48 protein-coding genes, 1 tRNA gene and 1 pseudogene (1 of these 50 cut by a window edge) are annotated in these 57,340 nt (G+C 62.0%); 24 read left to right on the plus strand and 26 right to left on the minus strand.

Annotated features, from left to right (window positions below):
- The 4 genes from ACNAZA_RS15375 to ACNAZA_RS15390 all read left to right on the plus strand — a co-directional run.
- A partial coding sequence (locus ACNAZA_RS15375; RefSeq protein ID WP_415797412.1) for a hypothetical protein occupies positions 1–422 on the plus strand: 422 nt, incomplete at its 5' end.
- A 60-nt stretch (positions 423–482) separates the two neighbouring features.
- On the plus strand, positions 483–779 hold the full coding sequence (locus ACNAZA_RS15380; RefSeq protein WP_415797414.1) for a hypothetical protein: 297 nt from the start codon (positions 483–485) through the stop codon (positions 777–779).
- Positions 776–1,246, plus strand: a complete 471-nt coding sequence (locus ACNAZA_RS15385; protein ID WP_415797415.1) for a lysozyme — start codon at positions 776–778, stop codon at positions 1,244–1,246. The genes ACNAZA_RS15380 and ACNAZA_RS15385 overlap by 4 nt, the downstream gene beginning before the upstream one ends.
- Entirely contained in the window at positions 1,243–1,758 is a 516-nt protein-coding gene (locus ACNAZA_RS15390; RefSeq protein WP_415797416.1) for a hypothetical protein, read from the plus strand. Before ACNAZA_RS15385 ends, ACNAZA_RS15390 begins: the two co-directional genes overlap by 4 nt.
- A 205-nt stretch (positions 1,759–1,963) precedes the next feature.
- Here ACNAZA_RS15390 and ACNAZA_RS15395 read toward each other — a convergent pair.
- Positions 1,964–2,048, minus strand: a tRNA-Leu gene (locus tag ACNAZA_RS15395).
- 39 nt (positions 2,049–2,087) lie between these two features.
- Here ACNAZA_RS15395 and cysM point away from each other — a divergent pair.
- The 3 genes from cysM (at position 2,088) to ACNAZA_RS15410 (ending at position 4,057) form a co-directional block, all read left to right on the plus strand.
- Positions 2,088–2,993 carry a cysteine synthase CysM gene (gene cysM / locus ACNAZA_RS15400; RefSeq protein ID WP_415797418.1) on the plus strand — a complete coding sequence of 302 codons (906 nt, stop codon included), beginning with the start codon at positions 2,088–2,090 and terminating at the stop codon, positions 2,991–2,993.
- 121 nt (positions 2,994–3,114) lie between these two features.
- Entirely contained in the window at positions 3,115–3,738 is a 624-nt protein-coding gene (locus ACNAZA_RS15405) for an NUDIX domain-containing protein (protein ID WP_415797419.1), read from the plus strand.
- A gap of 91 nt (positions 3,739–3,829) precedes the next feature.
- On the plus strand, positions 3,830–4,057 hold the full coding sequence (locus tag ACNAZA_RS15410) for a sulfurtransferase TusA family protein (RefSeq protein WP_120970129.1): 228 nt from the start codon (positions 3,830–3,832) through the stop codon (positions 4,055–4,057).
- A gap of 89 nt (positions 4,058–4,146) precedes the next feature.
- On the opposite strand, the gene galU is transcribed toward ACNAZA_RS15410, so the two are convergent.
- From galU to hemC, 10 genes are all read right to left on the minus strand, one after another.
- Complete coding sequence (galU, locus tag ACNAZA_RS15415) at positions 4,147–5,034, minus strand: UTP--glucose-1-phosphate uridylyltransferase GalU (RefSeq protein WP_415797420.1); 888 nt, start codon at positions 5,032–5,034, stop codon at positions 4,147–4,149.
- Between the two features lie 75 nt (positions 5,035–5,109).
- Entirely contained in the window at positions 5,110–8,013 is a 2,904-nt protein-coding gene (locus ACNAZA_RS15420; protein WP_415797421.1) for a valine--tRNA ligase, read from the minus strand.
- Between the two features lie 313 nt (positions 8,014–8,326).
- Positions 8,327–8,977: a VOC family protein gene (locus ACNAZA_RS15425; protein ID WP_415797422.1), complete on the minus strand. Its 651-nt coding sequence runs from the start codon at positions 8,975–8,977 to the stop codon at positions 8,327–8,329.
- Between the two features lie 190 nt (positions 8,978–9,167).
- Positions 9,168–9,743: a YceI family protein gene (locus tag ACNAZA_RS15430; protein ID WP_415797423.1), complete on the minus strand. Its 576-nt coding sequence runs from the start codon at positions 9,741–9,743 to the stop codon at positions 9,168–9,170.
- Positions 9,744–9,830: 87 nt separating this feature from the next.
- A complete protein-coding gene (locus ACNAZA_RS15435) occupies positions 9,831–10,406 on the minus strand; it encodes a YceI family protein (protein ID WP_415797425.1) in 576 nt (191 codons plus the stop codon).
- 30 nt (positions 10,407–10,436) lie between these two features.
- Complete coding sequence (locus ACNAZA_RS15440; protein WP_415797427.1) at positions 10,437–11,000, minus strand: cytochrome b; 564 nt, start codon at positions 10,998–11,000, stop codon at positions 10,437–10,439.
- A 218-nt stretch (positions 11,001–11,218) separates the two neighbouring features.
- Positions 11,219–12,529: a heme biosynthesis HemY N-terminal domain-containing protein gene (locus tag ACNAZA_RS15445; RefSeq protein ID WP_415797428.1), complete on the minus strand. Its 1,311-nt coding sequence runs from the start codon at positions 12,527–12,529 to the stop codon at positions 11,219–11,221.
- Positions 12,530–12,547: 18 nt separating this feature from the next.
- Positions 12,548–13,675: a uroporphyrinogen-III C-methyltransferase gene (locus ACNAZA_RS15450; RefSeq protein WP_415797430.1), complete on the minus strand. Its 1,128-nt coding sequence runs from the start codon at positions 13,673–13,675 to the stop codon at positions 12,548–12,550.
- Positions 13,672–14,520 carry a uroporphyrinogen-III synthase gene (locus tag ACNAZA_RS15455; protein ID WP_415797431.1) on the minus strand — a complete coding sequence of 283 codons (849 nt, stop codon included), beginning with the start codon at positions 14,518–14,520 and terminating at the stop codon, positions 13,672–13,674. Before ACNAZA_RS15455 ends, ACNAZA_RS15450 begins: the two co-directional genes overlap by 4 nt.
- 15 nt (positions 14,521–14,535) lie before the next feature.
- Entirely contained in the window at positions 14,536–15,474 is a 939-nt protein-coding gene (gene hemC / locus ACNAZA_RS15460; protein WP_415797432.1) for a hydroxymethylbilane synthase, read from the minus strand.
- An 80-nt stretch (positions 15,475–15,554) separates the two neighbouring features.
- Here hemC and ppc point away from each other — a divergent pair, with 80 nt between their 5' ends.
- Complete coding sequence (gene ppc / locus ACNAZA_RS15465; protein ID WP_415797433.1) at positions 15,555–18,392, plus strand: phosphoenolpyruvate carboxylase; 2,838 nt, start codon at positions 15,555–15,557, stop codon at positions 18,390–18,392.
- Positions 18,393–18,621: 229 nt separating this feature from the next.
- Here ppc and flhC read toward each other — a convergent pair whose 3' ends face one another.
- From flhC to ACNAZA_RS15500, 7 genes and pseudogenes are all read right to left on the minus strand, one after another.
- A complete protein-coding gene (flhC, locus tag ACNAZA_RS15470) occupies positions 18,622–19,173 on the minus strand; it encodes a flagellar transcriptional regulator FlhC (protein ID WP_415797435.1) in 552 nt (183 codons plus the stop codon).
- A 30-nt stretch (positions 19,174–19,203) separates the two neighbouring features.
- Positions 19,204–19,530 (minus strand): flagellar transcriptional regulator FlhD, encoded by a 327-nt coding sequence (flhD, locus tag ACNAZA_RS15475; RefSeq protein WP_120970093.1) that lies wholly within the window; start codon positions 19,528–19,530, stop codon positions 19,204–19,206.
- 693 nt (positions 19,531–20,223) lie between these two features.
- A pseudogene (locus ACNAZA_RS15480) lies at positions 20,224–22,541 on the minus strand (copper-transporting P-type ATPase).
- Positions 22,542–22,897: 356 nt separating this feature from the next.
- On the minus strand, positions 22,898–23,824 hold the full coding sequence (copD, locus tag ACNAZA_RS15485) for a copper homeostasis membrane protein CopD (protein WP_415797436.1): 927 nt from the start codon (positions 23,822–23,824) through the stop codon (positions 22,898–22,900).
- Between the two features lie 4 nt (positions 23,825–23,828).
- Positions 23,829–24,215, minus strand: coding sequence for a copper homeostasis periplasmic binding protein CopC (gene copC, locus ACNAZA_RS15490; protein ID WP_415797437.1), 387 nt, complete (start codon positions 24,213–24,215; stop codon positions 23,829–23,831).
- A gap of 50 nt (positions 24,216–24,265) precedes the next feature.
- Positions 24,266–25,021 carry a copper resistance protein B gene (locus ACNAZA_RS15495; protein ID WP_415797514.1) on the minus strand — a complete coding sequence of 252 codons (756 nt, stop codon included), beginning with the start codon at positions 25,019–25,021 and terminating at the stop codon, positions 24,266–24,268.
- Positions 25,022–25,269: 248 nt separating this feature from the next.
- A complete protein-coding gene (locus tag ACNAZA_RS15500) occupies positions 25,270–27,207 on the minus strand; it encodes a copper resistance system multicopper oxidase (protein ID WP_415797438.1) in 1,938 nt (645 codons plus the stop codon).
- Here ACNAZA_RS15500 and ACNAZA_RS15505 point away from each other — a divergent pair.
- Positions 27,206–27,475 (plus strand): hypothetical protein, encoded by a 270-nt coding sequence (locus tag ACNAZA_RS15505; protein ID WP_415797439.1) that lies wholly within the window; start codon positions 27,206–27,208, stop codon positions 27,473–27,475. The two genes, ACNAZA_RS15500 and ACNAZA_RS15505, sit on opposite strands and share 2 nt — an antisense overlap.
- Before the next feature lie 303 nt (positions 27,476–27,778).
- Here ACNAZA_RS15505 and ACNAZA_RS15510 read toward each other — a convergent pair whose 3' ends face one another.
- The 3 genes from ACNAZA_RS15510 to ACNAZA_RS15520 form a co-directional block, all read right to left on the minus strand.
- Positions 27,779–28,690, minus strand: coding sequence for a sulfurtransferase (locus ACNAZA_RS15510; RefSeq protein ID WP_415797440.1), 912 nt, complete (start codon positions 28,688–28,690; stop codon positions 27,779–27,781).
- Between the two features lie 88 nt (positions 28,691–28,778).
- Positions 28,779–29,693: a DMT family transporter gene (locus tag ACNAZA_RS15515; protein WP_415797441.1), complete on the minus strand. Its 915-nt coding sequence runs from the start codon at positions 29,691–29,693 to the stop codon at positions 28,779–28,781.
- Positions 29,694–29,780: 87 nt separating this feature from the next.
- The gene (locus ACNAZA_RS15520) at positions 29,781–30,920 is read right to left on the minus strand and encodes an aromatic ring-hydroxylating oxygenase subunit alpha (protein ID WP_120970077.1); all 1,140 of its coding nucleotides are present in this window, start codon (positions 30,918–30,920) and stop codon (positions 29,781–29,783) included.
- A 416-nt stretch (positions 30,921–31,336) separates the two neighbouring features.
- Between ACNAZA_RS15520 and xseB the strand changes: the two genes are divergently transcribed.
- From xseB to ACNAZA_RS15545, 5 genes are all read left to right on the plus strand, one after another.
- The gene (gene xseB / locus ACNAZA_RS15525; RefSeq protein WP_120970074.1) at positions 31,337–31,576 is read left to right on the plus strand and encodes an exodeoxyribonuclease VII small subunit; all 240 of its coding nucleotides are present in this window, start codon (positions 31,337–31,339) and stop codon (positions 31,574–31,576) included.
- A 40-nt stretch (positions 31,577–31,616) separates the two neighbouring features.
- Positions 31,617–32,555, plus strand: coding sequence for a polyprenyl synthetase family protein (locus ACNAZA_RS15530; RefSeq protein ID WP_415797443.1), 939 nt, complete (start codon positions 31,617–31,619; stop codon positions 32,553–32,555).
- Between the two features lie 67 nt (positions 32,556–32,622).
- The gene (gene dxs / locus ACNAZA_RS15535) at positions 32,623–34,497 is read left to right on the plus strand and encodes a 1-deoxy-D-xylulose-5-phosphate synthase (RefSeq protein WP_415797444.1); all 1,875 of its coding nucleotides are present in this window, start codon (positions 32,623–32,625) and stop codon (positions 34,495–34,497) included.
- Between the two features lie 217 nt (positions 34,498–34,714).
- On the plus strand, positions 34,715–35,797 hold the full coding sequence (dctP, locus tag ACNAZA_RS15540) for a TRAP transporter substrate-binding protein DctP (RefSeq protein ID WP_415797446.1): 1,083 nt from the start codon (positions 34,715–34,717) through the stop codon (positions 35,795–35,797).
- A gap of 195 nt (positions 35,798–35,992) precedes the next feature.
- Entirely contained in the window at positions 35,993–37,072 is a 1,080-nt protein-coding gene (locus ACNAZA_RS15545; RefSeq protein WP_415797447.1) for a TRAP transporter substrate-binding protein, read from the plus strand.
- A gap of 85 nt (positions 37,073–37,157) precedes the next feature.
- On the opposite strand, the gene ACNAZA_RS15550 is transcribed toward ACNAZA_RS15545, so the two are convergent.
- The 4 genes from ACNAZA_RS15550 to ACNAZA_RS15565 all read right to left on the minus strand — a co-directional run bounded on the left by ACNAZA_RS15550 (position 37,158) and on the right by ACNAZA_RS15565 (position 41,427).
- Complete coding sequence (locus ACNAZA_RS15550; RefSeq protein WP_415797450.1) at positions 37,158–37,643, minus strand: hypothetical protein; 486 nt, start codon at positions 37,641–37,643, stop codon at positions 37,158–37,160.
- Positions 37,644–37,654: 11 nt separating this feature from the next.
- Positions 37,655–39,199, minus strand: coding sequence for a TRAP transporter large permease (locus ACNAZA_RS15555; protein ID WP_415797451.1), 1,545 nt, complete (start codon positions 39,197–39,199; stop codon positions 37,655–37,657).
- A 42-nt stretch (positions 39,200–39,241) separates the two neighbouring features.
- Positions 39,242–39,781 (minus strand): TRAP transporter small permease subunit, encoded by a 540-nt coding sequence (locus tag ACNAZA_RS15560; protein ID WP_415797452.1) that lies wholly within the window; start codon positions 39,779–39,781, stop codon positions 39,242–39,244.
- A 440-nt stretch (positions 39,782–40,221) separates the two neighbouring features.
- Entirely contained in the window at positions 40,222–41,427 is a 1,206-nt protein-coding gene (locus ACNAZA_RS15565) for a helix-turn-helix domain-containing protein (protein WP_415797453.1), read from the minus strand.
- A gap of 204 nt (positions 41,428–41,631) precedes the next feature.
- Here ACNAZA_RS15565 and ACNAZA_RS15570 point away from each other — a divergent pair, with 204 nt between their 5' ends.
- The 6 genes from ACNAZA_RS15570 (at position 41,632) to ACNAZA_RS15595 (ending at position 48,319) form a co-directional block, all read left to right on the plus strand.
- Positions 41,632–42,102: a (2Fe-2S)-binding protein gene (locus ACNAZA_RS15570; RefSeq protein WP_415797454.1), complete on the plus strand. Its 471-nt coding sequence runs from the start codon at positions 41,632–41,634 to the stop codon at positions 42,100–42,102.
- Between the two features lie 48 nt (positions 42,103–42,150).
- On the plus strand, positions 42,151–44,538 hold the full coding sequence (locus ACNAZA_RS15575; RefSeq protein ID WP_415797455.1) for a xanthine dehydrogenase family protein molybdopterin-binding subunit: 2,388 nt from the start codon (positions 42,151–42,153) through the stop codon (positions 44,536–44,538).
- A gap of 20 nt (positions 44,539–44,558) precedes the next feature.
- Entirely contained in the window at positions 44,559–45,344 is a 786-nt protein-coding gene (locus tag ACNAZA_RS15580) for an FAD binding domain-containing protein (protein WP_415797456.1), read from the plus strand.
- 164 nt (positions 45,345–45,508) lie between these two features.
- Complete coding sequence (locus ACNAZA_RS15585) at positions 45,509–46,435, plus strand: AAA family ATPase (protein ID WP_415797457.1); 927 nt, start codon at positions 45,509–45,511, stop codon at positions 46,433–46,435.
- Entirely contained in the window at positions 46,422–47,648 is a 1,227-nt protein-coding gene (locus ACNAZA_RS15590) for a vWA domain-containing protein (protein WP_415797458.1), read from the plus strand. The genes ACNAZA_RS15585 and ACNAZA_RS15590 overlap by 14 nt, the downstream gene beginning before the upstream one ends.
- 11 nt (positions 47,649–47,659) lie before the next feature.
- Positions 47,660–48,319: a CoxG family protein gene (locus ACNAZA_RS15595; RefSeq protein WP_415797459.1), complete on the plus strand. Its 660-nt coding sequence runs from the start codon at positions 47,660–47,662 to the stop codon at positions 48,317–48,319.
- A gap of 69 nt (positions 48,320–48,388) precedes the next feature.
- Here the strand turns inward: ACNAZA_RS15595 and ACNAZA_RS15600 are convergent, their stop codons facing one another.
- Entirely contained in the window at positions 48,389–48,772 is a 384-nt protein-coding gene (locus ACNAZA_RS15600; protein ID WP_415797460.1) for a nuclear transport factor 2 family protein, read from the minus strand.
- A gap of 268 nt (positions 48,773–49,040) precedes the next feature.
- Between ACNAZA_RS15600 and ACNAZA_RS15605 the strand changes: the two genes are divergently transcribed.
- The 4 genes in view from ACNAZA_RS15605 to ACNAZA_RS15620 are tightly spaced (at most 49 nt apart) and all read left to right on the plus strand, a layout consistent with a single transcriptional unit that may run on beyond the window.
- The gene (locus tag ACNAZA_RS15605; protein WP_415797463.1) at positions 49,041–50,825 is read left to right on the plus strand and encodes an MdtA/MuxA family multidrug efflux RND transporter periplasmic adaptor subunit; all 1,785 of its coding nucleotides are present in this window, start codon (positions 49,041–49,043) and stop codon (positions 50,823–50,825) included.
- Between the two features lie 23 nt (positions 50,826–50,848).
- Positions 50,849–54,046: an MdtB/MuxB family multidrug efflux RND transporter permease subunit gene (locus tag ACNAZA_RS15610; protein WP_415797464.1), complete on the plus strand. Its 3,198-nt coding sequence runs from the start codon at positions 50,849–50,851 to the stop codon at positions 54,044–54,046.
- Positions 54,043–57,237: an efflux RND transporter permease subunit gene (locus ACNAZA_RS15615; RefSeq protein WP_415797466.1), complete on the plus strand. Its 3,195-nt coding sequence runs from the start codon at positions 54,043–54,045 to the stop codon at positions 57,235–57,237. The genes ACNAZA_RS15610 and ACNAZA_RS15615 overlap by 4 nt, the downstream gene beginning before the upstream one ends.
- Positions 57,238–57,286: 49 nt before the next feature.
- Positions 57,287–57,340, plus strand: partial view of an efflux transporter outer membrane subunit gene (locus ACNAZA_RS15620; protein WP_415797515.1) — the start only. Its footprint extends 1,527 nt past the window's final position; 54 of the gene's 1,581 nt are visible here — the first part of the coding sequence; the start codon lies at positions 57,287–57,289; its stop codon lies off the right edge, out of view.

The raw sequence follows: 57,340 nt of genomic DNA on the forward strand, positions 1-57,340 counted from the left end.
ACATCATTGTCGAGGCGCCGCAAGCTCCCATCTTGTCCACGCTTGTTGATCTGTCCACCACCGCAGAGCAACCGCTTCATGTGCTGCACGCCCAAGGCCGCTACATCATTGACAGCATCGTCGTGGAGCGGGCTGACGGTACCACCGCTGGCGTGTCGCTATCGCTGAACACCCTTGATGCAGCCCGAGGCGGCGGCCGAGCCATCGCGGCCGCCCTGGATCTTTCGGCATTGGCAAACCGCAAGGCTATTGTTGAGCAAGCTGTAAGCCTGGGCGTCTGGCTCAAGGCTCCTTATCTGTATGCGACGGTTTCTGGCGCTGGGACAGGCACGGCTCGATTGGCCATCTATGGTCGAATTTTGGAGCTCGATGACCCGGAATCCAGAACGTACGGCAAACGGCTGCTTGATCGCGTCGGCTAGTCGATATCGATACAAAACACACACCCGCTTCGGCGGGTTTTTTCGTGCCTGGGAGGGCGAATGGACGATTACGGCAACGAGCTGCCAGCCACCACGCTGCAGCAGGTCAACAAACGCTTTAACCAGGGGAGTGAACGCATGGCAGCGATCGAGCGAGATCTCAAAGTTGCAACGCAAGAATTGCATGAACGAAACCAGCAAATGGCGGAGCTGCTGGAATTTTTTACCGCCATGAAGGGTGCCTTCAAGGTACTGAACTGGGTGGGCAAAGTCGCCAAGCCGCTGGCTGCCATCGTCATGCTGGGCGGAGCCTGTGTGGCGTTCTGGACGGCCATCAAAGGAGGTGCAAGCCGATGAACTGGAAAGAAAAACTCATTGCAGCCATCGGTACCGGCGCAGTCGCACTGGCCGTGCCCCTGGTGGCGAAGTACGAAGGCACCGTGCTGCGCAGCTACCGCGATCCGATCGGCATCGTCACCGCCTGCACCGGCCACACCGGCCCTGAGCTGCGCGACGGCCAGACCTTTACCCGCCAGCAGTGTGAAGAGCTGCTCTACAAAGACTTGGTCCAGCACGCTGACGCACTGGCCTGCATTCGCCAGCCGCTGACGGATGGCCAGCGCGCCGCCTTTGTGAGCTTTGCTTTTAACGTGGGCGAGGGCGCGTTTTGCGGCAGCACCCTGGTACGCAAGGCCAATGCGGGCGACATCGATGGCGCGTGTGCAGAACTGAGCCGCTGGACCTACGCCGGCGGCAAGCAACTGCCCGGTCTCATCAAGCGCCGCGCTGCTGAGCGGAAGCTGTGCGAAGCGGGGCTTGCATGAGCGGCCGCACCCAAGCCTTGGCCGCTGGCTTGCTGCTGGTGCTGGCCTTTGCTGCAGGCTGGTTCGTCAACGGCTGGCGGGCAGATTCACGCATTGCTCGCGTTGAGGTTTCTCAGTCAAAACAGGCTCTAGCGCAGGTAGAACAAGCGCAAGCAGCTACAGAAAACAAAGCAGGCGCGCTGCTGAAGCATGCCTCAGACCAGCAGGAAAACACCCATGACTACACGCAACAACTGGCGGCCCTGGAAGTGGGCCGCGCTGCTGATGCTGTCCGCATTGCAGGCCTGCAGCACGACATCCGCAGCGCCGCAACCCGCAACGCCCAGCTTGCCGGTGACGCCACTGCCTGCCGACATCTCGCAGATCAACACCAGCGACTCGCCGCCCTTGCTGGCGAAGGCGCGGGCGTGGTTGGCCAGCTTGTCGGATTGGTCGAGCGCAGAGATGCCCAAGTAAATGCCCTGAAAGGGCAGATCGATATGGATAGGGCGCTGATTGAGCAAATGAAATAGCCCGTCAAACAAAAGAGCCCCTGACCTTTTTCAAGGCAGGGGCTCTTTTGTTGTTTGGATCATTGTCAGAAAATTGACAGTGTTTGAGGGCGAAAACAAAAAAACCTACATGACTAAACATCATGCAGGCTCTCTGTTTGCTAAATCCGGAACATTACCCGGAACGAAACCCGGAACACATTCAAAATTTATAGCGTCTAACAAGTGGTGCCCGGGGCCGGAATCGAACCGGCACGCCTTGCGGCGGGGGATTTTGAGTCCCCTGCGTCTACCAATTTCACCACCCGGGCTGGCTTAGCGCAGACACGAATTATGGCACAGTATTGCTCATGAAAAAATATTCGACCATTGAACAAGCCATCGGACACACGCCGCTGGTGGCTCTGCAACGCATTGGCGCGGACCTGAATCGCGAGCGCGGCAATGTGGTGCTGGGCAAGCTCGAAGGCAACAATCCGGCGGGCTCCGTGAAAGACAGGCCTGCGCTGTCCATGATCCAGCGTGCCGAGGAGCGTGGCGAGATCAAGCCTGGTGATGCGCTGATCGAGGCGACATCGGGCAATACCGGCATTGCTCTGGCCATGGCTGCGGCCATCAAGGGTTACCGCATGATTTTGATCATGCCCGAGGACCTGTCCATCGAGCGTGCCCAGACCATGAAGGCTTATGGTGCCGAGCTGATCCTCACGCCCAAGAGCGGCGGCATGGAATATGCCCGCGACCTGGCCGATCAGATGGTGGCTCAGGGCAAGGGCGTGGTGCTGGATCAGTTTGCCAATGCCGACAATCCGCGCGCCCACTATGAGACGACGGGTCCTGAGTTGTGGGAGCAGACCGGCGGTGAGATCACGCACTTTGTCAGCGCCATGGGCACCACGGGCACGATTACCGGCGTGGCCAGATTCCTCAAGGAAAAGAACCCCAACATCAAGATCATCGGTGCCCAGCCCGCAGAAGGCTCGCGCATCCCGGGCATCCGCAAATGGCCCGAGGAATATCTGCCCAAGATCTTTGATGCCAGTCTGGTGGATGAAGAGATTTCCGTGACTCAGGACGATGCCGAGGACATGGCCCGGCGCATGGCGCGCGAAGAGGGGATTTTTGCCGGCATCTCGGCAGCCGGTGCTCTATGGGTGGCGCAGCAGATTGCGGCGCGCGAGCACAATGCGACCATTGTGTTTGTGGTGTGTGACCGTGGCGACCGCTATCTGTCCACCGGGGTATTTCCCGCCTGATCCTTGTCTCTGACGCGATTGCATAGACCATAAAATGGGCTCCAAATAGCTGGAGGTCCTTGTGAATCAAGCGCCTGCAGCTATGCATTTCTAAGTAAAAACGGAAACAAGGAGAGCCCGGATGGCCTATGAAACCCGCTACTGCAGCCATTGCGCCAACCCGCTTCGATGGATCACGGCGGCAGAAGATGGTGGCGATGTAGCCCGGCTGCGCTGCCCCGCTTGTGGCTGGACGCACTGGGGCAATCCCACGCCGGTGCTGGCTGCCGTGGTGGAAGGTGATGACGGCCGCGTGCTGCTGGCGCGCAATGCCCAGTGGCAGGAAGGCGTGTTTGGGCTGATCACAGGCTTCATGGAAGCGGGAGAGTCGCCGGAAGCCGGCGTTTGCCGCGAGGTGCTGGAAGAAACTGGGCTGCGTGCCAAGTCCTTGCGGCTGCTGTGCTGCTCCGAATTCTTGCGCATGAATCAGGTCTTGATTGCCTACCATGTGCGCGTTGACGGGCTGCCCGGTGATGTGCGGCTTTCGCCCGAGTTGCTGGAATACCGCTGGCAGACCCCTGAAGAGTCGCTGTGCTGGCCTGCCGGCACGGGCTATGCCCTGGCCGAGTGGATTAAGCAAAAAGGCGTGGAGCCGCGCTTTGGTGCTTTCAGGCCGGGGCAGAACCCCGAGCCCGATCCGCAAAAATGGCCGGTTCGGTACTGGGATCAGGATCCCCGCTTTGTCGTCGCTCCCCAGCTGGGCTGAGTAAAGACCGCGCAGCCACCGGCGGAGCGCAGCTTTTCTACAATCGCTTGAAGGCTGCCATTCTTTGAGCCGCCATGATAGGAATCGTCCCATGCAAGTAGACCAAGAAGTTGATACCCGGGGCCTGAACTGCCCGCTGCCCATTTTGAAAGCCAAGAAGGCGTTGGCTGCGATGCAAACCGGCCAGCTGCTCAAGGTGGTGGCCACCGATACCGGCTCCATCCGCGATTTTCAGGCCTTTGCCAAGCAGACCGGCAACGAGCTGGTGGAGCAGCAGACGGTGGGTGATGAGTTCATCCACATTCTGAAGCGTCGTTGAGAATGTTTGCTCTCGGTTTGAGAGCTTCTGACGCAACAAAGGCCTGCGATTGCAGGCCTTTTGTATTGGAAAATGACTAACAGAGTGCGTTAGATGCTCAGGGATTTGAGGTATTCGCGAAAGCTCACGCCCACATCGGGGTGTTGCAGCGCCAGTTCCACTGTGGCTTCCAGAAAGCCTTCCTTGCTACCGCAGTCATAGCGCTTGCCGCGATACTGGAAAGCGTAGACGGCTTCGTGTTGCATCAGACGCTCAATGGCGTCGGTCAGCTGAATCTCGCCGCCAACGCCCTTGGGCTGGTTGCGGATCTCATCGAAGATGGCGGGCGTCAGCACATAGCGGCCGGCCACACCCATGCGCGAAGGCGCTTTTTCGGGGGCGGGCTTTTCCACGATTTCGTCAATGCGCATCAGCGGGCCACCCGCAGGCTCGCCCTTGACGATGCCGTAGCGCTTGGTGTGCTCCAGCGGCACTTCCTGCACGGCCAGTAGCGAGCGGCCCTGCTTCTGGAAGGCGCTCGTCATTTGCGCCATCACGCCGGGACCGCCGTTTTCGCCTGTCATCAGGTCGTCGGCCAGGATGACGGCAAACGGCTCGTTGCCCACCAGAGGCTCGGCACACAGCACGGCGTGGCCCAGGCCCAGAGAGCGGGGTTGGCGCACGAACAGGCAGTTCATGTCGGCCGGGCTGATGGCGTGCACCAGGTCCAGCATGGCTTGCTTTCCGGCACGTTCGAGCTCGTTTTCCAGCTCATAGGCGGTGTCGAAATGGTCTTCGATGGCACGCTTGCTGCGGCCGGTGACGAAGATCATGTCGCGTATGCCGGCCTCGTAGGCCTCTTCCACGGCGTACTGGATCAGCGGCTTGTCCACCACGGGCAGCATTTCCTTGGGCGAGGCCTTGGTGGCAGGAAGAAAACGGGTGCCCAATCCGGCCACGGGGAAAACGGCTTTGCGAACGCGGGTGTTGTTGCTCATGCAGATCTCAACCAAAAATTTCTGTGAAAAAGGCGCGGGATCAGCCGCGCCTTTGGATTGCTTCAAGCGAGCATATCAGCCCAGGCGGGCGATCTGCTCTTGGATGCGAGCCAGCGTCGCGCTCTTTTCGGAGACGCGTGTGCGCTCTTGCTCGAGCACTGCAGCCGGTGCTTTGGCGACAAAGGCTTCGTTGCCCAGCTTCTTGTTGGAGCTGGCGATTTCTGCTTCGAGGCGCGTGGCTTCCTTGCCCAGGCGGATCTTCTCTGCTGCCACATCCACTTCAACGAACAGCGCCAGACGGGCGTCGCCCACTACGGACACCGGTGCGTTTTGCGCTTCGGCCGTCCAAGTGGCTTCGTCGTCGAACACTTTCACTTCGCTGAGTTTGGCCAGATTCTGCAGCACGGCAGCGTTGTCGCGCAGGAACTGGGAGTCGGCTTCGCTGCTGGCAACCGTAAGCAGCGGCAGGCGCTGGGCTGGCGAGACACCCATCTCGCCTCGCAGGGCGCGGCAGGCATCGACCATCTGCTTGATGCGACCCACATAGGCAATCGCGGCTTCGTCGATCTTGGCGGGTTGGGCTTCTGGGTAGCGGGCCACGGCGATGGAGTCGCCCTTCAGACCGGCAACGGGAGCCACTTGCTGCCACAGCTCTTCCGTCACAAACGGAATGATGGGGTGGGCCAGACGCAAAATCGCTTCCAGCGTGCGGATCAGCGTGCGGCGCGTGGCGCGTTGCTGGGCTTCGTTGCCTGTCTGGATCTGCACCTTGGCGATTTCCAGGTACCAGTCGCAGAACTCGTTCCAGACAAAGTCATAGATGGCGTTGGCCACATTGTCCAGACGGTACTCGGCAAAGCCCTTGGCCACTTCGGCCTCGACCTTTTGCAGCTGGGAGGAAATCCAGCGGTCGCTCTGGCTGAAGTGCATATAGCCGGCAAACTCGCCACCGGGCTGGCACTGCTCCTTGCTGTGTTCCTTGAGACCGCAGTCATAGCCTTCGCAGTTCATCAGCACAAAGCGCGAGGCGTTCCAGAGCTTGTTGCAGAAGTTGCGGTAGCCCTCGCAGCGCTTGCTGTCGAAGTTGATGGACCGGCCCAGCGATGCCAGCGCGGCAAAGGTGAAGCGCAGTGCGTCCGCTCCGTAGGCGGGAATGCCTTCGGGGAACTCTTTTTGCGTGTTCTTGCGTACCTGGGGTGCGGTTTCGGGTTTGCGCAGGCCGACTGTGCGCTTGTCCAGCAAAGGCTCGAGTGCAATGCCGTCGATCAGATCGACCGGATCCAGCACATTGCCTTCGGACTTGGACATCTTCTTGCCCTGCGAGTCACGCACCAGACCGTGGATGTACACGTGCTTGAACGGCACGCGACCGGTGAAGTGCGTGCTCATCATGATCATCCGGGCTACCCAGAAGAAGATGATGTCGTAGCCGGTCACCAGCACCGAAGAGGGCAGGTAGAGGTTGAAGTCGTCGTCGGCGGCATCGGTCTGGTTGGGCCAGCCCATGGTCGAGAACGGCACCATGGCCGAGGAATACCAGGTGTCCAGCACGTCGGCGTCGCGGGTCAGGGTCTTGCCCGGAGCCTGGGCTTGTGCCTCGGCTTCGTTGTTGGCAACGTAGATATTGCCTTCCTCGTCATACCAGGCCGGAATCTGGTGGCCCCACCACAGCTGGCGCGAGATGCACCAGTCCTGGATGTTGTTCATCCACTGGTTGTAGGTGTTGACCCAGTTTTCGGGCACGAACTTCACTTCGCCCGAGGCCACGGCATCGATGGCTTTTTGCGCGATGGACTTGCCCGTGGCATCGCCAACACCTGCCTTGCTCATGGCGATGAACCACTGGTCGGTCAGCATGGGCTCGATCACCTGGCCGGTACGGTCGCAGATCGGCACCATCAGCTTGTGCTTCTTGATCTCGACCATCAGGCCCAGTTCTTCCAGATCGGCCACGATGGCCTTACGGGCCACAAAACGGTCCATGCCGCGGTATTTTTCGGGCGCTTCGTCGTTGATCTTGGCGGTCAGCGTCAGCACGCAGATCATGGGCAGCTTGTGGCGCTGGCCGACCTGGTAGTCGTTCTGGTCGTGGGCAGGCGTGACCTTGACCACGCCGGTACCGAACTCGCGGTCCACGTACTCGTCGGCAATGATGGGGATCTGGCGGCCCACCAAGGGCAGGGTCACGGTCTGGCCGATCAGATGCTTGTAACGCTCGTCTTCGGGGTGAACCATCACGGCCACGTCGCCCAGCATGGTCTCGGGGCGGGTGGTGGCCACCACCAGCTGGCCTTCACCGCTGCTCAAGGGGTAGGCGATATGCCAGAGCGAGCCGTCTTTTTCCTGGTTTTCCACTTCCAGATCGGACACAGCCGATTGCAGCACCGGATCCCAGTTCACCAGGCGCTTGCCGCGGTAGATCAGGCCTTGCTGGTAGAGCTTCACGAAAGTCTCGGTCACCACCTTGGACAGCTTGTCGTCCATGGTGAAGTACTCGCGGCTCCAGTCCACGGTGTCGCCCATGCGGCGCATTTGCGTGGTGATGGTGTCGCCGGACTTTTCCTTCCATTCCCAGACTTTTTCCACGAATTTTTCGCGACCCAGGTCATAGCGGCTCACGCCTTGGGCTTGCAACTGGCGCTCCACCACGATCTGCGTGGCAATGCCGGCGTGGTCGGTACCGGGGATCCAGGCCGTGTTGTGGCCCTTCATACGGTAGTAGCGGGTCAACGAGTCCATGATGGTCTGGTTGAAGGCGTGGCCCATGTGCAGCGTGCCCGTCACATTGGGCGGCGGCAGTTGGATGGAGAAATTGTGGCCGGCGGCGGTGGATTCGGCGCTGGGTGCACCGGTGCCGCGATAACCGGCATGGCCGTAGCCGCGCTTTTCCCATTCGGGGCCCCACTGGGCTTCAATGGAAGCGGGTTCAAAAGACTTGGAGAGGCTGTTGAGGCCGGGCTGTTGAATGGTGTCGCTCATGGCTGCAGTGCAAGAACTCTGGAAATGAAAACGGCATCCCTATGGAGGATGCCGTCTGCATGAAAAATTAGGACGGATTGCCAATGATTTTAGCGATCCGATCCGCTAATGGGCGCGGTAGGTCTTATTTCGCCCTCCTGCGCTTATTTATCAAGCACTATTAGCTATAAAACTGATACTGACTGAGCTAACTGCACTTTGAAAAAGCATGTCCTAGCAAAGGGACAGCAAGCAAGGGCCGCCCCGCAGTGATGCTGTCGTCCCCCTCCCGCGAAGCGAGAGAGGGGGATTGCGCGTAGCGCCTCAGGGGGTGTTATTTCCCAGGAACAAATTCCGGCCGGTCATTGCTCTGGGGCTTGAGCGCCTCGGCCGTCTTGCCTTCGGCGCGTTCCCTGCGCCATTGCTCCTTGCGCGCCGTCCACTCATTGAGGCGGGCATGGGCGGTGGTGCTTTCCTTTTGCATCTGCACCGCATCGGCCAGCTGGGCCGTCAGCTCCAGGCGGATGCCATTGGGATCAAAGAAGTAAATGCTCTTGAAGATATGGTGATCCGTCACACCCAGCACTTCCACGCCGCAGGCCAGCAGGCGGGCTTTGGTGTTCTCCAGCTCCTGCACGGTATCGACGCGAAAGGAGATGTGGTTGATCCAGATGGGGGAGTTGGGCGAGGGCAGGGCCGCTTCGTCGTCACCGATGTCGAAGAAGGCAATGAAGGAGCCGTCTTTCAAGCGAAAGAAGAAGTGGGTGTAGGGGCAGTACTCGCCCGTGGAGGGCACGTAGTCGCTCTGGATGATGTGATAGAGCGGCAGACCCAGAATGTCTTCGTAGAAGTGACGAGTTTCCTCGGCGTCCCTGGCCTTGTAGGCGTAATGGTGCAACTGCTGCACGGCGGCGGGCTGGGGCAGGCCGCTCATGTCTACGCGGCGGGGCTGGGAGTAGACCGGTTGGGGGGCTGCAGTGCTCATGGGTGTCTCCTTGAATCTGGGTGTGTGGTGATTCTACTATTCGTAATTGATTTCTTTAAAGTGAATTTGAGTTGCTATCAGGGAAATTCGGGTTTGTCTGGAGAGCGGTCATCAGCAACCAAAAAAAGGCCCAGACCGGCAAGCGGGCTGGGCCTTGGCAAGAGCCTGGCTCTGTTTCAGAGCCGGGTGCTTATTGCTTGACGGCTTCGATCTGCAGCACCAGGCGTACGTTCTTGGGGAAGCCGTAAGGGATGCCGTAGTTCACGCCCCATTGGGTGCGGTCGATGGTGGCTTCAAAGTCGCCGCCGCAGACTTCACGCTTTTGCAGCATGGGGCTTTCGTAGCAGGTGAATTTGTTGGATTTGATGGTGATGGGATGGGTCTGGTCCAGCAAGGTCAGCTTGCCGGTGACTTCCTTGAGCTTGTCGCCCTCGAACACGAATTTGTCGGAGACAAACTTGGCGGTGGGGAATTTCTCCACGTTGAAGATGTCGGCGCTTTGCAGGTGCTTGTTGAAGGGGGCCGTGCCGGAGTTCACCGAAGTCATGTCCAGCTCGATCTGCACCTTGCCGGTCTTGGCGGTCTTGTCGAACTCCACGGAGCCGCTCTTCTTGTCAAAGCGGGCGCGGTTGGTCGAAGCGCCAAAGTGATCGATCTCGAAAGTGGCAAAGGTGTGGGTGGGATCGATGGCGTATGTGGCCGGTGCGGCCTGGACGGCGCCGGCAAACAGGGATGCGGCGGCCAGGGCAAACAAGGTGGTACGCATGGTCAAAAAATCTCCTCTGGGTTGCGGAAAGAATCTAAAACAGGAGCGCTTGGCGCTTGTATTGAAAGGGCTAGAGGCCTGAAATGCTTAAATCTTGCCCACGCCGGTCAATGCCAGCTTGAACTGCACATTGACTTCATCGGCCACCATGGAGGTGTCCTTCCAGTCGCCGTCACCGATCTTGAAAGTCAGGCGCTTGAGCGGCAGAGTGCCGGTGGCCGTGGTGATGGCACCGGACTGGGTCAGCACCAGGGGCACGGACACTTTCTGGGCATTGCCCTTGATGGTCAGCGTGCCGTCGACCTGGTATTTGCCGCCGCCCAGAGCCTTGACGGCGCTGGAGTCAAAGGTGGCTTGCGGGAACTTGGCCACGTTGAACCAGTCGGCCTTGGGTAGTTCGGCATCGGTTTCCTTGGCGCCCATGGTGGCGCTGCCGGTGTCCACGCTGAAGTGGATCTTGCTGGCTTCGGGCTTGGCCGTGTCAAAGTTGATCTTGGCATCGAACTTCTTGAAGTGACCCTTGAGCGGCACGCCCATCTGCTTGGCTTCGAAGTTGATGGCGCTTTGCGCGGGCACCAGCACCTGATCGGCCAGCGCAGCACTGGAGAAAGCGGCTACGCCGAGCGCGGCGATGGCGGCAGAGGTCTTGAACATGGTTTTCATGAAATCCAACTCCTAGGTGTTCAACAAAATTCAGGCTTTGCCGGGCAGCATGCGCGAGAGCAGGCCGTCACGGTCTATCAATTGGTGCTTGACGACGGCTGCCACATGCAGCACGACCAGCGCGGCCAGTGCATAGGCCAGATAGCCGTGCCAGGGCTTGAGGGCTTCGGCCAGATCGGGGCTTTTGCTCACCAGATCCGGCAGCGGCAGCACGCCGAACAGCACGATGGGAAAACCGGCCGCCGAGCTGTACATCCAGCCCACCAGGGGAATGGCCAGGAACAGCACATACAGCAGGTGGTGCACGCCATGGTGGGCCACATGCTGCCAGGCAGGCATGGCGCGCGAAACCGCTTCGGGCAGGGCCGGAGGGCGGTGGGTGAGGCGCCAGACGATACGCAGCGCCGAGAGCAGCAAAATCGTCATGCCCGCCCATTTATGCCAGTTGAAGTATTTCAGCCGGGTGGGAGAGAACGGCAGGCTGGTCATATACAGACCAAAGCCGAAGATGGCGATCAGTGCAATGGCCAGCAGCCAGTGCAGGGCGATGGCGGTGCCTGTATAGCGTTGCGGAGTGACGGAGACGGTAGTCATGGAGTCGTTTGTTTTGAGGTGTCGGCCGTGTGTTTCGCTGCACCGCATTCATAGGGGGTCAGTGCAGTCTGCAGTGTAGGAAGTGCTGAATGCAAAAAGGTTCAGCGAAATTGAGGGCTTTATTCAAAAAAGCTGAAGGCTCATCGGGCTGCTCCATGAAAAAAGCCCCGGCGCGGTGAGTGCAGGGGCTGGTTGAAGCTGAATTTTGCAGAGAGCACTCAATCGTAGAGCGACGGATTGTCCTGCAGCACCACGGTGGCCTGGGCGGCCAGCTTCCAGGCAATGGCCGAGGCTTCCATGTCGCCGCGGTGCTCGGCCATCAGCGCCAGGCGCTGCCAGGCGCGGGTGCGCAGGGCCGGCTCTTCCAGGCGCGGAGCCGAGCGGGTCAGTAGTTGCTGGGCCTTGCCCCAGAGCTGGCGCTGCACGCAGGCCATGCCGGCCAGGTATTGCAGGCGCGGCTCATGGGGGTTGGCATTGGCAGCGGCTTCCATGCGGGCCAGCCAGGCGCCGTCGAGCTTGGCAAGACAGGACTGCATGACTTGCACCAGCTTGGGCAAATGACTTTCCATGCGCTGGCCGGGGTGATCCAGCAAATGCACCCACACCGGCAGCAGCCAAGCGCGGGCTTGCGCAGCCTCGCCGCCCAAGTCGATCAGGCGCTCGGTGGCGGGAATCGCCACTTCCGGCATGGCGCGCTCTTCCTCGTCCAGCGACAGCCAAAAGTGTTGCAGCGACGAGGTATCGCGCGCATCGCGAATGCTGGCCAGCAGCAGGCCGCGCACCACGCTGGCCGAGGCGGCTGGCGAGAAGGCGCGGTGCTTGGCCAGCAGACGAGCGGTGTCCAGTGCGTTGATGGTATCGCCAGCCAAGCGCGATGCCTTGAGCTTGATGCGCAGCGCCATGGTGCGACGGGCAGCGCCCAAAGGCAGCTCGCCCAGGCGGCGCAGCGACTCGGCTGCATCGCGGTCGTCCAGCGCCCAGCGTGCGGCGCGCATCTGGGCGCCTTCGCGGATTTCGGCGTCCTGCGTGCTGCCGGGCACGGGCAGGATCTCCAGCGCTTTTTGCCAATGTTGGTCGCGCAGATTGCTGTCTTGCAAAGCGTGCGAGGCATCGGCCGCCAGCAGATTGGCGGTGGCGGCCAGCTGCTGGCCGTAGGGCACAGGGGAGTGGCCATTTGTGAGTGCTTGCTCCGTTGACAGGGCTGTCAGCGCGGCCTTGCGGGCACGCAGAAAGCGGCCGGCTTGCAGATGCGACAGCGCCTCCAGCAGGCTCTGGTTCATGCTGCGCTCTTTTTGCTGCAAGCGCCAACGACGTGCCTGCTGCGGCATCTGCAGCATGGCAGACAGGGCGCGCAGCGCCGCATACAGCAGCACAAAGGCCAGGGTGACCAGCACGATCGCCAGATTCAGCGACATATCGACCCGGTAGGGCGACCAGAACCAGGTCACCGTGCTCTGGTTGTTGCCGGCAAACAGGGCCGCGGCCACGGCCACGGCAAACAAGGCTATCAACCACAAGGCTGCACGCATCAGTGTTCTCCTTGTGCGTTAACGGCCTGCGGCGGCCGTGGCCAGCGCGGTCAGGGTGTCATCGAGCTGCAGGCGTTCGTTGCTGTGCAGATTGGTTTGAATCTGCTGCAACTGGGTCTGGGCCATCTGGGTGCGGCGGCTGCTGGCATCAAAGTATTTTTGCAGCGCCATGCCTGCACTGGCCAGGTCGGCACGCGCCGCCTCGCCTTGACGTGATAGCAGGGCCAGGCGAGCGTTGAGTAGCTTGAGCTTGAGGTTCTCGCGCAGGAAATAGCCTTGCTCGGGGGCCAGCAGCACGGCCTCGGGGTGGTCTATGCGGCGCACGCGCACCAGGTCGGAGGCGCCATCGCTGACCGCCTGCCAGACGCGCAGGCTTTGGCCGCGCCACCAGGCCCACTGGGCGGGGCCGGCACTGGGGTCCAGCTCGCTGGGGGCTTGCGCCGAGTCGTGGCGGCCGCCTTGCTCGGCCAGACGCGAGCGGGCCGAGCGCGGACGGGTCACGCTGTTGATCAGCGGCAGCTCGTCTACCTGGCGGGCCAGGTCTTCAATGCGGGTCAGCACGCCGGTGGTGTCGGTCACGCTCATGCGCGAGAGCTTGTCCAGATCCAGATCGATAGCACGCACTACAGGCGCCAGGCGGGGTTGCGAGGCGCTCTCGACCCGCTTGCGGGCGGATTTGAGGGTGGCGACCAGCGGTTGCAGGCTGCCTGACAGCTCGGCCTGCTGCTGGGCCAGGCGCACGGCCGAGTCGATATCGGCCACCAGGTTTTCATCGCGCGAGCGCGACAGGCTTTGCATCAGCTCTTCAAGCTGGTTGCGTTGCAGGCTGAGTTCGCCCACGCGCGCTTCCATGACGGAGACGCGGGCCGCGCTGTCGCGGGCCAGATCCTGGGCGTCCTTGGCCAGGGTGCGTGCCTCTATGGACTGCGCGCCGGACTGGGCCGACTGGCGTGCCAGCTGCTCCTGCATATTGGCCACACGCTGCCACAACATGCCGCAGGCGATCAAGGCGGCCACGGTGACCGCGCCCAGTGCAAAGACCAGCGTGCTCGAAGCCGCGCGCGCGGGCGGGGCACTGCCGGAGGTGTCCGCCGAGGCGGGCGATGAAGCGTTGGGGTTGTCGTTATGGATGGAGTCAGAGCTCATGGCACTGATTCTATAGACGCCACCACGGCATGCAGCTCAGGACGGCTTTGCAAAACCAGACCAAATCCGGCCGAAGAGGCTTTGCTGGCAATGCGCTCATGCGTAGCGAGCGCTCGCCCTTGATGCCAATCCTGGTTCGGCAGTAGCTGTTGTAGGTTGGCAACAGCTTCGGAGCTGCTGAACAGCCACAGGGAGCCGTCCACGGCGGCTTGCTGTGCCAGATGTGCTTGCTCACTGCTCCAGCGCGGCAGCTGGCGCTCGTAGACGGCGACGAATTCCACCTCGGCGCCGGCTTCGCGTAAACGGGTTGCCAGCCAGTCGCGGCCGGCACCCGATGTAGCCGGCGGGGCTGGCGCTGACGGATTGCCGGAAGTTGCCGGGCTGTCGCCGCGCACGATCAGCACGCGGTCGCCGGGGCGGATTTGCGTATGGACCTGCTGCCACAGCGTTTCGGACTCGAACTGGGCCGCATCCGGCGCCGGACCGTCGATCTGCGAGGCTGGCATGCCCAGGCTCAGCAAGGCGCTGGCCGTGCCGGGGCCAGGTGTCCATGCTCTTGTTTCAGGAGCTATCAATGCTTGATGGGAAAGCGCTTTAGGCGAATCTGGTTTGAAAAAATACTGTGCCGCATTGCCGCTGACAAACATCACGGCCCGGTAGTGGCCGGGTACCAGGGTGGCATCTCTGGCCGCTGCCAGCGCCTGCTGCACGGCGGGAGCGGCTCTAGGGCCTATGGCCATCAGCGGCAAAGCCACCGCGTTCAGCCCCTGCTCCCGCAAGGCCTGAACCCAAGGTTGAGCGTCATGCGCCGGGCGGGTGACGAGGATGCGGCGTGGGGCCGTCATGCCTGTGGTGGCCGCTCAGGCCTTGGTGGCTGGAATGGCGCCAGCGGCTTGCAGCTGGGCGGCCAGGGCTTCGCCCAGGGCGTTGGCGCTGGCAAAGTCGGTCACCACGGCGCTGGCCTGTACCCGCACCAGAGATTTTTGGCCGTCCATATCGCCCCAGGCCGCTTGCATATGCAAGGTTGTGCCCTCAAAGCGGCCAAAAGCGGCCAGCGGCATGGAGCAGCTGCCGCCCATGCAGCGACTCACGGCGCGTTCGGCCGTCACCGTCAGCCAGGTGGGCATATGGGCCAGAGGCGCCAGGGCCTCGATGATGTCCTGGCGCTCGCTGCGCACTTCAATGCCCAGTGCGCCCTGGCCTGCGGCCGGCAGCATCTGGGCCGGATCGAACTTCATGCGGATGCGATCGGCCATCCCGAGGCGCATCAGGCCGGCGGCGGCCAGCACAATGGCGTCGTACTGGCCTTCGTCGAGCTTGCGCAACCGGGTGTTCACATTGCCGCGCAGGGGCTCGATCTTCAAATCGGGGCGCAGGGCTTGCAGCAAGGCCTGACGGCGCAGGCTGGAGGTGCCGACCACGGCGCCCTGGGGCAGCTCGTCCAGCGTGGCATATCGGCTGGAGACAAAAGCGTCGCGCGGATCTTCGCGCTCCATCACGCAGGCCAGCTCAAAGCCTTCGGGCAGCTCCATGGGCACATCCTTGAGCGAGTGCACGGCCATGGCGGCGCGGCCTTCTTCCAGGGCCACTTCCAGCTCTTTGACAAACAGGCCTTTGCCGCCAACCTTGGACAGAGCGCGATCCAGGATCTGGTCGCCCTTGGTGGTCATGCCCAGCAGTTCGACCTGGTGGCCACGGTCGCGCAGAATGGCCTGCACATGCTCCGCCTGCCACAGCGCCAGCTGGCTTTCGCGCGTGGCAATGACGATGGAAGAGGGCGTGGACGTTGGGGAGTTCATAGCAAATGCTGTATCTGGCAAGGTAACAGGGAATGCTAGCATGGCGCGCTGACCTATACAGACCCCTAGGAGAATCGTCGATGCCTGCTGCCCGCCCCAAGCCGACCGTGCCAACCGACAAGCCGGTGCGCAAGACGGACAAGGATTTACCGCTGATAGAAGACATACGTTTGCTGGGACGCATTCTGGGCGATGTGATCCGCGAGCAGGAGGGTGAAGCCGCTTTTGCGCTGGTCGAGCAGGTGCGCCAGCTCTCCGTGGCCTTTCGCCGCGACGCCGATGAGTCCGCCGACAAAGCGCTCAAAAAATTGCTCAAGGGCCTGTCCAGCGACCAGACGGTGAGCGTGATCCGCGCCTTCACCTATTTCTCGCATCTGGCCAATCTGGCCGAGGATCGCCACCATATCCGCCGTCGCGCCGTGCACGAACGTGCCGGCAACACGCAGGAGGGCAGCATCGAGGTGGCGCTGGCCCGCTTGCGCTGGGCCGGCATCTCTGCAGGAACGGTGGCCAAGACCCTGGGCAAGAGCTTTGTCTCGCCGGTGCTCACGGCCCACCCCACCGAGGTGCAACGCCAGAGTATTCTGTCGGCCGAGCGCAGCATTGCCCAGCTGCTGGCCGAGCGCGACGACATTCTGATGCGGGCCCAGCTCTACAACAGCGCCAAGGATGCGCTGACCCCGCGCGAGCTGGCCCGGGTCGAGGCGCAGCTGCGCGCCCGCGTGGCCCAGCTGTGGCAGACGCGGCTGCTGCGCCACTCCAAGCTCACCGTGGCCGATGAGATCGAGAATGCGCTGTCGTATTACGAAGCCACGTTTCTGCACGAAATTCCCAAGATCTACGCGCAACTGGAGCAGGAACTGGGGCAAGAGCTGCCGGAGCGCAGCTTTTTACGCATGGGCCAGTGGATTGGCGGCGACCGCGACGGCAACCCCTTTGTGACGGCCGAGAGTCTGGAGCTGGCGCTCTCGCGCCAGGCCGATGTGGCGCTGCGCCACTATCTGCGCGAGGTGCACTATCTGGGTGGCGAGTTGTCGCTGTCGGCCGGCCTGGTGCCGATCACGCCTGCGATGCAGGTGCTGGCCGAAACTTCGCCCGACCAGAATGTGCACCGCAGCGACGAGCCTTACCGCCGCGCCCTGACCGGCATTTACGCGCGCCTGGCCGCCACGCTCAAGAGCCTGACCGGCGGCGAGGCCGCCCGCCATGCCGTGGCGCCGCAGAACGCCTATGCCTCGGCGGCCGAGTTTCTGGCCGACCTGCAAATCATCGATGACTCGCTTTCGCACTCGCATGGCGATGTCCTGGCGCCCCAGCGCCTGCGCCCCTTGATGCGCGCCGTGCAGGTGTTCGGCTTCTATCTGGCCACGGTGGATTTGCGCCAGAGTTCGGACAAGCACGAAGAAGTCATCCAGGAGCTGCTGGCCATCGCCAAGGTGGAGACCGACTACAGCAGCCTGCAGGAAGACGCCAAGTGCGCGCTGCTGGTGCGCCTGCTGGAAGATGCCCGCCCCTTGCGCGTGGTCGGCGCCGCGTACTCGGAGCATGCCCGCAGCGAGCTGGCCATTTTCGAAGCGGCCAAGCGTTTGCGCGAGCGTCAGGGCGCGGAAGCGATTCGCCACTGCATCATCAGCCACACCGAAACTGTGAGCGATTTGCTGGAAGTGCTGCTGCTGCAAAAGGAAGTGGGCCTGATGCGCGGCACGCTGGACGAGGTGGCCCACTGCGATCTGATCGTGGTGCCGCTGTTCGAGACCATTGAAGACCTGCGCAATGCCGAACCCATCATGCGCCGCTACTACCAGTTGCCAGGCATTGCCGAGATGGTCAGGCGCAGCGGCGGCGAACAGGACATCATGCTGGGCTATAGCGACAGCAACAAGGACGGAGGCATTTTCACCAGCAACTGGGAGCTGTACCGCGCCGAGATTGCGTTGGTCGAGTTGTTTGACGAACTGGCCGACCACTACGGCATTCAACTGCGCATGTTCCATGGCCGCGGCGGTACCGTGGGGCGCGGCGGCGGCCCCAGCTACCAGGCCATTCTGGCCCAGCCCCCGGGCACGGTGCGCGGTCAGATTCGCCTGACCGAGCAGGGCGAAGTCATTGCCTCCAAATACTCCAACCCCGAAATCGGCCGCCGTAACCTGGAGACGCTGGTCGCCGCCACGCTGGAAGCCACCTTGCTGCAGCCCACCAAGCCTGCCACCAAGGCATTTCTGGAAGCGGCTGCCTTTCTGTCCGAAGCCAGCATGGGCGCTTACCGCGCTCTGGTGTACGAGACTCCGGGCTTTACCAGTTACTTTTTCAGCAGCACGCCGATACGCGAAATTGCCGAACTCAATATCGGCTCCCGTCCTGCATCGCGCAAGGCCACGCAAGCCATCGAGGACTTGCGTGCCATTCCCTGGGGCTTCAGCTGGGGCCAGTGCCGGCTGACCTTGCCGGGCTGGTATGGTTTTGGCGCCGCCATTGAGGCCTTTATCCACCGCCCCGGCAAGGATGCCAAGGCCCAGTTGGCGCTGCTGCAGAAGATGTACCGCCAATGGCCGTTTTTCCGCACGCTGCTGTCGAATATCGACATGGTGCTGGCAAAGAGCGATCTGAACCTGGCTTCGCGCTACAGCGAGCTGGTCACCGACACGCGCTTGCGCCGCCGCATCTTTGGCCAGATCGAGACCGAATGGCAGAGCACGGTGGAGGCCCTGGTCTCCATCACCGGAGACAAGCAGCGTCTGGCCCACAACTCGGCCCTGGCGCGCTCGATTCGCCACCGCTTTCCCTATATCGACCCGCTGCACCATCTGCAGGTGGAGCTGGTGCGCCGCTGGCGCGCAGGGCAGACGGATGACCGCGTGAAAAACGGGATTCACCTGTCTATCAACGGCATTGCGGCCGGGGTGCGCAACACGGGTTGAGGTTGTCAGGATGCTCTTGAATCAGGAGCATCTTGCGATGATGCATAAAGGGTTTAGGCAAATTAATGCTTAAAACCATTTGTTGTATGGCGCTACCAGCTATGAAAGTTGAAGATGTCTCAAACAAGCACGCTCCAAGAGCGAGACATCAAGCAAGCGCCGCCGCGCAGCGAGGATGTCGTCCCCCTCGGGGGGAAGCGGCGTAGCCGCTCAGGGGGGAGTCAATCCCTCAGTGCAACATGAGGGAACCGGGCGCCTTGCTCTTGCCTGCACGCGCCGGTGGATTGCACAGGCCGCACTGGTAGTGCTTGGCGTTTTCATAGGGCTCGGTGACAAACTGGCCCTTGCAGATCGAGCACTGGGTGCGGGACAGCATCTGCGCGTCCACGAACTTCACCAGGCGCCAGGCGCGGGTGAAGGACAGCAGCACTTCCAGCTCGGCGGTCTGAATCTGTTCGGTGTAGAGACGGTAGGCCTTGGTCAGCTGTTCCACCGAATCCATCTCTGCACCCTTGGCCAGGTATTCATAGATGTTGAGAAACAGCGAGCTGTGCACATTCTCTTGCCAGGTCAGAAACCAGTCGGTGGAAAACGGCAGCTGACCCTTGGACGGGGACTTGCCCGAGATTTCCTTGTACAGGCGGATCAGACGCTCATAGGACAGCGTGGTCTCGGATTCCAGCACCTGCATGCGGGCGCCCATCTCTATGAGCATGGCAGCGCGCTCGATCTGGCGCGATTCGTTCAGGACGCTCTTGACGGCGGATTTTGCGGCGGGCATAAGGCTTCTCCTCCCTGTTGTTCTGAGTGCTTACAGCACTTCGGAGACGCGGCTGGCCATCAGGATGTTGGCGTGCAAGGTGTTGGTGGCCGCATTGCCGATCTTGTTGCTGCTGTGGTTGGTCAGCAGGCTCCAGACCATTTCATCGTCCACGCGGAAGCTGGCCAGCAGCGTGCTGCGTGAAGCCAGCTTGAGCACCTGGGCCGAGGACAGCGAGGCCAGCAGGTCGCAGGATTCTTCGTTCAGGCCCAGGCGGAACACGGCCTCTGACTTGTCCTGGCGAATCAGGGTTTGAGCCAGCATCAGGTAAGTGAGGTTGGCTTCGCGGATTTCGGCAAGCAGTTGTTCGTTGTTCATGGGACCGTCCTTTCAATCACTACAGACAGATCACATGAACTTGCACAGCGTTGAACCTGTTGCGATCTGTTGGAATGGATTGTGTTTCAGGCCCAAATCAAACTGAAGTCGGGGCAGGTCGGTGCGTAGCGTCTGGTTGCGCCACGGGGTTTGTCAGTTTTCCCTTACGCGGCTGCCATCCTGGCTGCCTACTTTGCCGGCGGAACTTGTCCGGTCCTGGCAAAAGCGGTCGTGTGCTTTTACGCTTTGGCGATCGAGCAAGCTGTTGACCTGGCGATTGGCCTCGTCAGTGAGCTCGCGTTGGGGCTGCCGCTGATGACCCTCGCTATTGTGCTTGGCCGGCGTTCGAACCATCGCTCAAACAAGCGGTGACTGGTGCGGCTTATCGGCCAAACCATGACAAAGACTGGACAGGATTTGCTACGCAATTAAGAGCGTTTTAAAAGGCGGCCGAGCGCCCATGTCGGCCTAGACCAAGCTGCTCAGGCAATGCATGCGGCACAGCATGGGATGATGCTTGCCTGGCTGCAAACATCGTTGCGACCGAATACCTTCTTGCTCCAGACTGCATTGCCGGATTATGGAGAGGGGAGGCAGTTGCGAGGCTGCCATCACCCGTGGTTGTGCGGAGGTATTTGCCAACGGCCAGCTGGCGTGTGCAGTATCTCTCGCCCGTCTAAGAAAGAAAACGGCTTACTTTTTCAAGCGCAGCGCATTGAAGATCACCGACACGGAACTCAAACTCATCGCCAGTGCTGCAATCATGGGCGACAGCAGCCATCCGGTGAACGGGTACAGAACCCCGGCTGCAATCGGCACGCCAATGCCGTTGTAAAAAAGGCAAACAGCAAGTTCTGTCGCATATTGCGCACCGTGTCGGTGGAGATTTCACGCGATTGCGCGATGCCGCGAAGGTCTCCCTTGACCAAGGTGATCTGGCCGCTGTTCATGGCCACATCGGTGCCTGTGCCCATGGCCACGCCCACATCGGCCTTGGCCAGCGCAGGTGCATCATTGATGCCGTCCCCGGCCATGGCGACCACATGGCCTTCTTGCTGCAGTCGCTCTACCAAGGCCAGTTTGTCGGCGGGTTTGACTTCGCCATGCACTTCGTCAATGCCCAGCCTTGCTGCCACGGCCTTGGCTGTGGTCAGTCCGTCCCCAGTCGCCATGACGATGCGCAAGCCGCTGGCATGCAGGGCCTGGATGGCATCGGGCGTGGTGGTCTTGATGGGGTCTGTCACCGCCAGGATGCCGGCAAAGCTGCCATCAACGGCCAGGTGCATGATGCTCGCTCCTTCCCCGCGCAGGCGCTCTGCATCGGCCTGCAGCAGCGTTACCGATACGCCTTCTTGCTCCATCAGCGCCGTGTTGCCCAAGGCCAATCGGCGTCCTTCTACAGAGCCCCGCACGCCAATGCCGCTGCCAGATTCGAAGTCCTCAGGCTTGGCAAGCAAAAGGCCTTTTGCGCGCGCCGCACTGACGATGGCATCGGCCAGCGGGTGTTCGCTGCCCTGATCCAGGCTGGCGGCCAGCCGCAACACCTCATCGGGGGTGAATTCGGGCGCAGCAATGGCCTGGTCGAATGCCGGCTTGCCTTCCGTGAGCGTGCCGGTCTTGTCTACGATCAATATGTCCACTTCGCGCATTTTCTCGATGGCACCGGCATCACGGAACAAAATGCCTTGCTTGGCTGCGCGACCGGTAGCCACCATGACCGACATGGGTGTCGCCAATCCCAGAGCGCAGGGGCAGGCGATGATGAGTACTGCTACCGCATTGATCAGGCCGAATACCCAACTGGGTTCCGGCCCGAAAAGACCCCAGGCAAGGAAGGTTGCGACCGCGACCAGCACCACGAACAAGACAAATTTGCCTGCAACCACATCGGCCATGCGCTGCATCGGCGCCTTGGAGCGCTGGGCAGAAGCCACCATTTGCACGATCTGCGACAGCATGGTGGCCGAGCCCACTTTTTCAGATCTCATGATCAAGGCGCCGCTGGTATTGAGCGTCGCGCCTATGATCTGGTCGCCAGCGCGTTTGGTGACAGGCACAGGCTCTCCTGTCAGCATCGACTCATCGACTGCGCTTTGGCCTTCTGTGACGATGCCGTCAACAGGCACTTTTTCTCCGGGGCGCACACGCAGCAAGTCGCCAACGTGCACGTGATTGAGCGGCACATCTTCCTCGCTGCCATCCGCATTGATGCGCCGCGCAGACTTTGGTGCCAGGCCAAGCAGGGACTTGATCGCCGCCGAGGTTTGAGAGCGCGCCTTCAGCTCGATGATCTGGCCAAGCATGGTCAGGGAAATAATGACCACCGCAGCTTCAAAATACACAGCAACGCGACCCATTGACACAAACGAGCTGGGAAACACGTCCGGCATCACGGTGGCGACAACGCTGTAGACAAAGGCGGCGCCGGTTCCCAAGCTGATGAGCGTCCACATGTTCGGACTGCGATGGATGATCGATTGCCAGCCTCTTGCGAAGAAGGGCCATCCTGTCCATAGAACCACCGGCAAGGACAAAACCAGTTCCACCCAGGTTTGGGTCTGGGCGTCAAACCATCCCAGGCGATGGCCCAACATGGCGAGCGTGGCCACAATCAGCGTAAGCGGGAGCGTCCACCAGAAGCGTCTCTGGAAATCTTGCAGCTCGCTGTGCTCGTCCTCGTCCACCGGAATCACCGGTTCCAGCGTCATGCCGCACTTGGGGCAGTTGCCAGGGTGATCTTGCTGCACCTCAGGGTGCATGGGACAGGTGTAGATCGTTGCCGCTGCTGCCTGCACAGGATCGCTTTGCGCAGGCCCCTCTCTATGAACAGCCGTCTGATGGACATGTGGGTGCCTGCTGCCATGAGCTTGCTCGCCCTGAGATTCAGGCACTAAATGCATCTGGCATTTGGGGCAGCGTCCAGCGTGATCCTGACGGACTTCGGGGTGCATGGGGCAGACATAGAGCGCACTGGGGCCTGCCTGGTGTAGCGACTGGGAGGGCTCGGTCATGCCTGGCACGGAGTCTTTTTCCGAATTCGCGGGTGCCGTGCTCTGCTGCGGATCGGCAGACTGCGGCGACGATCGATGCTGATGATGGTTCATGCAAATGTTCTCCATGCTGCGGACTCGATCTCTGGCGGCTATGCCAGGTCAAAGTCAGGCCACAAGCGATTCGACAGAAAATCTTCACCCGTCCGTTACGGCAGGCTGATGGTCGCGATGCGTCAGGCGATGCGTCAGGCGATGCGTTTGGCATTCGCGCAGCGCTGCTCCAGCGAGCGAGCATCTACGTTGGCTGATGTCTGAGCCAGAGCGCCACTGGTCGCCGAGCATTCCTGTGCGGTCAAACCATTTCGCTTGACCGATCAAACTCCTTTCGGCGAAAGAATGCCAAGCCATGCCACACTGGTCAGAACCAGCACTGCCAGCGTCGCTTCGGTGAACAGGCTTTGCCGCAGTTTGGCGACGGCTTGGCCATGGTTTCCGGTCTTCAGCGAGGCAGCCAAGGCTGGGCTCAAGCGGAACCGGTTCGCGGCCGCCAATGCCAACATGCCGCCAAACAAGGCCAGCTTTCCCAGTAGCAGCCGGCCATAAAGTGTCGAGACCAGCGGCTCAAGCACGGGCCCGGCAATCAGCAGATAGTTGAGGATGCCGCTCAAGGTGAGAACCAGCACGATCAGCGTACCGATGCGGGCGAAGCCATTCGATGTACGACTCAATATCCGAACCGTGTCCTGGGCAGCGCCTGCTTTCACCATGGCCAGTATCAGGAATGCCAGCAAAGCTCCCACCCATGCGCCTGCGGCCCAGAGGTGAGCGATGTCCGAAGCAAGATGGATGACTCCGCGTACGCCGTCGTCCATGGCGCCATGGCCTGCCCAGGCCAGTGTCGATAGCGCCACGCCGCTGGATGCCGTCATGGCGGCAAAGCGCCGTGCAGGATTGAGGGCCCATGCGGCCATCAGTGCGCACAGCAGCAGCGCCAAGATGCGAACGCACCAAGCCAGGCCCATGGAGGTGTCCAGCATGAGCATCTGGACAATGGGTAGCGACAGTTCCGAGTAGTCCTGCGCGCCGGACAATGCCTTGGCAAGGCGCGTCATGCCAATGATTGACAGCCCCATGCCCATGACTGCGAATACGCCTACACAGATTCGATACCGACGTGAAATCGCCAAGGACCGCTCGTCGTGGCCCAGGGCATAGACACCGAACAGGGCGACGCCGAAGGCGGCCGCCATGTTCAGATAGAGCGCGAGGCGCAATCCGATGGTGAGCCAATCCTCCGCCATTGGCTTACTTCACCTGGAAATTGATGTTGCCGTTGATCACATGCGTATCCGCGGAAACGGCACGCCAGTCCACGCGATACGAGCCGGATTGCAGTGCCTGTGCCGGCGAGATCACCATGGTCTTGCCGTCGCTGGCACCCGAAACGCTGGCATTGATCTTCATTGCACCGTGATCCGGCATGCCGGCCATGCCGGTCATGACGAGGTTTGCTGCCGAAAATTGGGGAACCAGCGTTTCTGAGAACTTCAGCTCGATGCTCGCCGGTGCGGCCACCTGGGACTTGTCTGCAGGCGACGAGGAAACCAGTGAAGGGTGGGCCAATGCGGCAGTGGCAAACAGGCCGGCGGCAATCGGTGCAAGGAACTTGGCGAAGATATGTGAGTGCGTCATAAAGCCTCCTACCTCAGTGTGCGAGAGTGGTTGAAAACAGGATGTCGAAACTAGAACCAGAAACGTACGCCGGCCACCCAGCGTGTTTGCTGGGAGCGGCTGCCTTCTGCGCGCACATAGTCCGCGGTACGCCCGAAACTGCCGCTGCGTTCCACACCGATATAGGGTGCGAACTGACGGCTGAATTCATAGCGCAGACGCAGGCCTGCGGATGCTTCTGAGAGGCCCCGGCCTATACGTCGTTCCGGGTCGTCCTTGCCATAGAACTGCAACTCGGCTCTGGGCTCCAGGATCAGGCGCTGGGTCAGCAGCAATTCGTAGCTGGCATTGATGCGCAGAGCCGTTCTGCCGCCGTTGCCCACATAGGCCGTGGTCTCCAACTCAAACCAATAGGGGGCCAGGCCCTGCACGCCAAACGCCAGCCACTGACGGCTGGGGCCTGTGCCGTTGTCCAGTCGCAGACCCAGCTGCGTATCCCAGTAGCTTGTGAAGGCACGGCCCCAGAGGAGCTCGGTCCGCGCTTCTTCGAGCTTGCCTTTGGCGATATCACCTTCGGCCTTGATGACAGCCTTGTTGAAGGAGGTGCCAAACCAGGCTTGCAGGTCGTAGGTCGTGGAATCCTCTCCCTTGCGTGAAAAGCGGCGTTCCAGCGTTTCGCCGCGCAGCGATGCAAAAGTGTGCTCGTCAGCCAGCACCAGGCGCGGCACGCCAGGTACGGCATAGTCGCCCGAGCCCAATTGCAGGCCGTCGGAGTAAGCGTGCGGGTCGCGAGAGTCGGGTGGGGCCGATCCCCCTTGCATCTGCATTTTTCCATGGTCCATGGCCGGGGCTGCTGGCGCTGCAGCGCCGCCTGCCGAAGCGGCGTGAGCTGCATGGGGATCCGTACCAATGGGGGCCGCCGTGGCTGGCGGCGCAGCCATCTGGGGGGCGGCCTGACCATGTGCTGCATGGTCTTTGTGCTTGTGCAGCCATGCTCAGCAAGGTCAGCAAGGCGGTGCTCAGAGCGCGAATGGGGAGTGCGTTGGACATGATGGATTTCCCTTGTGAGTTCTTTTCAAGACACTACGACTTCGCGGAACATGCCTGCATCCATGTGGAACAGCAGATGGCAGTGCCAGGCCCAGCGCCCCAGTGCGTCTGCCGTCACGAGAAAGCTGATGCGTTGTGCAGGCTGTACCGGCAAGGTGTGGCGACGAGCGAGGAAGCGACCATCCGGGCTTTCCAGTTCGCTCCACATGCCATGCAGGTGCATGGGGTGGGTCATCATGGTGTCGTTGTGCAAGATGACGCGCAGACGCTCTCCATGGCGGAAATGCACCGGTGTGGACTGCCCGAACTCCAGTCCATCCAGGGACCAGGAGTTGCGTTCCATGCTGCCCGTTAGGTGCAGCTCCACCTCGCGGCCGGGACCACGGGAATCCATGGGGCCTGAAGGAGTGTGCAGATCGGCGAGGGTCAGCACGCGCCTGCCGTTGTTGCGCAGGCCGATGCCTGGATCGTCGAGGTTGGTGCGCGCCATATCCACGCGCATGTCGGTGCTCGCGCCATACTCGGTGCGTGCATGGCGCGCCGTGGTGCTGGGCACGGCCAATGGGCCCGCAGGCATGGCATGCTGGCCGCTCATGCCGCTCATGCCGCTCATGCCGCTCATGCCGCTCATGCCGCTCATGCCGCTCATGCCGCTCATGGCTCCGTGATCCATCCCTGCCATTGAACCGGCACCCATGCCACCCATGGCGCCATGATCCATCCCGGCCATCGAACCGGCGCTCATGCTTGTCATCCCGGTCATCCCGGTCATCCCGGTCATCTCGTGGCCGGATGCCCCGCCGCCCATGGCACCCATCATGTCGCCCATGCCCAGCCACTCGACCGGGTCGGTTGCGGGAACCGGGGCTTGCAGACCTTCACGCACTGCCAGCGTGGCCCGTGCGTAGCCCGATCTGTCCATGGATTGGGCGAAGATGGTGTAGGCCTCATCACGCGGCTCGACGATCACATCAATGGTTTCGCCCGGGCCGAAACGGAATTCATCCACCGTCACCGGTTCCACATCAAGGCCGTCAACATGCACCACGGTGAGCTTCAGTCCGGGAATACGAACGTCATAGAAGGTGTTGCCTGCACCGTTGACCATGCGCAGCCGGACACGCTCGCCGGGGCGAAACAGTGCCGTCCAGTTACCGGCTGGCGTGACGCCGTTGGCCAGATAGGTCAGCGTTGCGGACGACAGATCGGCCAGATCCGTGGGATTCATGCGCATCTCGTTCCACATCTTGCGCTTTTCAAGCGCTGCGGATACGCCGTCGCGCGAGGCATCGCGAAAGAAGTCGAAGACCGTTGGCTGGTTGTAGTTGTAGTAGTCGCTCTGGACCTTGAGCTTGGCGAAGACGCGCATGGGGTCTTCGTCAGTCCAGTCGGAGAAAACCACGACGTGGTCACGATCTGCGCGAATGGTCTGCGGTCCGGCGGGATCAATGATGATCGCGCCGTACATGCCGGTCAGCTCCTGCATGCCGGAGTGAGAGTGGTACCAGTACGAGCCGTTTTGCTGGACTTTGAAACGATAGGTGAAAGTCTCTCCGGGCGCGATGCCGGCAAAGCTGATGCCGGGAACGCCGTCCATTTGATAGGGCAGGATGATGCCGTGCCAGTGAATGGAGGTTGCCTCGCGCAGCTTGTTCGTGACGCGGATGGTCACGGTCTCGCCTTCGCGCCAACGCAGGGTTGGTGCAGGCAGCGAGCCGTTGATGGTGGTGGCAATGCCGGGCTTGCCGGTGAAGTTCACCGGCGACTCAGCGATCACCAGATCGAATTCATTGCCTCTCAATACCGGCGGGGCGCCACGCACGGTTGAGCTCTGTTGTGCGAATGCGCTCAGCGTCTGCGCTGACAAGCCGGCCAATACACCTCCAGCAGCCAAGCCCTGAACAAAGCGTCGGCGAGAAAAACCCTGAGCAGGGGTCACTAGAAATGGCGAATGACGTGGCATGAATGAATCCTCCAGAAAGTCGTTTTCAGCGCCGTCAATTTTTTGGAGCGCCGACTTCAGTACATGGTTTGCATGCTATGGACTGCTGAATTTCGAAAGGATGACCCGCTGGTTACATTCAAGTAATGTTCGCGTCATGATCGTGGCCCTACCTGCGAAGCTTCAAGCGCCCAAGCTGGCTGCGGGCGACATTTGTCTGGGAAGCAAACTGTGGTCTGGACTTGATCAACTGCGCCTGGTGATGCTGTCTTTGTCAGAATGCATCTGAATGACATGACGGGCTGGCCGAGGCAATGCCGATGAAACCCGCGCAACGATGCATTCGCCTGTTTGCATCGATGCGGTTTTCATGGGGCCTCTGAGCTTGGATCCCTGGGCTGTGAGGGGAACCGCGCCCAATGCGTTCCGGCAGGTGCGGATATTGCAAACTGGTGCACTGCGGCGGCTCAAGGTCGAACTGCGATGTGGGGCAAGATCAACAAGGAACGCAGTTACAGCCACCGCAGCTTCGACAGGCGGTCATTGGCAGTGGCCAGAGCGCCTTGCGCGCTCTTTAGGTTCTTGGCGCGGCTCAGCCGCGTTCTATCGGGCGGTCGAGCTGGCTGCACCATTCGCTCCAGCTGCCGGCAAACAAGGCGGTGGGTGCAAAACCCGCGATGCGCATGGCCAGTACATTGGGCGTGGCGCTGACACCGCTGCCGCACTGATGAACCACGCCGGCAGGATCGCGTCCGGCCAGCAGCTCTTCAAACTCGGCGCGCAGCAGGGCTGCGGGCTTGAAGCGCCCATCGGCGGCGATATTGCTGGAGAAAGGGCGGTTCAGTGCGCCCGGAATATGGCCGGCCACAGGGTCCAGCGGCTCCACCTCGCCGCGGTAGCGGGCAGGGGCGCGGGCGTCGATCAAGGTTTGGGCGCTCTGGCCCAGCTCGGCCTGCACCTGATCAGCGGTCTTGAGCGTTTCCAGTGGCGCAGTCAGCTCGAAATTGGACTGGAAGCGTGCAGGCTCTTCGCCCGCATTCACGCTCTGGCCTGCGGCCTGCCAGGCTTGCAGCCCGCCGTCGAGCAGGGCGACGGCATCGTGACCGGCCCAGCGCAGCATCCACCACAGGCGACCGCAGTAATTGGCGTTGTTCCTGTCATAGACCACGGCTTGCATATCGTTGGAAAAACCGATGGCCGACAGCCAGACGGCAAAACGCTCGCGTGTGGGCAGGGGGTGGCGTCCGCCGGAGGCAGCCTGGCCGCTGATGGCCACTTCGCCGTGTGCGCCGGGCACGCCATGCGGGGCGCTGAGGTGTTTGTCCAGATCGGCAAACACGGCGTCTGGAAGATGGGATTGCAGATACTGCTCATGGCCTGCGGGCGGGTTCATGAGATCAAAACTGCAGTCAAACACCATCAGAGGCTTGCCGCTGGCCTGCAGATCGGCCAGTTGCTCGGCGGAAATCAGGGTGTTGTAGTGCTCGGGTCTGGAAGTCGTCATGGATTGCTGCTCCGAAATCAGTAGCGGAAGAGCGCAGGCTCTTCCGTGGGGTGCAATCCATTATGCGGCGGTAGAAGCCGCGAAAGCACTAGCCGCGCGAACGCAAAGCCGTAGCCATGGCACCGCTGAACACGATGATCACAATGCCCACCCAGCCTATCAGGGGGATGCTTTCGCCGAACAGCAGCAAGCTCAGCAGGGCGGCAAACACAATGCCCGAGTACTGCAGATTGGCGACCACCAAGGTGTTGCGCTTGCTGCCTGCCGTGGCGTAGGCCCGGGTCATGCACATCTGTGCCACGGCCGCCAGAACGCCTACCGGCAGCAGCCACAGCACGCTCCAGCCGGGGAAGGGCGAGATGCCGGTAAACAGCATGGTGATGCCGCCTGCCACGGCAGAGCCTAAGGAGAAGTAGAACACCACGCGCGACTCGGGCTCGCCCAGATGGGACAGGGTGGTGACCTGCATATACGCCATGGCGGCAAACATGCCGCCCAGCAGGCCGCCCAGAGCGGCGGCCCATTCCTGCGGCGGAGCACTGCTGGGGCGCAGCACCAGCAGCACGCCGATGAAGCCCAGCACCACGGTGCTGACCAGGCCCCAGGGGAAGGGGGGAATGGCGCGGCTGCTGTGGGGGTTGAGCACATTGTCCTTGCGCATCAGATGGCGCAGCCACAGGCCCTGAAGAATGAGAAAGACCGCCATCCAGATGCTGCTCATGGAGTTGAGCGTGGTGGCGGTGGCCAGCGGCAGATGGCCGATGGCATAGAACCAAGCTCCCATGGAGATGACGCCCACCAAGCTGCGCCAGGCGTGTTCGCGCGGGTACTTGGTGGCCAGGGTCACGTTATTGCGCTTGGCCAGCCAGGCCAGCAAGGCCATGCTGACCAGGCCGCGGTAGAAAATGATCTCGGCGGTGTTGAAGTCCTGGGAGGCAAACTTCACACACACACTCATGAGCGCAAAAATCAGCGCTGCCGCCACCATCCACAAAGCTTGCATACCTTCAACCGATTCAGCATAAAAAATAGCTGCTGCGCTTATTCAACAAGCGCTAGCAGCTATCAGTTTTGAGGGGAATACCTCGAATTAACCTTGGGGGATGGCTTGACCCATCACATCCCGGTACCACTCATGAAAGTGCTGCATGCCGTCTTCCATGGGGCTTTGATAGGGACCGACCTCGTTGTCGCCGCGCTCGAACAAGGCCTTGCGGCCGGCATCCATGCGCTCGGCAATCTCATCGTCTTCGATGCAGGTCTCCATGTAGGCGGCCTTCTGCGCCTTGACGAATTCGGGCTCGAAGGCCGCGATTTCCTCAGGGTAGTAAAATTCCACCACATTGAGCGTCTTGTCCACGGCGAGCGGGTGCAGCGTGGAGACAGTGAGCACGTGCGGATACCACTCCACCATGATGTGGGGGTAGTAAGTCAGCCAGATGGCACCGCGCTCGGGCAACTGGCCTTCGCGGTAGGCCAGCAGCACCTCATGCCAGGTCTTGTAGATGTCCGAGCCCGGACGGCCAAAGCTGGGAGCCACGCCCACGGTCTGCACCGAGTACTGCTTGGAGAACTCCCACTGCAGATCGTCACAGGTCACGAAGTTGCCCAAACCGGGGTGGAAGGGGCCTACGTGGTAGTCCTCCAGATAGACCTCGATAAAGGTCTTCCAGTTGTAGTTGCACTCGTGGATCTCGACGTGGTCGAGCACAAAGCCTTCGAAGCTCAGCTGCTCCTTGAGCTTCATGCCGGCCAGGTCTGACTGCACATCGCGGCCGTTGTCCTCGAACAGTAGCCCATTCCACTCGCGCAGCGGGTAGTTGTTGAGGTTCAGGCAGGGATCGTGGCTGAAATGGGGCGCGCCCAGCAGTTCGCCGCTGGTGTTGTAGGTCCAGCGGTGCAGCGGGCAGACGATGTTGCCGCCCGCATGGCCCTTGCCTTCGGTCAGCAGATTGCCGCGGCCCTTGAGCATCACGGCCTGGCGGTGGCGGCAGACATTGGAGATCAGTTCCACCTGGCCACTGGCGTTGCGCACCAGGGCACGCCCTTCCTTTTCTTGTGGAAGGGCGTAGTAGTCGCCAATCTCGGGGATTGCTAGCTCATGGCCCACATAACGCGGGCCGCGCTTGAAAATGGTTTCCAACTCACGCTCGAACAGAGCCTGGTCGAAATAGCTTGAAACTGGTAGTTGGCTTGCGGCCTGCTGCAGTTGAAGACTTAAATCAGACATGACCTGACCTAAAGACTCCCCACAGGGAGGGTGCGCGTGCGCGCGGGTAAAAAACGAAACCGGCCTTGTCTGGGCATGTGCTCTGGGCAGTTGGGTGGAGTCGCCGCTAAGCTCACCACACGAGATGCCCTGGCAATATGACCAGACCTGGGGCCGGTTTGACGGGGAATGGGATTGTAACCTGTGGGGTTATTTCCGCTGCTTCGGTACGTGTATTGAACTGGTCAAGAGGATGGGGCGCTTACAGTTTGCGCAAACCCGTAATCGCCCCTGGGCTCGGGGCTTGTGGCGCGTGGCGCCATCGTATTTCTTCCCCGGCGGTCATGAATGGTTACCGGCCTTTGTCCGCATTGCGCGCTTTCGTCGCTGGCACGCCTAAAATCGTCGCTTCCTTCCAACACTGCCCCATACCATCCATGCCCAAGGCCGCAGCCGCCAAAACCTCTGCCCAGCCCACCAGCTATGAAGCCGCCCTGCAAGAGCTGGAGCAGCTGATTGCACACATCGAGTCGGGTCAGCTGCCGCTGGAACAGATGCTGACCGGCTATCAGCGCGCAGCTGAGTTGCTGGCCTATTGCCGCGGCAAGCTCGATGCAGTGCAGGAGCAGGTCAAGGTGCTGGATGAAGGCACGCTGTCCCCCTGGACTCAGGACTAGTCCTGGTATTTGCCAGACTCAACGCAGTGAACAAGCGCCCATGAATGCAGAAATGATTGCCGAGCAGCCTCAAGCAGGAGCCGATTTGAAGACCCTGGATTTTTCCGTCTGGATGCTGGAGCGGCTGGCCCGCACCGAAGATGCGCTGTCGCTTTGGGTGGGAGTCAACACTCCCGCAGGTCTGGGCGAAGCCATGCGCTATGCCGTGCTCGATGGCGGCAAGCGCCTGCGCCCCTTGCTGGTCTGGGCGGCTGCCGAGGCCGTGGGTGGCCACGCTGCAGCCACGCTGCGTGCCGGTTGCGCGGTGGAGCTGATCCACGCCTATTCGCTGGTGCACGACGACATGCCCTGCATGGACAACGATGTCATGCGCCGTGGCAAGCCCACCGTGCATGTGCAGTTTGGCGAAGCGTCGGCCCTGCTGGCCGGCGATGCGCTGCAGGCGCTGGCATTCGAGTTGCTGCTGCCCGAGGAGGATGACATTCCCTGCTCCATGCAGGCCAAGCTATGCCGTTTGCTGGGTGCTGCGGCAGGCAGCCATGGCATGGCCGGCGGCCAGGCCATCGATCTGGCCAGCGTGGGCAAGCAGCTGACGGAAAGTCAGCTGCGCGAAATGCACCGTCTCAAAACCGGCGCGCTGCTGCTGGGCAGCGTGCTCATGGGGGCCGCCTGCAATGCGCAGACCGAGGCCAGGGCCATCGAGGCGTTGACCGAGTACGGCCAGGCGCTGGGCGTGGCCTTCCAAGTGGTGGACGATATTCTGGATGTGGTGGCCGACTCCGCCACGCTGGGCAAGACTGCCGGCAAGGATGCCGCCAACGACAAACCCACCTATGTCTCGCTGCTGGGGCTGGAGCGCGCTCGCGCCCATGCCGAGGAGCTGCGTCAGCAGGCGCATGCGGCTTTGGCCCGCAGCGGCCTGGCCGATACGCAGGCCCTGGCCGCCCTGGCTGATATGGTGGTGCAGCGCAGTCATTGATAATGCAAGGCAAATTGGCCTCAAGCGTAATACTGGCGTGCGAAAGCAGCTATTAAAAATATAGATCATGTCCACGAACAATTATTCCTTGCTGCAAACCATCAATGACCCGGCAGACCTGCGCGGCCTCTCGCGTGCACAGCTCAAGGCGCTGGCCGGCGAGCTGCGTGCCTATGTGATCGACAGCGTCTCCAAGACCGGCGGCCACCTGAGTTCCAACCTGGGAACCGTGGAGCTGACGGTGGCCCTGCACTCGGTGTTTGACACGCCACGTGATCGCGTGGTCTGGGATGTGGGTCATCAAACCTATCCGCACAAGATACTGACCGGTCGCCGCGACCGCATGGACAGCCTGCGCCAATTCGGCGGCCTCTCGGGCTTTCCCCAGCGTGCAGAGAGCCAGTACGACACCTTTGGCACGGCCCACTCCTCCACCAGCATCTCGGCAGCCCTGGGCATGGCACTGGCGGCCAAGCAAAAAGGCGAGGACCGCCGTGCGATTGCCGTGATCGGCGACGGTGCCATGACCGCCGGCATGGCGTTCGAGGCACTGAACAACGGCGGCGTGGCCGATGCCAATCTGCTGGTCATCCTCAACGACAACGATATGAGCATCAGCCCGCCCGTGGGCGCGCTGAACCGCTATCTGGCCCAGCTGATGAGCGGCCAGTTCTATGCCAAGGCCCGCGATGTGGGCAAGAGCGTCTTGAAGCAGGTGCCGCCGCTGCTGGAGCTGGCCAAGCGCCTGGAGCAACAGGCCAAGGGCATGGTGGTGCCTGCCACCATGTTCGAGCAGTTCGGCTTCAACTACATAGGCCCCATCGACGGTCACGATCTGGATTCGCTGATCCCCACGCTGGAGAACATCAAAAGCCTCAAAGGTCCGCAGTTTCTGCACGTGGTGACCAAGAAAGGCCAGGGTTACAAGCTGGCCGAGGTGGACCCTATCGCCTACCACGGCCCCGGCAAGTTCGACCCGGCCGTCGGTCTGGTCAAGCCTGCCACGCCGGCCAAGCAGACCTTCACCCAGGTGTTTGGCCACTGGCTGTGCGATATGGCGGCCAAGGACCAGCGTCTCGTCGGCATCACGCCGGCTATGCGCGAAGGCTCGGGCATGGTGGAGTTTCACAAGCGCTTCCCCGGCCGCTATTACGACGTGGGCATTGCCGAGCAGCATGCCGTGACCTTTGCCGGCGGTATGGCCTGCGAAGGCCTCAAGCCCGTGGTGGCCATCTACTCCACTTTCCTGCAGCGCGGCTATGACCAGCTGATTCATGACGTGGCGTTGCAAAACCTGCCCGTGGTGTTTGCGCTGGATCGCGCGGGTCTGGTGGGGGCCGACGGTGCCACGCACGCTGGCAATTACGACATCGCTTTTGTGCGCTGCATTCCAAATATGAGCATGGCCTGCCCGGCCGACGAGCGCGAAACCCGCCAGTTGCTGACGACAGCCTATGAGCAGGACCATCCCGTGTGCGTGCGCTACCCGCGTGGCGCCGGTGTGGGTGTGGCTCCGCTGGAGACTATGGAAGGTCTGCCTTTTGGCAAGGGCGAGATCCGCCGCGAATCCGCCGCCAAGAAGGTCGTCATTCTGGCTTTCGGCACGCTGCTGTACCCGGCGCTGACCGCTGGCGAGGCGCTGGATGCCACCGTGGTCAATATGCGCTGGGCCAAGCCGCTTGATGAAGAGCTGCTGCTCAAGGTGGCAGCCGAGCATGAGCTGATTGTGACGCTGGAAGAAGGCAGCATCATGGGCGGCGCAGGCAGCGCCGTGCTGGAAGTGCTGGCCGCGCAGGGCCTGTGTAAACCGGTATTGCAGCTGGGCTTGCCCGATCAGTTCATTGAGCATGGCGACCCGGTCAAGCTGCTTTCCCTGCAAGGGCTGGATGCTGCAGGCATCGAAGCATCGGTTCGCCAGCGGCTGGCAGTCGCGCAGGTCTGATTCCTTTCCTTAGCTCAAGCACCCAAGGCCCTTCGCAGAAGGGCCTTTTTTGTGGTCAAACGCCGGGAACACTGACGGCAGCTGCTTTGCCCTGCGAATCTTGCCCTCAGCAGGCGTCTGCGTTTTTAGAATGCTGGCTGGACACAAGCGCAAGCGGCCTCTTCAAGGCTGCTATAACCCCATCTTGTTAATGAAAACTACTCGCGGAGAAACCTTCATGGATCGTCGCTCACTCGTCAAACATGTGGGCATGGCCGGAGTGCTGGCAGCAGGAGTGGCCCCGGCAGTCCATGCGCAGGAAGTGCTGCGGTGGCGGCTTGCGGCAAGCTTTCCCAAGACGCTGGACACGGTCTTCGGTTCGGCCGAGAAATTTGCACAGACACTCAAGGCCTTGTCGGGCGGCAAGTTTGAAGTGTCCGTGCACCCGGCTGGGGAGCTGATGCCTGCATATGGCGTGGTGGATGGAATTCAAAGCGATGCCATCGAAATGGCGCTGACCGCTCCTTACTACTTTACCGACAAGGATGCCTGCTTTGCCCTGGGTTGCGCCGTGCCCTTTGGTCTTACGGCCCGGCAGATGGACGCCTGGATGGAGCATGGCGGCGGGCGCAAGCTCATGGACGATTTCTATGCCGCATACAACATCAAAAGCCTGAGCGCGGGCAATACGGGCACGCAGATGGGGGGCTGGTTTCGCAAGGAAATCAAGACCGTGGCCGACCTCAAGGGCCTGAGGATGCGCGTGGGGGGCGGCCTGTTTGGCGAGGCTCTGCAAAAGCTGGGCGTGCAGGCCTTCAACATGCCTATCAACGAGGCCTATCAGGCGCTGGAAAAAGGCCGGCTCGATGCCGTGGAATTCGTCGGCCCCTATGACGACCAGAAGCTGGGCTTTGGCAAGATTGCACCGTATTACTACTATCCCGGCTGGTGGGAGGGCGGGGCGGAGCTGGCCTTCTTCATCAATGCCAAGGCCTATGCAGGCTTGACGCCGGAGTTCAAGGCCATGGTGGAGGCAGCGGCCAGCGTGGCGGCGCGCGATATGACGGGCAAGTATCTGGCCCTCAATCCCGCAGCGCTCAAAAAGCTGCTCAGCGAGCGGGTTCAGCTCAGGGCCTTTCCCAGAGAGCTCATGGATGCCGGCTTCAAGACCGTGATGCAGTCCATGGCGGAAAACGAAACCAAGTCTCCCAGCTTCAAGAAAATTCACCGCAGCCTGCGCAGCTTTCAGCACGACCAGCTGCTGTGGGATCGCTTCTCCGAGTTCCGCTACGCCAGCTATATGAGTGTGGTGCGGCTGTGAACACGCGTTGATAGTGAATGCCTGCTCCTGAATTTCATTGGCACCAACTTACCTTGATCTAGGTAGAAGTTCCTAGTTGAACGGGCGCTTTTCGAAGCGGCGCGAGTCATTGGCTCATGTACATTTCCAAACGATCATGTAAGACGACGCAGATCGTTTGACTGTTCAAGCACACCGTTCATCAAGGAGACCGCAGTGGATCGTCGTTCCATTCTCAAAAATGCTGGCATCGCCGGCGTCCTGGCTGCCGCCGCAGCCCCCGCCGTGCATGCGCAAGCGACTATCCGCTGGCGTCTGGCTTCGAGCTTTCCCAAGTCGCTGGACACGATTTACGGTACGGCTGAAATTTTCTCCAAGAAAGTCAGCGAAGCCACCAGCGGCAAGTTCCAGATTTCGGTGCATGCCGGCGGCGAGCTGATGCCCGCCTTCGGCGTGGTGGATGGCGTGCAGAGCGCAGCCGTCGAAATGGCGCACACCGCTCCCTATTACTTCTACGGCAAGGACCCCACCTTCTGCCTGGGTTGCGCCGTGCCGTTCGGCATGAACGCACGCCAGATGAATGCCTGGATGTACGAAGGCAACGGCCTGAAGCTGATGCGTGAGTTCTACGCCAAGTACAACATCATCAATCTGCCCGGCGGCAACACCGGCGCCCAGATGGGCGGCTGGTTCCGCAAGGAAATCAAGTCCGTGGCCGATCTCAAGGGCCTGAAGTTCCGTACCAACCCCTTTGCGGGCAAGGTGCTGGAGCCGTTTGGCGTGATTCCTCAGTCCATTCCCGGTGCCGACCTGTACCCCGCACTGGAAAAAGGCACGATCGACGCGCTGGAGTGGGTGGGCCCTTATGACGACCAGAAGCTGGGCTTCAACAAGGTCGCGCCCTTCTATTACTACCCCGGCTGGTGGGAAGGTGGTCCTCAGCTGGACTTCTACATCAACTCCAAGGCCTGGGCCGGTCTGCCAGCCGAGTACAAGGCGATCGTCGAGGCCTCGGCTTCGCACGCTCACGTGACCATGCTGGCCAAGTACGACTCCAAGAACCCCACGGCCATCAAACAACTGGTGGGCTCGGGCACCAAGCTGCGCCCCTTCACGCAGGACGTGATGAATGCGGCCTTCAAGTCGGCACAGCAGATTTATGCGGATCTGAACAACTCCAACCCCGAGTGGAAGAAGATCTACCCCGACTACGCAAAATTCCTGGCCGACCAGAACGCCTGGTTCCGCTTCACCGAAGGCACGTTCGACCGCTTCATGCAGCAGCAAAAGCTGTAAGCGGTGCCGGGCCACAAGGCCCGAGAGCAAAAAAGCCTCGCTGTTTCAGCGAGGCTTTTTTCATGGTGGCAAGGTGGGCGTTTGATCAGGCTTTGGACGATGCAGAAGGCTGCATACCCTGGCGGACCACGCTCTCGCCAAAGGCGACCAGCAGCCGCACATCGGCCGAATGCATCCAGGTCATGCCGCCGTTGCGCTTGCGCACCAGCATGCGGGGAGAGACGATGAACTGCAACCAGGGCCAGTGCACGATCTTGAAGGTGGCCACCTCGCGCGCATGGACGCGCTTGTCCCAGAGCCAGGTCTGAACCAGTTCATCATCGGCATAGCGTGTGCGGCTGAAGACCATCCACCAGCCGACCCAGGCCAGCAGCAAGCCGGCCAGACCATAGGTGGACAGGGTGGCGAACGACCACTGGACTTCACGCAAAGACGGTGTTGACCAAAGTGCGAAGCCCACCAGAGCGAGCACGATGACGACCGACAGACATCGCACGGCCGTCGGGTAGGCGGCGCTCTCCAGCACCGTGCCCAGCTCTTTTTTCAGCCCTGATTCTTGAGGCAGCGGCAAGCTGTTTTCCCTCATTGCGCAGGAGCGACCGGGGCCGTGGGAGCCGCTGGGGCATTGGCGGCGTCAGCTGCCGGGGCGGCCGGTGCTTCGCCGGGAACCACAAACGGCGTATCAAGGTCGATGGGGTTGCCCTGCTGCATATCTGCTGGCATCTCCAGCTGCACCTTGTCCAGATCCACCACCACTTCCTTGTCCAGGAACACGGTCACCGTCTGCGGGAAGAAGATCACGATGGCCACCAGAATCACCTGCATCACCACCCAGGGGATGGAGCCCATGTAGATGTCGCTGGATTTGACGGGCCGGTCTATGCGCTTTTCCTTGAACAGCGTGTCCGAGATGCCGCGCAGATAGAACAGTGCAAAACCGAAAGGCGGGTGCATGAACGAGGTCTGCATGTTCACACACAGCAGCACGCCGAACCAGACCAGATCGATGCCCAGCTTGTGTGCCACAGGGCCCAGCAGCGGCAAGATGATGAAGGCGATTTCAAAGAAGTCCAGGAAGAACGCCAGGAAGAAGATGAAGATGTTCACTACGATCAGGAAGCCGATCTGGCCGCCTGGCAGGTCGGTAAGCATGTGCTCGATCCAGATGGCGCCGTCCACGCCCTGGAAGACCAGGGAGAACACGCGCGAGCCGATCAGGATGAAGACCACCATGGCGGTCAGGCGCATGGTGCCGTCCATGGCATCCTTGAGCAGGGCCCAGTTCAGGCGCTTGTGAATGGCGGCCAGAATCAGCGAGCCCACGGCACCCATGGCACCGGCTTCTGTGGGAGTGGCAATGGCGTGGTCCATGAAAGGCAGACCGCCCATGGAGCCCAATACGGCAAAGATCAGGATGGCCGAGGGGATGATGCCGCGCAGGCACTTGCCCCACAGCGCCCAGCCGTGCAGCGTGCGCGCCGTCTTGGGCAGGCCGGGCACATGCTCGGGGCGGATGCGACCCAGGAGGAAGGTGTAGATCGCGAAGATCAGCACTTGCAAAATGGCCGGGCCCCAGGCGCCTTTGTACATATCGCCCACGGAGCGGCCCAGCTGGTCGGCCATGACGATCAGCACCAGCGAAGGCGGCACAAGCTGGGTGATGGTGCCCGAGGCTGCCAGCACGCCGGTGGCGTAGCGCATGTTGTAGCCATAGCGCATCATCACCGGCAGCGAAATCATGGCCATGGCAATCACCTGTCCGGCCACGGTGCCGGTGATGGCGCCCAGGATGAAGCCGACGATGATGACCGAGTAGCCCAGGCCGCCGCGCACGGGGCCGAACAGCTGGCCCATGGAGTCCAGCATGTCTTCGGCAAGCCCGCACTTTTCCAGCACGGCTCCCATCAGCGTGAAGAAGGGAATGGCCAGCAGCAGGTCATTGGAGAGGATGCCGAACATATTGATCGGCAGAGTGGACATGAAGTTGGCGGGAAACCAACCCATCTCGATGGCATAAAAGCCGCTGAACAGGCCTAGCGCCGCTAGCGAAAACGCGACGGGGAACCCGATCAGCATGATCACGATCAGCCCCGTGAACATGATCGGGGCAAAATTTTCCATATGCATTCTGGTGTTGTCCTGGAGAAGTCGGTGGAGGCGTTGCCGGGCTTATTGCACCGGCTTCTCGTAATGCGTAGTCATCTCGTAGTGGCCGCTCAGATAGGCCACGCGTTTGATGATTTCAGCCAGGCCCTGCAGGAACATGGCGCCAAAGCCCAGCGGCAGCAGCAGGCCAGCCGGCCAGCGGATCAGACCGCCGATGTTTCCCGACATTTCCTTGGTCACAAACATGTTCCAGAAGAAGGGGGCTGTCAGCCAGGTCAGCAAAGCCATCACGGGCAGCAGAAAAAAGATCAGGCCGAACAAGTCCACAAACACCGGTTTGTGGCCGCGCAGCTTGCCGTAGATGATGTCCACGCGCACATGCTCGTTGAGCTTGAGCACCAGGGGTGCGCCCAGCATGACGGTGGTGCCGAACAAATACCACTGAATCTCCAGCCAGGCGTTGGAGCTCAGGTCCAGACCGTAGCGAGTCACGGCGTTGCCGGCTGAGATGAGGGCGGCGGCGAGCACGGCCAGGCCAGCAATCTTGCTCAGCTTGGTGGAAATCCAGTCCATGCCCAGGGCCAGTTTGAGGAGTACCGACACGATATGTCTCCTTGAGTAATTTGAATGAGACCAGGGTCAGCTGATGACCGGGAGGCTAGATTGCAGCAAGGAGGTGCCGGGCGGAGGGGAGTGGGCCCTGGCGGCCCGGGCGACCGGTTTTCGGTGGGGTGCTGCATAAGCCTTCATGGTGTCTCCAAAAGGTAGGCTGTGGGTGTCGCGCAATGGCAGCTGGTAAGCCGAAGAGGCGATCTGAATTTTTGAACCAAGGTCGAGATTCTACGGAGGGGTAGAGAGGGCCTTTTACAAATACTCAAGCCGCCACGGAGGCTGCAGTCGGAGCACTTTTGCAACTAAATTAATAGCAAATAACGTATGCTGTATATGCGATAAATGGTTGTTTTGTATAAATGTTTCAGCTGTGAAAACCTGCAAGAAAATCCTTGTTCAGCTCTGAATGCCCTGCCAAACGGCGCTGCAACCTAGGGTAAATCGGGAGGTGTGCCAGGCGGTATGCTGCTGCGTTTGACGGCCAGCCTGCGGTACAGCGTGGCCCGGCTCAGCCCCAGGCTTTTGGCCGCTAGGCTCACATTGCCCTGTGTTTCTTGCAGCACTTGTTGAATCAGCAACTGCTCGTTGGTACGCAGCAGAGAACCCGCAGTCTGGCCGGCAAGGGTGACAGGCGCATGGCCTGTCATGGCGGGCGCGGGGCGCGGCGGCGCGGCTTGTGCCAGGGCTTGCAGGCGCAGACCAGACCAGAGCGGCAGCTGCAGCAGCGTTTGCGGGCGCAGGCGTGCATGCTCCAGCAGATTGCGCCAGGGCAGGGCCAGCAGCTCATGGGCATGAAGCGGCGGAACCTGATCGGGCGCTTGCAAGGGGGGCGATGGGCGCGGCACCAGCTGGCGGGCCACGGTGTTGCCGCCCAGCAGGCCGCCGTCGGCATCAAAAGCCAGCAGGCCTTCGCCTTCCTGACCCAGGGGGCCGCCGGGCCAGTTCAGCCTTAGCAGCAGAGCATGGGGCAGGGCCCGCACCAGACGGTCTTCTATTGCCCGGGCGCAGCGAACGGCCAGATACAGCAGCTCGGGTCTTTCCGGCACATCGATGCCGGTGATGCACAGCATGGCCGAGCATTGGCCGCCAGGGCTGAAGATGGGCGTGCCGGCGCAGCTGTAGTCGCGCAGATCATCAAAAAAGTGTTCCCGGCGGTGCAGCCATGCCGGGGCTTGCTCGGCCAGCGCCGCACCGATGGCCGAAGTACCAATTCTGCTCTCGGACAGATCCACCCCCGGGCGGCCCACGGCCACGGCGCGCAGGTCGTGGTGATCGACGGGGCCTTGCACTTGCAGCACGGTGCCTGTGCTGTCGGTCAGCAGGCAAAAGTAGCGCAGAGCTCCCACTGCCCCCGCAAGCTGATGCATGACGGGTTTGGCGGCCTGCAGCAGTGTGAACTCCCTGTCCTGGGCATCTTGCAGGACTTTGGGGCTGAGGGTATCGAATGCCACGCGATCGGCCGGACGATGCCCTCGTTCCATGCAGCGCCGCCAGGAGTGCCACAGCCAGGGCGAGATTCCCTGGGGCGGCTGCACCGGCCTTGATGCGCTGCCCTGAGCGGCTTCCAGAAACTGATGGCGGGCGCGGGCAATCAAGGCATGGCGATCGGCAGCATCGCCAAAGGACAGGGGCAGCATGTACGCATCCTCGGGGGCGGTTGTGTCGTGGGCTCAAGTGTTTCATTTTGAGAATATCTGTGCCCTGCCTGCGCGCCCTGGGGGTCAACCCTAGCGCAGGGCGGGCGCCAGATGTCGAGCATGTGGGCTGCGCGTTTGCTTTGTTACCCATACCCCGCGACTTGATAGCCACAATCGAGCCCGATACCGGCAGGAGGCAGCACGATGAATGTTCAGTTCACGGTCAATGGCCGCGTGGCCAGCATTGACATCCCCCCCAACACCTTGCTGGTGCAGGCCTTGCGAGAGCAGTTACACCTGACGGGCACCCATGTGGGCTGCGACACCAGCCAGTGCGGAGCCTGCACGGTGCTCGTCAACGGCCGTGCCATCAAGTCCTGCACCATGCTGGCCGTACAGGCCGAGGGTGCGCAGGTACAGACCATCGAAGGCATGGCTGCAGCAGACGGCAGCATGCATCCCATGCAGGCGGCGTTCAAGAGCTGCCACGGCCTGCAGTGCGGCTTTTGCACGCCGGGCATGGTGATGAGTGCGGTCGATCTTTGCCAGCAGCAGCCTCAGGCCGATGACGCACAGATCCGCGAACTGCTGGAAGGCAATATCTGCCGCTGTACCGGCTACCAGAACATTGTGGCGGCCATCAAAAAAGGCCGTGACGACATGCAGGCCGCATAAACCCTGGCCTTCCCGAGCTGATTCATAGAACCGAGAAGGAGACAAGCCATGGGAGCCAAGGAATTTTCCAAGCTGCCACATATCGGTGAAGCCTTGCTGCGGCGCGAGGACGACCGCTTTCTGACGGGCATGGGCCAGTACACCGACGACATCACGCTGGGAGCGCAAACCTATGCGGTGTTTGTACGCTCGCCCCACGCGCATGCCAGGCTGCGCAGCGTCAACACCGAAGCGGCCAAGGCAGCGCCCGGCGTGGTGGGAATCTTTACGGGCCAGGACGTGGCAGCCGCCAACATCAACGGCCTGCCCTGCGGCTGGTTGATCACCAGCACCAATGGCGAGCCCATGAAAGAGCCGCCCCATCCAATTTTGGCCCTGGATACCGTGCGCTATGTGGGCGATCATGTGGCCATGGTTGTGGCCGAGACCCTGCAGCAGGCGCGTGATGCGGCCGAGTTGGTGGAGGTGGATTACGAGGTGCGGCCGTCGGTGGTGAACGTAGCCGACGCCGCCGGCGGCAAGAAAGCCGGCGCCGTGGTACACGACATCGCGCCCGACAACTGCTGCTATCGATGGGCGATTGGCGACAAGGCCGCCGTCGATGCCGTATTTGCCGGCGCAGCCCATGTGACGCGGCTCGATCTGGTCAACAACCGCCTGATTCCCAACGCCATGGAGCCGCGCGTGGCCATTGGCAGCTACAACCGCGCCAATGACGAATACACGCTGTACGTGGCCAATCAGAACCCGCATGTGGAGCGGCTGCTGATGACGGCTTTCGTCCTGGGGCTGCCGGAGAGCCGCGTGCGGGTCATCGCTCCCGATGTGGGCGGCGGCTTTGGCTCCAAGATCTTTTTGTATGCCGAGGATGTGTGTCTGACCTGGGCTGCCAAGAAACTCAACCGCAATATCAAGTGGACGGCGGATCGCAGCGAATCCTTTCTCTCGGACGCCCATGGCCGCGACCATGTCAGCCATGCCGAAATGGCCATGGATGCCGACGGCAAGTTCCTGGCCATGCGCGTGCACACCGATGCCAACCTGGGCGCCTATCTGTCTACCTTTGCCAGCGCCGTGCCCACGATTCTCTATGCCACGCTGCTGGCGGGCCAGTACACCACGCCGCAAATCCATATAGAGGTGGATGCCTGGTTTACCCATACCGCGCCTGTCGATGCGTATCGCGGTGCGGGCCGGCCCGAGGCCACCTATCTGCTGGAGCGTCTGGTCAGCCGCTGCGCCTGGGACATGAATCTCTCGCAGGCCGAGATCCGCCGGCGCAACTTCATCACCAGCTTTCCCTACCAGACGCCGGTGGCCTTGCAGTACGACATTGGCGACTACCCGGCCTGCATGGACCAGGCCGAGCAACTGGCCGATGTGGCAGGCTTTGCGGCCCGGCGCGCGGCCAGCGAAGCGCTGGGCTTGAGGCGCGGCCTGGGCTATAGCAGTTATATCGAAGCCTGCGGCCTGGCGCCCAGCAATATTGCGGGAGCGCTGGGGGCACGTGCCGGGCTGTTCGAATGCGGCGAGGTGCGCGTGCATCCCACAGGCAGCGTCACGGTATTCACCGGCTCGCACAGCCACGGCCAGGGGCACGAGACCACGTTTGCCCAGGTGGTGGCCGGGCGCCTGGGCATTCCTGTGGAGAACGTTGAAGTGGTGCACGGCGATACCGGCCGCGTGCCTTTTGGCATGGGCACCTATGGCTCGCGCTCCATCAGCGTGGGTGGGGCGGCCATCATGAAGGCGCTGGATAAGATCGAGGCCAAGGCCAAGAAGATTGCCGCGCATCTGCTGGAGGCCAGCGATGCCGACATCGACTTTGCCGATGGCGAGTTCACTGTGCGCGGCACGGACAAGAAGCTGCCGTTTGCCCAGATTGCGCTGACGGCCTATGTGCCGCATAACTATCCGCTGGACAAGCTGGAACCTGGCCTGGACGAAACCGCTTTCTACGACCCGACCAATTTCACCTTCCCTGCCGGCACGCATATCTGCGAGGTGGAGATCGACCCCGCCACCGGCGTGGTGCGCGTGGATCGCTTCACGGCGGTGGACGACTTCGGCGTCATCATCAACCCCATGATTGTGCAAGGTCAGGTGCATGGCGGCCTGGCCCAGGGCATTGGCCAGGCCTTGCTGGAAAACTGCGTCTACGACCGCGAATCGGGTCAGCTGCTGACCGGCAGCCTCATGGACTACGCCATGCCGCGGGCCGACGATCTGCCGGACTTCACGCTGGGTGCGGTCTGCACGCCCTGTACCCACAACCCGCTGGGCACCAAGGGCTGCGGCGAGGCCGGGGCGATAGGCTCGCCGCCGGCCGTCATCAATGCCGTGCTGGACGCCTTGCACCCGCTGGGCGTCAAGGATCTGGACATGCCTGCCAGCCCGCACCGGGTATGGGAAGCCATTGACGCTGCGCGCGGCTGATAGATCAAGGAGACCCGCATATGTACGCTTTCAGCTATTCCAGACCCGAGACCTTGAACGCAACAGTGGCCGCCGGAGGCCAGTTTCTGGCCGGCGGCCAAAGCCTGATTCCGTCGATGAAGCTGCGCCTGGCGCAGCCCGGCGCAATTGTGGATCTCAACGGTCTGACTGATCTGGCCGGAGTTCGTGCCAGCGGCAATCAGCTCGAGATCGGTGCCATGACACGTCACGCCGATGTGGCGGCCAGCCCTGAGGTGCAGACTGCCATTCCGGCCCTGGCCCAGTTGGCGGCCGGCATTGGCGACCGCCAGGTGCGAGCGCGCGGCACGATAGGCGGCTCGCTGGCCAACAACGACCCTGCGGCCTGTTACCCCAGTGCCGTGCTGGGCCTGGATGCCACCGTGGTCACCAATCGCCGCGAGATGGCTGCCGCCGATTTCTTTCAGGGCATGTACATCACGGCGCTGGAAGAGGGCGAGCTGATCACCGCTGTGCGCTTTCCTCTGCCTCAGGCAGCGGTCTATCTGAAGTTCAAACAACCGGCTTCGCGCTTTGCCCTGGTCGGGGTGTTTCTGGCCCAGACGGCGCAAGGCATTCGCGTGGCGATCACGGGGGCCGGGCTGTCGGTGTTTCGCCATGCGGGTCTGGAGGCGGCGCTGACCCAGAGCTTCACACCGCAGTCGGCCGCCGCTGTGGCGATTGACGACAGCGAGCTCAACAGCGATCTGCATGCCAGCGCGCGCTACCGGGCTCAGCTGATCAGCGTGCTGACGCAGCGGGCGGTGGCGCAGATAAATACCCCCTGAGGCGCGTTGCGCCTTCCCCCTCTCTCTTCGGGAGGGGGACGATGCCATCGCTGCGGGACGGCCCTTGCTTGGCATCTCCGGCATTGCGGTGCGCCCTGAGCCAATAGATGGTGTATCTTGAGTGAAAAGTGGCTCTAGCCTATATGGATAAAGCGCAAGCAGCTATGAATACAGAAGTAAACAGCGCTTGGCAGTCGGTCGATGGGCTGCTGGCGGCCTTGCAGGATGTGGGCTATTTTGCCGACCGTCGTCTGGCCACTGCCGTGTTTCTTGCTCTCAAGCTGCAGCGGCCTCTGCTGCTGGAGGGCGAGCCCGGCGTGGGCAAGACCACGCTGGCCCAGGCCTTGTCTGCGGTGCTGTCGCGCGAGCTGATCCGCTTGCAGTGCTATGACGGGCTGGAGCAGCGAGAGGCGCTGTATGAATGGAATTACGCCGCCCAGTTGCTGCACCTGCGTGCGGCCGAGTTGCGTGGCAGTGCCGAGGTCGGGCTGGCCGAGCAGGAGGTTTATCAGAGCCGCTATCTGGTGCGCAGGCCGCTGCTGCAGGCCTTGCAGGCACCAGAACCCGGTGCCGTATTGCTGATTGACGAGGTGGACCGGGCAGACGAGCCATTCGAGGCTTTTTTGCTTGAATACTTGGGCGAATACCAGATCAGCATTCCCGAGCTGGGGGTGATTCGCGCCCAGGTGCCGCCGGTCACGCTGCTGACCAGCAACCGCACGCGCGATCTGCACGATGCCGTCAAGCGCCGCTGTCTCTATCACTGGCTGGACTACCCGGAGCGCGAGCGCGAACTGGCGATTGTGCAGGCCAAGGTGCCGGAGGCGAGCGCGCAGCTGACGCAGCAGATTGCCGATTTTGTAGCGCGCTTGCGCAGCCGCCCGTTTGCCGATGCGTTTTCTCGCACCCCGGGCATTGCCGAGAGTGTGGAATGGGCCAAGGCCCTGGTGGCACTGGATACGCTGGTGGTCGATCCCGAGCTGGTGCATGCAACCGCCGGAATCCTGTTCAAGCAGCGCGAAGATGTGGCGGCGCTGACGCCCGAACGGCTGGAGCAGTTGCTCAAGCCCGAAGCCAATGCCTCCAGCTGAATCATCCACCGCCTCTGTTAGTTGGTGGGGCGATGCGCGCAGCGGAAAGCTGCCTCTGAATCTGCTGGGCTTTGGCCGGGCGCTGCGCCGTGCCGGCCTGGCGGTGGACGCCGAGCGCATGGCGCTGGCCCAGCAAAGCCTAATGCTGGTCGGTGTGGGCAGGACGGAGATGCAGGCGGCGCTGGAAACCGTCTTCGTCTCGCGCCAGCAGGACCTCGCGGTTTTTCGCGAGCTGTTCGCCGCCTATTTTCGCAACCCCGAGGTTGCGCAACTGCTGCTGGCCCAGCTCTTGCCGCGCGCGCCCGAGGCCGCAGCGCCAAAGCAGCGTCCGCGTGTGCAGGAGGCTCTTGCCGCCATTCATGCGGCGCAAAAGTCCGAGCGGCCGGTGCAAGAGGAGTTCAAGCTGGATGCCGCCATGAGCGCCAGCGATCGCCAGAGGCTACAGAATGCGGACTTCAACCAGCTCAGCGCCAGTGAATACCTGCTGGTGCAGCAACTGGTGCGCGAGATACGCATGCCGCTGCCGCGCTACCGCAGCCGGCGCGGTCATCTGTCCAGCCGTGGCACGCAAGTGCATTGGGCGGCCAGCTTTGCCGAGGCTGCACGCACCGGAGGCGAGCTGTTGCAGCTCAGACGCTGGGAGCGGCGGCAACTGCCCATGCCCTGGCTGGCGCTGGTCGATGTCTCGGGCTCCATGGAACGTTATGTGCGGCTAATGCTGGCGTTCCTGCACCAGGCAAGCAGTGCGCAGCACCACCCGCAGCTACGCCGCCATGTCTACAGCATGGGAACCGGACTGCGCGACCTGAACCCGGCTTTTTCCCTGGCCGATCCTGACGCCATGCTCACCGCAGCCAATGCGGCCATTGACGACTTTGGCGGCGGCACCCGCCTGGGCGAATGCCTGGGCCAGCTGCGCTTGCAGGCCGCACGCCATCTGGTGGGCAGGCGAACCCTGGTTCTGATCGTCAGCGACGGGCTGGATACCGGCGAGGCGCAGCTGCTGGAGAGCGAGCTGCTCTGGCTCAAACGTCACAGTGCGCGTATCGTCTGGCTGAACCCCTTGCTGCGCTTTGACGGCTATGCGCCGCTGGCTGCCGGTGCCGCCATGCTGCACCAGCATTGCCATGCCATGCTGGCCGTGCACAACCTGCAGTCCTTGCAGGAGCTGGCGGTGCAGCTGGCCCGGTTGATGACTATGAAACCGTCCTGAAGGAGACTTCCATGGAAATGCATGCCAGCCGTCCTCTTGCAGCCAGCCAGCAGCAGGCCTGGGAAGCGCTCAACGACGCCGAGACTCTCAAGGCCTGCCTGCACGGCTGCGAAAAATTCGAAGCCGCGGATGACGCCAGCTATGCAGTGATCATGGCCGTCAAGGTCGGCCCGGTCTCGGCCAGGTTCAACGGCCGGATCACCTTGTCCGACGTGGTGGCCCCCGAGAGCTACACCATGAGCTTCGAAGGCCAGGGCGGTGTGGCCGGGTTTGGCACGGGGCAGGCCAAAGTCAGGCTCTCGCCTCAGGAGGATGCCGGCCAGTGCCTGCTGGACTATGAGGTCCAGGCGCAGGTGGGAGGCAAGATTGCGCAGCTGGGCCAGCGCCTGATCGATGGTGCGGCCAAGAATATGGCGGAAGATTTTTTTGCGCGCTTTGATGCACTGATGCGCGAGCGCAACCCCATGCAGGGGCAAGAGGAAGATGCCGATTCCAGCGCCAGATTCGATACCCGCACCTGGGAGCACGATGCTGCCATGGTCTCCAGCAGCTCCGCGCCACTGGATGCCACACCGGCGGCCGCGCCGCAGGACAAGGCCGCTCGGCCCATCTGGACCTGGATTCTGGGCCTGATCGTGGTGCTGGGCGCTCTCTGGCTACTGAGCCGGTAAAAAAGCCCAGACCTTTATGAGGGCCGGGCTTGCTTCAAGTCGTCAGTCGTTGAGCTGTGCGCGCGCTGCTTATTGTGGCTGGGCGTGAAAAGCCTTGTTGGCGATCTTCCAGCCCTGCTCGGTCTTGAGCAGCACAAAGTAGTCGGTAAACGTCACCGCTCCGTGGTACAGGGTGACCTTGGCCATGGCAGCCGTGCCCACGATGTCCAGATAGTCGATGGTGCGGCGGCGTGTGGCTTCATCGGCTGCCGGGGTGTTCTTGAAGCGCTGGCAGTAGAAGTCCAGTGTCCAGGAGGTCAGCGGGCCTTCGCGCACCGACTCCAGGCGGGCCGTGGGCATGAAGGCGGCGCGCATGTGCTCGGCGTTGTCTTCGGCGTGGCCGCGCATATACAGCTCCAGCGGCAAGCGCACGGCGGCTTCTTCGGGGTGATTGGTCAGGCGTTCGGTGGTCATATGGTTTTCTCCTTGGAGCCAGATTTCTTGCCGCCGCAAGGCGGACGCAGCAATGGCAGTGTCAGCAGCCAAGCATGAGGCCTGAAAACATGCTCATTGCCACCACGAAAGTCAGCACTGTTTCAGTTTCTGTATGGGGAACTTCAGCAGGTAAACCCAAGGTAAAGCCGGGGTAAATGCTGGCAAAGCCGGCGCCGCCTGACCTGGAGTTCAATTGCAAATAGATACCATTGGCGCCAATTCAGGCTCGAAATTCCTGCGCTCAATCATGTCCAGCACACCCAATCAGCATCCCAACCGTCATTCTCTACAGCGGGGCAAAGTCCGACCAGCGATTCTTGCCAGTGTGGTGCTTGCCCTGGCTGCCGCTGGCGGCGGCTACTGGTGGTATACGCAAAAACAGGCTGCAAGCGTTGATACATCAGCGGCAACCGCTCCTAAACAGGGAGCGGGTGGCCCAGGCGCACGAGGTGCACGCGGCGGGCGCATGGGCCCCGGCGGCCCTGGCGGTGCCGGTCAGACCCAGCCCGTATCGGTGGGCGTGGTGGAGCGGCGTGACATGCGGGTGCTGATCAGCGCCATTGGCACCATGAACGCGCGGGCCACGGCAGTGGTGCGCGCCAAGGTCTCGGGCGAGTTGCTCAAGTTGCATTTCAAGGAAGGTGATGAAGTCAAGGCCGGCCAGCTGCTGGCCGAGATCGATCCGCGCAGCTTTCAGGCCACGCTCAGCCAGGTGCAGGGCTCGCTGGCCCGCGATCAGGCCCAGCTCAAGAACGCCCAGCTGGATCTGCAACGCTACAAGGAGCTGCTGGCGCAGGACTCCATAGCCAGCCAGCAGGTCGATACCCAGGCTGCGCTGGTGCGCCAGCTGCAGGGCACGGTGGCGGCGGATCAGGGTCAGGTCGACGCAGCCAAGCTGCAGCTGAGTTATACCCGCATCACCGCGCCCATCTCGGGCCGTCTGGGTCTGCGTCAGGCCGATCTGGGCAATGTGCTCAACCCCTCCGATACCAATGGTCTGGTCACCATTACCCAGGTGCGGCCGATCGATGCCTTGTTCTCCGTCCCCGAAGCCCATGTCAGCACGCTGGCCGAACAGCTGCGCGCCGGCAAGCCCATGCCGGTAGAGCTGTGGGACCGTGAGCAAAAACAGATTCTGGCCAAGGGCCAGCTCAATGCCCTGGACAACACCATCGATACCACCACCGGCACCGTCAAGGCCAAGGCTGCATTTGACAATGCCGACGGCAAGTTGTTCACCAACCAGTTTGTGAACGTCAAGCTGCAGGTGCGCCAGCTGGAGCAGGTGCTGGTCGTGCCCGCGAATGCGGTGCAGAACAACTACGTGTACCTGGTCAAGCCCGACAAGACCGTGACCCAGCGCAAGATTACCGTGGGCGTCACCGATGGCGACTATGTGAGCGTGCGCGGCGAGCTGGAGCCCGGCGATCAGGTCGTCACCGACGGTATCGACCGCCTGCGCGAAGGGGCCCAGGTGTCGGTCATCGACGCCGACAAGGTCAAGAAGGTGGACCAGGCCGTGCAGGATGCATCCAGCCAGCCGCGCGGTGCCATGCGCAATCTCACGCCCGAGCAACGCGAAAAAGTCTCCAAGATGACGCCCGAGGAACGCAAGGAGTTCTTCCAGAAGCTGCGCGCCGAGCGAGGCGCAAACGGTGGCGGTAACGGTGGAAGTGGCGGCAACGGTGGTCCCGGCCAGGGCCCGCGTGGCGCGGAAGCTCGTGGCGATCAGCCACGCGCATCAGAGGCGCAGGGCAATGCGCAAGCTCCAGCCCAGCGCGAATCCAAGGCTGACGCTAAAACGGATGCCAAGTCGGATGCCAAGCCCGCCTCGCAGGGTGAGGGCAAGCCACAGGCCGGCGCCGAGCGTGGTGAAAGAGCCGAGGGCCGGGGTGACCGTCCCCAGCTGACGCCCGAGCAGCGCGCCAAGCTGGAAGCCATGTCGCCCGAAGAGCGCAAGGCCTTCTTCCAGAAGCTGCGCGCCGAGCGTGCTGCCAGCGGTGAGGGCGCGGCCCCTGCTGCGGGCCGCTGAGCAACTCAGAGCCTGCGGCCATCATGAATCTTTCCCGTCTTTTCATTCTTCGGCCGATTGCCACCGCGCTTTTGATGGTGGCCGTGCTGATTTCGGGCATTCTTGCCTACCGACTGCTGCCCATCTCGGCCCTGCCCGAGGTGGACTACCCCACGATCCAGGTCACCACGCTGTATCCGGGCGCCAGCCCCGATGTGATGACGTCCAACGTCACGGCACCGTTGGAGCGCCAGTTCGGCCAGATGCCCGGGCTGGACCAGATGTCTTCCACCAGCTCCGGTGGCGCATCGGTCATCAGCCTGCGCTTTGCGCTCGACATGTCCATGGATGTGGCCGAGCAGCAGGTGCAGGCCGCCATCAACGCGGGCACCAATCTGCTGCCCAGCGACCTGCCCATGCCCCCGCTGTACAGCAAGGTCAACCCGGCCGATGCGCCGGTGCTGACGCTGGCCATCAGCTCACCTTCGCTGCCCGTCATCAAGATCAACGATCTGGTGGAAAACCGCTTGGCTCCCAAACTCTCCCAGGTCAAGGGCGTGGGCCTTGTGGCCATTGCCGGTGCACGCAGACCGGCGGTACGCATTCAGGCCAACCCTGCGGCGCTGGCCAGCTTTGGCATGACGCTCGATGATGTGCGCTCTGCCATTTCGGCCGCCAACGTCAAGACCGCCAAGGGCAGCTTCGACGGCCCCAACCGTGCCTCGACCATCGATGCCAACGACCAGATGCAGTCGGCGGCCGAATACCGCAATCTCATCATTGCCTTCAAGAACGGCAACCCCGTGCGCCTGTCCGATGTGGCGCAGACCGTGGACGATGCCGAAAACACGCGCCTGGCTGCCTGGTCGGGCACGCCTGAGACGGGCTCCAAGTCGGCCGTGATTCTCAACATCCGTCGCCAGCCGGGGGCGAACGTGATTGCCACCGTCGATGCCATCAAGACCTTGCTGCCCCAGCTCAAGGAGACGCTGCCGGCCTCCATCGATGTGCAGGTGCTGACCGACCGGACCGTCACCATCCGCGCCTCGGTCAAGGACATGCAATTCGAGCTGGCGCTGGCCATTGCTCTGGTGGTGATGGTGATCTTCCTGTTCCTGCGCAGTGCCTCGGCCACGCTGATTCCCAGTGTGGCGGTGCCGCTGTCGCTGATAGGCACGTTTGGCATCATGTATCTGGCGGGCTTTTCCATCAACAACCTCACGCTGATGGCCCTGACCATTGCCACGGGTTTTGTGGTGGACGATGCCATCGTGATGATCGAGAACATCGCCCGTTATGTGGAAAAGGGCGAGCCGCCCATGCAGGCCGCGCTCAAGGGTTCCAAGCAGATTGGCTTCACCATCATCTCGCTGACCATTTCTCTGGTCGCGGTATTGATTCCGCTGCTGTTCATGGGCGACGTGGTGGGGCGCTTGTTCCATGAATTCGCCATCACCATGACGGTGGCAATCCTGATCTCGGCCGTGGTCTCGCTCACGCTCACGCCTATGCTGTGCGCGCGCCTGCTGCGCCACAAGCCCGAAGGCGAGCAGCAAAAAGCCGAGTCCAAAGGCATTGGCGCGGCCGTGGCGCGCTTTTTTGACAAGGTGATTGCCGAGTACGGTCGCATGCTGACCTGGGTGCTGGATCACAGCAAGCTGACCTGGCTGGTGTTCATCGCCACGCTGGTGGTCACGGTGCTGCTGTACTTTGTCGTGCCCAAGGGCTTTTTCCCCGAGCAGGACACGGGCACGATTGCCGCGACCACCGAGGCCGACCAGTCCATTTCTTTTGCGGCCATGGCCGAGCGCCAGCAGGCCCTGGCCGAGCATTTGCTCAAGGACCCGGCCGTGGCCTCCATCTCCTCGTTTATCGGCGTGGACGGCACCAATACCACGTTGAACACCGGCCGCATCCAGATCGACCTCAAGCCCCATGGTCAGCGTGACCGTCTGCCCGTGGTGCTCAACCGCCTGGCCGAAGATTCCCAGGCCGTGCCCGGCATACGCCTCTATGCCCAGCCCGTGCAGGATTTGACGATCGAAGACCGCCAGGCGCGTACGCAGTACCAGTTGCTGCTGTCTTCACCCGACATGACGCAGCTGACCGCCAGCACCAAGACCCTGGTCGAAAAGCTGCAGCAGCTGCCGCAACTGCTGGATGTGAGCAGCGATCTGCAGAATCAGGGGCGCCAGGCCTATGTGCAGATCGACCGCGCCCAGGCCAGCCGTCTGGGCGTGACGGTGGCATCGGTTGACTCGGCGCTGTACAACGCCTTCGGCCAGCGCCTGATCTCCACCATCTTCACCCAGTCCAATCAGTACCGCGTGGTGCTGGAGGTGGCGCCCCAGTTCAAGGTCGGCCCCGAGGCGCTGCAGAACATCTATGCCGCTTCAAGCACCGGTGCGCCGGTGCCGCTGTCGTCGATTGCCACGGTGAGCGAGCGCCCCATGGCGCTGGCCGTCAACCATGTGGGGCAGCTGCCGGCGGCCACCATCTCCTTCAACACGGCGCCCGGCGTATCGCTGGGCCATGCGGTGGAAGCGGCGCAGGCCATCATCCAGCAACTGCGCGACGAAGGGCAGATTCCGCTGTCGGTGGATTCGCAGTTCCAGGGCGCAGCGCTGGCCTTCCAGGCCTCGCTGTCCAACACGCTGCTGCTGGTGCTGGCCGCCATCATCACCATGTACATCGTGCTGGGCGTGCTGTATGAAAGCACGATTCACCCGATCACGATTCTCTCGACCTTGCCTTCGGCCGGCGTGGGGGCGTTGCTGGCCTTGCTGATCGCCGGGCTGGATCTGGACATCATTGCCATCATCGGCATCATCTTGCTGATCGGTATCGTCAAGAAAAACGCCATCATGATGATCGACTTTGCGCTGGACGCCCAGCGCGAAGAGGGCATGAATGCGCGCGACGCCATCTATCAGGCTTGCCTGCTGCGTTTCCGTCCCATTCTCATGACCACGCTGGCGGCCCTGCTCAGCGCGCTGCCCATGATGCTGGGTACGGGCGTGGGCGCCGAGCTGCGCCAGCCTTTGGGCGTGACCCTGGTGGGCGGCCTGCTGGTCAGTCAGTTGCTGACGCTGTTCACCACGCCGGTGATCTATCTGACCTTTGAAAACTGGGCCGAGAACTGGCGCACCAAGCGCGGCCTGTCGGCCGTCAAGCAGGTGCCGCATTCCGAAGCGGAAGTCATGGGCGAGGAGCGCGGCGACCAGGGTGGGGCGCGTCCATGAGCATTTCCACGCCCTTCATCTTCCGCCCCATCGCCACCATGCTGCTGACGCTTGGCATGGCGCTGGTGGGCGGCATGGCCTACTTTCTGCTGCCGGTGGCACCTCTGCCGCAGGTGGACTATCCGACGATTTCCGTCACCGCCAGCCTGCCCGGCGCCGCACCCGACACCATGGCCGCCACCGTGGCCACGCCGTTGGAACGGGCGCTGGGCAGCATTGCTGGCGTGAACGAGATGACGTCCAGTTCCAGCATGGGCAGCACCCGCATCACCTTGCAGTTCGATCTGACGCGCACCGTGGACAGTGCGGCCCATGATGTGCAGGCCGCCATCAACGCCGCGCGTACCTTGCTGCCCTCGGGCATGCCGGGCAACCCGACCTATCGCAAGGTGAATCCGGCCGATGCGCCCATCATGATTTTGGCACTGACTTCGGATTCGCTGACGCGCGGCCAGATGTATGACGCGGCCAGCACCGTGCTGGCGCAAAAGCTGGCCCAGGTCGAGGGCGTGGGCCAGGCGTCGATCAACGGCGGCGCCTTGCCTGCCGTGCGCGTGGAGCTGGACCCGGTGCGGCTGGCCGCCAATGGTGTCTCTCTCGATGCGGTGCGCACGGCCATCAGCGCCACCAATGCCAACCGTCCTCTGGGCGCGGTCGAGCGTGAAGACCATTACTGGCAGGTCGCCACCAACGACCAGGCCCGTACGGCCGCCGAATATGCGCCGCTGGTGCTGCGCTGGAACAACGGCAATGCCGTCCGCTTGTCCGATGTGGCCGATGTCAAGGACTCGGTACAGGATGTGCGCAACTACGGCGTGATGAACGGCAAGCCCGCCGTGCTGCTGCAGGTCTTCAAACAGCCCGACGCCAATATTCTGCAGGCCGTGGACAAGGTGCGCGCCATGCTGCCGCAGCTCAGGGCCTCTATTCACCCTGCCATCGACGTGACCGTGATTTCGGACCGTACGCCTACGTTGCGCGCTTCGGTCAAGGAAGTGCAGAACGCGCTGCTGATCTCGATTGCGCTGGTCATCATGGTGGTGTTCGTGTTTTTGCGCCGCTTGCGCGCCACGCTGATTCCCGCCGTGGCCGTGCCGGTGTCGCTGATGGGCACCTTCGGCATCATGTATCTGTGCGGCTACACGCTGGACAACCTCTCGCTGATGGCGCTCACGGTGGCCGCCGGCTTTGTGGTGGACGACGCCATCGTGGTGCTGGAAAACGTGATGCGCCATATGGAGCGCGGTAAGTCCGCCATGCAGGCGGCCATCGAGGGCGCACGCGAGATCGGCTTTACCGTGGTCTCCATGAGCCTGTCGCTGATCGCGGTGTTCGTGCCCATTCTGTTCATGGCCGGCGTCGTCGGGCGCTTCTTTCGTGAGTTTGCCGTGGTCATGTCGGCGGCGATTCTGGTGTCCATGATCATCTCGCTGACCACCACGCCCATGATGTGTGCAGCCTTGCTGCGCACGCCCGCCGAAGAGGAGCGCCGCCGCGCCGAGCGTGCCAAGCGCCCCTCCACGCGCCGCTGGGATGCGTTCTGGTTGCGCATCTCGCAGGCCATGGACCGTTTTGAAAAACGCCTGACCGCCTTGTACCGTCGCACGCTGGCCTGGGGCCTGCGCCACCAGCCCGTGGTGCTGCTCTGTCTGGCTGCGGTCATCGGTCTCAATGTCCATCTCTACCAGACCATAGACAAAGGCTTTATGCCCAGCGAGGACACGGGCCGCGTCATGGGCTTTATCCGCGCCGATCAGTCCACGTCCTTTCAGGCCATGGAGCGGCGCATCAAGCGTTTTCTGGATGTGGTGCAGCAGGACCCGGCCGTGGAATATGTGACCGGCTTTACCGGCGGCGGCCAGGCCAATTCGGCCAATATGTTCATGTCGCTCAAGCCCATGGCCGAGCGCAAGGTCTCCAGCGACGAAGTCATCAACCGCCTGCGTGAAAAGCTCAAGGACGAGCCCGGCGCGCGCCTGTTCATGGTGACCCAGAGCGATGTGCGCATTGGCGGACGGCAAAGCATGTCGGCCTATCAGTACACGCTGCAGGCCGACGACACGGCCGAGCTGCGTCTGTGGGAGCCGCGCATTCGCCAGGTGCTCTCGACCCTGCCCGAGCTGACCGATGTGAACAGCGATGTGCAGGACAACGGCATGCAGACCAAGCTGGTCATAGACCGCGACCAGGCCACGCGTCTGGGTCTGACGGTTTCGCAGATCGACAATACCTTGAACGATGCTTTTGGCCAGCGCCAGGTGGGCGTGATCTACAACCCGCTCAACCAGTACCGCGTGGTGATGACGGCCGCGCCCCAGTATCTGCAAAGCCCGGAGACGCTGCGCGGCTTCTTCTTCGTCAACAGCGCGGGTCTGCAGATTCCGCTGACGGCCTTTGCCAAGATCACCACCTCGACCACGCCGCTGTCCGTGCAGCACCAGAGCGGCACGCCGGCCAGCACGGTGAGCTACAACCTGGCGCCCAATGCATCGCTGTCGCAGGCCAATGATGCGATTCGCAATGCCATGCTGGAGCTGGGCGTGCCGGTGTCGATTCGCGGCAGCTTCAGCGGCTCGGCCGGAGCCTTCCAGCAGGCGCTGGCGGGCCAGCCGCTATTAATTTTGGCGGCCATCATCACCATCTATCTGGTGCTGGGCATACTCTATGAAAACCTGGTGCACCCGCTGACGATTCTGTCTACGCTGCCTTCGGCCGGCGTGGGCGCGCTGCTGGCGCTGATGCTGTGCAAGACCGAGTTTTCGCTGATCGCCTTCATCGGCGTGATCTTGCTGATTGGCCTGGTCAAGAAGAACGCCATCATGATGATCGACTTCGCGCTGGAGCGTGAGAAAAGCGGTCACGCCAGCGCGGCCCAGGCGATTTACCGTGCCTGCAATCTGCGCCTGCGCCCGATTCTGATGACCACCATGGCCGCACTGTTCGGTGCGCTGCCGCTGGCCCTGGGCCGGGGCGATGGTGCAGAGCTGCGCCAGCCGCTGGGCATTGCCATCGTGGGCGGGCTGTTGCTCAGCCAGTTGCTCACGCTCTACACCACCCCCGTGGTTTATGTGCTGCTGGACCGTATCCGCCGCCGCGTGCTGCGCGGCTGGGCGGCACGTCCGGCCTGGTTGCGCCATGGCGCAGCCGCCCAAACTGCGCCCACGCCTGGGGTACTGAATGCCGGCAAGTGAGATCACCATGCAAGAGATAAATCTGAATCAAATCGGCCTGAAGTTCAGGATGAACAAGCGCGAGAAGCTCACTTTTTTGAAGTCTTCGCCGCGTCTGCTGCCC

This window comes from Comamonas aquatilis (genome assembly GCF_965139575.1).
GTDB lineage: Bacteria > Pseudomonadota > Gammaproteobacteria > Burkholderiales > Burkholderiaceae_C > Comamonas > Comamonas aquatilis.

Excerpts from the sequence above, each read along its gene's own strand:
- ACNAZA_RS15380 (WP_415797414.1), top strand. The coding sequence starts at position 483 with ATGGACGATTACGGCAACGAGCTGCCAGCCACCACGCTGCAGCAGGTC.
- ACNAZA_RS15385 (WP_415797415.1), top strand. The coding sequence starts at position 776 with ATGAACTGGAAAGAAAAACTCATTGCAGCCATCGGTACCGGCGCAGTC.
- ACNAZA_RS15390 (WP_415797416.1), top strand. The coding sequence starts at position 1,243 with ATGAGCGGCCGCACCCAAGCCTTGGCCGCTGGCTTGCTGCTGGTGCTG.
- cysM (WP_415797418.1), top strand. The coding sequence starts at position 2,088 with ATGAAAAAATATTCGACCATTGAACAAGCCATCGGACACACGCCGCTG.
- ACNAZA_RS15405 (WP_415797419.1), top strand. The coding sequence starts at position 3,115 with ATGGCCTATGAAACCCGCTACTGCAGCCATTGCGCCAACCCGCTTCGA.
- ACNAZA_RS15410 (WP_120970129.1), top strand. The coding sequence starts at position 3,830 with ATGCAAGTAGACCAAGAAGTTGATACCCGGGGCCTGAACTGCCCGCTG.
- galU (WP_415797420.1), bottom strand. The coding sequence starts at position 5,034 with ATGAGCAACAACACCCGCGTTCGCAAAGCCGTTTTCCCCGTGGCCGGA.
- ACNAZA_RS15420 (WP_415797421.1), bottom strand. The coding sequence starts at position 8,013 with ATGAGCGACACCATTCAACAGCCCGGCCTCAACAGCCTCTCCAAGTCT.
- ACNAZA_RS15425 (WP_415797422.1), bottom strand. The coding sequence starts at position 8,977 with ATGAGCACTGCAGCCCCCCAACCGGTCTACTCCCAGCCCCGCCGCGTA.
- ACNAZA_RS15430 (WP_415797423.1), bottom strand. The coding sequence starts at position 9,743 with ATGCGTACCACCTTGTTTGCCCTGGCCGCCGCATCCCTGTTTGCCGGC.
- ACNAZA_RS15435 (WP_415797425.1), bottom strand. The coding sequence starts at position 10,406 with ATGAAAACCATGTTCAAGACCTCTGCCGCCATCGCCGCGCTCGGCGTA.
- ACNAZA_RS15440 (WP_415797427.1), bottom strand. The coding sequence starts at position 11,000 with ATGACTACCGTCTCCGTCACTCCGCAACGCTATACAGGCACCGCCATC.
- ACNAZA_RS15445 (WP_415797428.1), bottom strand. The coding sequence starts at position 12,529 with ATGCGTGCAGCCTTGTGGTTGATAGCCTTGTTTGCCGTGGCCGTGGCC.
- ACNAZA_RS15450 (WP_415797430.1), bottom strand. The coding sequence starts at position 13,675 with ATGAGCTCTGACTCCATCCATAACGACAACCCCAACGCTTCATCGCCC.
- ACNAZA_RS15455 (WP_415797431.1), bottom strand. The coding sequence starts at position 14,520 with ATGACGGCCCCACGCCGCATCCTCGTCACCCGCCCGGCGCATGACGCT.
- hemC (WP_415797432.1), bottom strand. The coding sequence starts at position 15,474 with ATGAACTCCCCAACGTCCACGCCCTCTTCCATCGTCATTGCCACGCGC.
- ppc (WP_415797433.1), top strand. The coding sequence starts at position 15,555 with ATGCCTGCTGCCCGCCCCAAGCCGACCGTGCCAACCGACAAGCCGGTG.
- flhC (WP_415797435.1), bottom strand. The coding sequence starts at position 19,173 with ATGCCCGCCGCAAAATCCGCCGTCAAGAGCGTCCTGAACGAATCGCGC.
- flhD (WP_120970093.1), bottom strand. The coding sequence starts at position 19,530 with ATGAACAACGAACAACTGCTTGCCGAAATCCGCGAAGCCAACCTCACT.
- copD (WP_415797436.1), bottom strand. The coding sequence starts at position 23,824 with ATGGCGGAGGATTGGCTCACCATCGGATTGCGCCTCGCGCTCTATCTG.
- copC (WP_415797437.1), bottom strand. The coding sequence starts at position 24,215 with ATGACGCACTCACATATCTTCGCCAAGTTCCTTGCACCGATTGCCGCC.
- ACNAZA_RS15495 (WP_415797514.1), bottom strand. The coding sequence starts at position 25,021 with ATGCAGATGCAAGGGGGATCGGCCCCACCCGACTCTCGCGACCCGCAC.
- ACNAZA_RS15505 (WP_415797439.1), top strand. The coding sequence starts at position 27,206 with ATGAATGAATCCTCCAGAAAGTCGTTTTCAGCGCCGTCAATTTTTTGG.
- ACNAZA_RS15500 (WP_415797438.1), bottom strand. The coding sequence starts at position 27,207 with ATGCCACGTCATTCGCCATTTCTAGTGACCCCTGCTCAGGGTTTTTCT.
- ACNAZA_RS15510 (WP_415797440.1), bottom strand. The coding sequence starts at position 28,690 with ATGACGACTTCCAGACCCGAGCACTACAACACCCTGATTTCCGCCGAG.
- ACNAZA_RS15515 (WP_415797441.1), bottom strand. The coding sequence starts at position 29,693 with ATGCAAGCTTTGTGGATGGTGGCGGCAGCGCTGATTTTTGCGCTCATG.
- ACNAZA_RS15520 (WP_120970077.1), bottom strand. The coding sequence starts at position 30,920 with ATGTCTGATTTAAGTCTTCAACTGCAGCAGGCCGCAAGCCAACTACCA.
- xseB (WP_120970074.1), top strand. The coding sequence starts at position 31,337 with ATGCCCAAGGCCGCAGCCGCCAAAACCTCTGCCCAGCCCACCAGCTAT.
- ACNAZA_RS15530 (WP_415797443.1), top strand. The coding sequence starts at position 31,617 with ATGAATGCAGAAATGATTGCCGAGCAGCCTCAAGCAGGAGCCGATTTG.
- dxs (WP_415797444.1), top strand. The coding sequence starts at position 32,623 with ATGTCCACGAACAATTATTCCTTGCTGCAAACCATCAATGACCCGGCA.
- dctP (WP_415797446.1), top strand. The coding sequence starts at position 34,715 with ATGGATCGTCGCTCACTCGTCAAACATGTGGGCATGGCCGGAGTGCTG.
- ACNAZA_RS15555 (WP_415797451.1), bottom strand. The coding sequence starts at position 39,199 with ATGCATATGGAAAATTTTGCCCCGATCATGTTCACGGGGCTGATCGTG.
- ACNAZA_RS15565 (WP_415797453.1), bottom strand. The coding sequence starts at position 41,427 with ATGCTGCCCCTGTCCTTTGGCGATGCTGCCGATCGCCATGCCTTGATT.
- ACNAZA_RS15570 (WP_415797454.1), top strand. The coding sequence starts at position 41,632 with ATGAATGTTCAGTTCACGGTCAATGGCCGCGTGGCCAGCATTGACATC.
- ACNAZA_RS15575 (WP_415797455.1), top strand. The coding sequence starts at position 42,151 with ATGGGAGCCAAGGAATTTTCCAAGCTGCCACATATCGGTGAAGCCTTG.
- ACNAZA_RS15580 (WP_415797456.1), top strand. The coding sequence starts at position 44,559 with ATGTACGCTTTCAGCTATTCCAGACCCGAGACCTTGAACGCAACAGTG.
- ACNAZA_RS15585 (WP_415797457.1), top strand. The coding sequence starts at position 45,509 with ATGAATACAGAAGTAAACAGCGCTTGGCAGTCGGTCGATGGGCTGCTG.
- ACNAZA_RS15590 (WP_415797458.1), top strand. The coding sequence starts at position 46,422 with ATGCCTCCAGCTGAATCATCCACCGCCTCTGTTAGTTGGTGGGGCGAT.
- ACNAZA_RS15595 (WP_415797459.1), top strand. The coding sequence starts at position 47,660 with ATGGAAATGCATGCCAGCCGTCCTCTTGCAGCCAGCCAGCAGCAGGCC.
- ACNAZA_RS15600 (WP_415797460.1), bottom strand. The coding sequence starts at position 48,772 with ATGACCACCGAACGCCTGACCAATCACCCCGAAGAAGCCGCCGTGCGC.
- ACNAZA_RS15605 (WP_415797463.1), top strand. The coding sequence starts at position 49,041 with ATGTCCAGCACACCCAATCAGCATCCCAACCGTCATTCTCTACAGCGG.
- ACNAZA_RS15610 (WP_415797464.1), top strand. The coding sequence starts at position 50,849 with ATGAATCTTTCCCGTCTTTTCATTCTTCGGCCGATTGCCACCGCGCTT.
- ACNAZA_RS15615 (WP_415797466.1), top strand. The coding sequence starts at position 54,043 with ATGAGCATTTCCACGCCCTTCATCTTCCGCCCCATCGCCACCATGCTG.